Source organism: Ruegeria sp. F5 (genome assembly GCF_056533845.1).
On sequence record NZ_JBQFOU010000007.1, the window covers coordinates 1 to 57,671 of the forward strand.

Consider the following 57,671-nt stretch of genomic DNA (forward strand, 5'->3'; position numbering starts at 1 on the left):
TTCCGGTACCCATCCTTCCCTATTATAGCACGAGAATCGCCGCCATGGGCGGTCGCGCTGCGGCAAACCTACCTCCAATTTATGAGACCAGCCTCCGGTTAACTTGTACACGAGCGGCCGGAGAGACTGCCAAGCAGTCGCTCACAGCGCGCACGTTGGAAGTCCGCTCCGAGCCCTAGACCCACTTTTCGGAATGGGACGTAGCCTATTTCCGGATTTCCATCATAAACTTGCCAGACACATGGATGCTGATAATCTCAATGGGTCCTGTAGCTGATGTCAAAACCTTATGTGGCGTATTAGCTGGAATGACCAAGATATCGCCTTCGTTCACAACTGCCTCTTCGTCTCCAACAGTAACCTTGGCTTGCCCCTGACGTACCAGATACACTTCATCGTAGGGATGTTTGTGCGATGGCGGTCCTTTCCCGGATTCGGTCACTTCATAAAAAAGAAATGAAATACCCGTACCGGCGTTGTGCCCTTCGAGTTTTCCGTTCCAACCTTCGCCTGAGGCCCAATCAGTCCGCCGAAAAATGTTCATCGTAAAAACCTACTCCGCTGAAAGATGTACCTTACTTTCAAATACAGTTTACTTCCGAATTGTCCGCAAAGTACTAATCCGTCACGACTTAACGAGTGACCGCTCCGAGCCCATATTTACCGATTCTCAAATTTCTGAATACTCTGATACCCGTTGTCGAATGATTTGAATGATGATGGAGCGCGGTCCAAATGACGGACAATCAAGTAGTTTTCCGAACCGCAAAGCGTGAAGATTTGAGCGTCATTGTATCTCTGATTGCTGACGATGGTCTTGGGAGAGGGCGTGAAAGTGAAATAGTCGGACCAGATTATCTGGCGGCATTCGAAGCGATTACCATAGACCACAACCAGATGATGGCGGTTGCAGAGATCAATGGCGAAGTCATCGGCTATATGCAGATTAGCTTTATACCGGGGCTGTCAAGAAAAGGCGCATGGCGCGGACAAATAGAAAGTGTGCGTATCTCATCAGATTTGCGTGGACGCGGTATTGGACGTCTGTTTTTCCAGTGGGCCATTGAACAATGTGAAGAGCGCAAATGCAGTCTTGTACAGCTAACTACAGACAAACGGCGGGACGATGCATTGCGCTTTTATGAGGCATTGGGTTTTGTGCCAAGTCATAATGGGATGAAACTTCAACTCGGATGAAAGCCCGGTTTGTCCTGCATAGCAGTCGCTTGCACCGACCGCGATGATTGGCCGCTCCGAGCCCAATGTGGTCGCTCGAGAAACGGGCAGCTTGTCCCAGTGGACGCTAAACGGCCCGCGCCGCCTTATCTGGGATGATCGCCGACGCGGGCCAAAGTCTGGACACGGGAATGTCCAGACTATCTGAACAGCGTGTTCAGATGCGCATTATGGCTAGATTTGTATGAATGCAATTCACAACACTAGCCACAAAATGTAAGCAGGTGTTGGACCATGTTGTCCTGGCTTTGGAAACGGTCTGAAAGACTGAATACAAGAACAAACGCCAATTGCGCGACAATTGTAACTTTACACGCGTAAAAAACTTGAAATGTTGCATTTTGGATTCAAGTATTCGAATGCGTGGCAATCTTGTATTACCTCTGTTGCCCACGCATCCACCAGACCTGTCTGGTTACCTCCCGGAGACGTAAGTGAGTGGCGTCGCCGGGAGGTATTTTGCTTTTATTGGGTCGGGCCGGCCTGGAGTTCTTGTACTTTGGAGGCATTGTTAGTGAACGACAGGGAAGTCCGCGAAGCAGACATGCCCAAAATCTCAGATGCCACTTGCAGCGAACCCTAAATGGACAACTGGATACGGCCCGCTTCTCATCCACTTTTGGGAGGTCTCTTTATCCATTACTTCGACGGGTCTTCCAAGTTAGCCACCGCCTGGAGATGCTTAAGGTAAGCTGCAAGCTGCACCAGCTCTTCTTCACTAAGTTTGATTGTCCACATCATTGGCGTGGCCATAATTGCGATCCTGATTTCCTCCGCAGATTTTCCTTGAATGCTCCTTTCCGCCATGAAGGACTTGCCTTCTTCCTCAGCCGTTCCATCGGCTGCGTGGCATCGCCTGCAGCCAACTCTATGGGTTTCAGCTTCGTATAGTGCTTTCCCAGCTGCGGTTTGTGGATCAAGTTCCTGGCCAAAGACGTTCGACGGTAAAGCGAACGCCATAGAAAAAATGCTATGCGCATAGGGAAATCGAGCATCCAACATCTCCTCCCAATCCTCTCATGGTAGCACATTTCATTTTTGAAAGCATCGAACGGCGGTTTTTTCCCTCGCAACTTCTGTTGGTGGTGTTTTTCCTGGCCGCATGCCCGACAGACGTTGGCGGACGATTGCTCTGAACCCATCCTAGCTATTTCAGTTTTATGCTGTGTGCGCCCGCAGTGTTAGACATGCTGTACGAGCCTAAAACCCTGTCTCGCGAAGCGACATGAGAACCAACCATTTGATCCTGATACAGCTAAGTTGGTCGGAGCAGTATAGAGATCAACGAAATAGCCAGACCATCACTTTGAGAGCGGGGATTGTACAGCGTTGATTAAGAGTAGAGGCATTAGGCCGATTTTATGGCGCGTTTAAGGTGACAGCGACTATTGGGAAGGAAATCCGACCAAACGATGTTGTGGACGGAGCGGCCCTTCTAAATCTACTGTTATCTTGTTTCGACGATGCTGGGGCGGGCTGTGGCGACATTTGTATTGATCCATGGAGCGTGGCAGGGGGGATGGTGTTGGGTACGCGTAGCCAATATTTTACGCGGGTTGGGTCACAACGTTTTCACCCCGACACTGACAGGCCTGGGCGAGCGCGCTCATCTCGTGAGTGACGAAACCGATCTTGCCTTGCATATCGAGGATGTTCTGGCGGTAATCGCGTGCGAGGAACTCTCCGACATTGTTTTATGCGGTCACAGCTATGGCGGCATGGTTGTTACCGGTGTCGCAGACAGGGTGCCTGACCTTATTCATTCGCTTGTGTATCTCGATGCGCTTGTGCCGAGCGATGGGCAGACGGCCTTGGACGTATTGCCTGCGGAGATCGCGGCAGGGCTTCGAGCTGGTGCCGTCGATGGCAAAGTTGCGCCAGGCCCGGCGGAGGCTTTTTCGGTGAACGGAGCAGACTGTGCGTGGGTGGATCGTCGGAGTGTCGCGCAACCGCTCAAGACATTTGAGCAACCGATGCAATTGGTAAGCGGCGGAGCGGAGATGATAAAGCGGACCTACATCTATGCCACTGGCTGGAGTCCAGGGTTAGGCCGACCGTTTTTCGAGCGGTATCAGCATCAGTCGGGGTGGAAGGTGGTTTCGGTGCCATGCGGGCACTACGTAATGGTTGATAGGCCTGACGACCTAGTCGGAATGCTAACGTCCACAGTTTAAGTATTATTGCCGACTCCTAAGCGAACATGCGGACAGCGAAACCACCCTCACAGGAGTGGTTTCGGCCTTAAGCCCAATATGACCAGTAATGAAACAATCACTTGCGGCGGATTGTGCAGCGACTACACGCACATCACGACAAGACCGATTGGTTGTAACTTCGCCTAGGATCGTTTGTTACTTGGATGGCCAAGCTTATCAAAAATTTGGTTGTCTCGGCTCATATGATCTCCGGCATCGTTATGCCCCCACCTAGATTTAATTTTGTTGAGCCCGCTTTCGCACTGTTCTGCCAATGGGCGCATTTCTAACTCATTGGAAATCTCCAAGGCACGCTCAAAGCATTTCATCCCGTCATATTCTTCACCGGCGCCTGAATTGCTTAAAACTTCACCCATAACAAACAAACCAAAAGCTTCGTGACCACGTTCACCACGGCTGCGCGCTATATCGAGTGCGCGACCGAGACGTTTGGATGCGTCTTCGATACGCCCAGCTTTAAGGTATCCGAAGGCAAGCTGGGAAAACACCAATGACTTAAACAAACCAAGCCCAATGTCATCATACAAATGGCAAGCCTGTTCGAGCCTAGCCAGACCTTTCTCTACCTCTCCAGCCAAGATTTCAGCAAAACCAAAAAAACCGTTCGTGAAAGGGGATAAGTAAGTAAGCCCCCACGTGTCGATGGTTGAACTCGCGTTGCCAAGAGTTGCAAGCGCAGCAGCGATCTCTCCCCGTACAATCTGAAAATAGCCAATATCGTAACCAATATGCGCGCGGTTGAAAGGGTTGTCTTGAAGGTTCGCGAGCGCGACGGCTTGCTCTGCGTGGTGCGAAGAATGTTCAAATTCGCCACGCTCGGCATAAGACCATACCAGCCAAGACCGGGCGATAATCGCAGGTGCAAAAGGCAGTCCGCACTTTTCAAGCGCAGCATCACCAGGCAGATTTGAAACGACACGTTCGAAGTATCTCTCGGCTGTGCGCAGTTCACCGGAGGTTACGAATGTACAACCAAGGTAGAAATCAGCCGCAACTTCTAGCGACCGATCACCAGAATTCCGAGCAATGTCTCGCCCGCGTTCAGCGGCCGCCTTGGATTCCGCCGAACGTCCGACTTGCCACAAACTTGCTCCACGATAAACAGAAACCCAACCGAGACGCACATCGTCTTGCAAGGTCAGCGACAACTTCTCAGCCTCGTCTAGTGGCTCCAATATAGCGGCAAATTGGCCCAGCGCCCACAGAACATTCCGAAGCGCAAATTTCGTATCGATTGCTGCTCTCGCGGTTTCAGCGTCCAGTTCAATTTTTTTACGAGCGTCAAGTGCCCTACGAAACTGGCCTGCCGCTTCGCGCAGCGCCGAGCGATTAACCGCGTCTTCGCCTGCTCTGCGAAACTCCCGGAAAGCACGCGGCCAATCTTCGCCATGAAAAGCGTGATGCGCCACGATTCCTGCGGCCTCGTCGGCTCTGCTATCACTTTTGCTTTCAAGTAAATCGGCAAATGCTGAGTGTAGCTCTTGGCGTCGACTTTTTAGTAGGGTCGAATAGGCGGCATCTTGGACGAGGGCGTGCTTGAACATGTAGCTTGCCGTTGGCGGAACGCCCCTGCGGAGTATTAATCCCGAGTCAACGAGCTTCTCAAGCGCCTGCAAGCAATCCAAGTCTACTTCTCTCGACAAGTCCACAATATCTTCGTGCTCGAACTCCCGTCCAATAACGGACCCAATCTGAGCAATCGACTTTGCCGACCCAAGCCTATCGAGGCGTGCTGAAAGAGATGTGTGAAGAGTGGCGGGAACAACATCCCCACTACTCAACCCCGCCTCTTGAAATGCCTTGGTCAGTTCCTCAATGTAGAGCGGCACGCCATCGGCGCGCTTAACAATTTGCGCGGCCGCTTCCTCACTCACGTCTCCCCCAGAAACGGAGTTTAGAATCCGCAAAGATTGCCGACGACCGACCCGACTAAGGACAATCTCACGCCAATAGCCGCAGTCGCTCCAATTAGGTTGAAACTCCGGTCGGTACGTTAGCAATAGCATGATTGGTGCTTTGGTGGCCTCAGAAATCATGTCTTGCAGCAGTTCAAGAGTCGACGGATCGGCCCAATGGATGTCTTCGATAACTATGATGATCGGGTGCTGCGCGCTCATACGAAGTACTTGATCTATCAGGCACCTAATTATCGCGCGGCGCAACTGCACCGGAGGGAGATTCGGGTCATCGTAGCGACCTTCAGTTTCAACCCTTAAAAGCGACGCGATCAGAGGTACGCTTTCGACCAACGGGACATCCGTCAGCCCCAGTATGATCTCTAGTTTTTCAAGTTGTGCCGCTACCGTGTCCTGTTCTGCGATCCCGGCAGCTCTCCGCATTCCAGTGATCAATGGAAAAAAGGCATCGTTGGTGTGATGAGGAGAGCATTGATAACGATAGCCGAAACGCCTGTCTCCAGAGATTTCGCGCCGCATTTCTTCTACCAGTCGCGACTTGCCGATGCCCGGATCTCCGGTTAAAGAAACCACCTGACCGGATCCTGCTTTTGCTTTCTGCCATGCATCACGAATACTTTGCAGATCCGCAGCTCGGCCAACCAATGGTGTGGACCCTTGGAACCTAGATGCTTCAAAACGCGTCTCGACCGTTGTTTCTGCGCCTACGCGCCAAGCTTGAACAGGCTCGTCAAACCCTTTCAATTCATGCTGACCAATGTCTTCCACTTCGAAGCGGCGCCCCAAGAGTTGGCGGGTTAGTGGGCCAACAACAATTTCGTTTGGCCGCGCCAAACGTTGAAGCCTGTCAGCCAAACCCGGCGTTGCACCGATAATTGCGGCGTCATCATTCATGACGTCGCCTACTATCGTGCCAATAACGACTTCCCCACTTGCTGCACCAGCGCGAGCTTGGAGTTGTCGTCCGTCTTGCGATTGAATTTCCCGTATCGCAGCAAAGGCGTCTTTTGCTGCCCTAACTGCTCGCTCGGCTTCGTCTTCATGCGCTTCGGGCCACCCAAAGTACGCCAAAACACCATCGCCGAGAAACTTGGCAACATAGCCTTGATACCGAAGAACAGCTGAGACGACTGCCGACTGGTATTTTGTGACCAAGTTTCGCATCTCTTCAGGATCTAGCTGTCTGGAGAGAACAACGGAGTCCACAATATCAACGAAAAGTACAGTGAGCAGCCGACGTTCCGGTGCTGCATTGTCAATCGCGCCTTTCTTTACGGGCGTTATCGCTGGCGAAACCGCTGCAAGCAGGCGACGCCGGTGCCCAAGGCTGAAACCAAGCTCTTTCAAATCCTCATCATTCAAATGGCGCAGAGTCTCAAGGTCGACGTCGTTTTCTTCCAACAACGAAGCATAACTTTCTAATCCAAGGCGGCTCAGCCAGACACGCAACCGTTGCTCCACGTTGCCCCCCTCGCAAGTTTTTCAGGTTTATTCTAGCACAACGCACGGAAAATTTCTTTCGCATTCACTATGAGCGCTCTGCGGACGCTGGCTCGACCGCCGAGCAATAGTGTGCTGCGTTTACGTCAAAGAAGACATACTATTTCATATTGAATTGAGCTTAAGTAGTTCATTGAGTTGAGGAGTAAGTATGTCGACACCAGAAGATAGGTTAGAAAAATTAGGTTTAAAACTGCCGCAGCCTACCAAGCTGCCCAAGGGCTTGGTCCTGCCATTTGATTTTGTGAACATCAGAGGAAATCGTCTCCTTTTTTCGGGGCACCCCAAAAGCGCAGTAGATGGCAGTCTGAGCGGCCCATTCGGAACAGTAGGGGCTGATTTAACAACAGAACAAGCATATAGAGAAGCTCGCGAAGTGGCGCTGACTGTGCTCGCGAATATCAAGACGGAAATCGGCGAATTGTCGCGAATAACAGGATGGCTCCGTGTTTTCGGAATGGTAACTTCTGCACCGGGATATTCGGAGCAGCATGTTGTTGTGAATGGCTTCAGCGACCTTGTGATCGAAATTTTCGGTCAAGATATAGGCCGTCATGCTCGCTCTGCGATTGGTGTGTCTGGGTTACCTCTTGGGTTTGCAATGGAAATAGAGGGAGAAGTATTAATCGCCACCTAATTTCCAAGGTCAGTTTTGTCCGCTGAGCAGATGTTCGGTTAGACTGAGTGAACGTCTGCTCCGAGCCCAAGGTGGTCTTTGCGATTTTTCGTGCGCGCGCCCGCCGCATGAAAATTGCTGCATTTACGAAGTTGCGGACGCTGCTGTGCGGCGGGCAAACTGGTCATCGATGTTTGGCGCAGCGAAGCTGGACCAGACGTTTCACAGGCCGCGGACACGGTCGACGTTCATTCGAGGTTGCAACTGGTCGACAAGCGACGAGTACGTCGCATTGCCTTCTTCATTCTTCAAGCCATAAAGTGTAACGAATTGGTAGCTTGTACATCGAGTCTTCTTCTCATTTTCAGGCTGTTGTTCAAAGCCTCAGGGTCGAAGAGAGACCTTCAAGTATCAACGCGGTTTCGCAAAGCAGTGTATTTTTGGTACATTCAATGCACCAGTAACGCTTGCGAATTGAATTTTGGGTCTGTGAGCCAACGATGCGAAGCACTATTGCAGCTTTCATATGCATTCTCGGGTTTGCGGCGCCGCTTGCTGTGCATGCTTGCGTGGTTTGTGCTGAACTGCCGGAGGCATCCATTTCTGATCAAATTCTGGCTGCAGAAGTCGTTGTATTTGCAGGTCCAGCACTAGAAAATCCATTCGAGTATTCGACTCGACGCGTCTTTAAGGGGAGCGACCAAAAGCTTAGTAACGCACCCAATATTCCATTTCTCATAGACAGCGTTACACGGCGGGCATTCCGGGCTGATCCAACGACAACGGTTCTGCTGACATATGGACCAGAATTCAACGACAAGGCTGGGCGCGATTCTTCGCGGGCTTGGCGCCGCATCTTTGTTATGAATTCGGATAGAAGCGAGTTTCTTGAAAAACTAAAAACCAATGGTGGGCTTTGGCGTTTGGGAGAAACTGACAACGCCGCACGCGTTTCGTTCTTTTCTGACTATTTTTGGCACCCGGATCAAGTTCTGCATGACATGGCCATGGTGGAAATCGGGCGGGTAGATTATGCATATTTGCGCCCGGTTGGCGGCAGGGTTTCAACCAGCCAGATCTTGGAAGAGTTGCATAACTTGAACCGCTTTGCCTACTGGCCCGTTGCTATTCGACTATTGGGACTACAAACCGATCCACAGGCACGTTCTATTGCCCGCTCGCACTTTGCCAGATCCTTGAGATCCGGTGGTTTGCATTCTCATGAGTGGGCGCTCGCCGGCATAGAGGCGGACAGGCTACATGCGATCAACGCAATTGGCCTCGCGCTCCAGGACCGCAGGAAGACGCGGGATGACAAGAAGGCTCTGGTTCGGGCATTGTCCGACGCTGGTTCGTCGCAAACGCAGTTCCAGGATGAGATCATACGGGTTTTTGCAGATGTTCTGGATAGAGATCCAGAATTGACCCTGCAAATCGCTGTTGCAGCCCGAAATTGGGGCAAAACTGCGCTGCACCAAAAGTTTGAGGCCTTGGTTGAGCATGAAGAAACGGACCCCGCAACGCAGTTTTTTCTAAACATGGTTCTACAGGACGAAATCGCACCCGAATAAGTCGAGTTTGGACATGTTTTGCGACAGTAAATTCCAATTGGCGGGCCTTGTTTTCGGACCCCTCGCCCATACGATTAGTCATCGCCTATGACTACGCCGAGGCCTGGAATTCGCCGCCGAAAAGCTCGTGTTGGAAAGGAATTGCGTAACACGATGGCTTAATGAACATCGTCGGAGAAAACTATTTAACTGAAATTGAAACCTTATGATATAAACAAAATCGAATATTAGCGGGCCGACAAGAGCCCTGTTTCGAACCGTATTGTTGATTTGGGAGGTCAATATGTACCGGGTTTCCACCCTTGTTCTCTCGCTGGCGATTGCGCCAGCTTCCGCTTTTTCAGACGCCGTACCAAGCGAAGAGGCAGCTGAAAGCTTGTTCCTGGAACAACCCTACTCCCCATATGCACAACGCAGTTTTCCAGAGCGGCCCTTATGGGGTGATACCCATCTTCACACGGGGCTTTCTCTGGACGCGGGCGCTTTTGGAAACACGTTGCTGCCAGACGATGCGTGGCGCTTTGCAAAGGGTGAACAGGTCATCTCCTCGACAGGCCAACCCGTCAGACTGGGGCGACCATTGGACTGGATGGTCTTGACGGATCACACTGATCTGATGGGGTTCGCTCCGGATCTGCAAGCCGGCAAGCCAGGCGTTATTTCCGACCCAAAAGGTCTGGAGTGGTACGAAGGGTATAAAGCTGGCGGTGAAGAAGCCGGAAAGACCGCCTTTGATATCATTACAAATTTCTCTCAAATGACCTTGCCGGAAATCCTGCTTGAGTCCTACAGCCCTGGTGCGGACGCCTTTGCGTTTACCTGGGAACACATTGTTCTCGCGGCCGAGCGGCACAACGACCCTGGGAATTTTACAGCCTTTATCGGGTTCGAGTGGACCTCTGTCCCGAAGGGGTTTAACCTTCACCGGAACGTTATGTTGCGGGACGGGCCGATCAGAGCGCTTCAGATGGTCCCCCCAGTCACGCAACCGCCTTACGGCGACACAGACCCAAAATCGCTTTATGCTTGGCTTGAAGAGTATCAGGAGAAGACCGGCGGTCGTGCTGTCGCCTTTGCCCATAACGGAAACTTGTCAAATGGATGGATGTTTCCAACTGAAGACACATACCACGGCGGTGAGGTGGACGAAGAATACGTAGCTGCGCGCGCTAAATGGGAACCGCACTATGAAGTTACGCAGATCAAGGGCGACGGCGAAGCGCACCCGTTCCTGAGCCCGGATGATGAATTTGCAGACTACGAAAACTGGGACGTCGGCAATCTCGATATCACCGAGCTCAAGACAGAGGATATGCTGGCCGGAGAATACGCTAGAGAAGCGCTGAAACGCGGCTTGATGCTGGAAGAAAAGTTCGGCGTGAACCCCTACAAGTTCGGCATGGGTGGCGCTACGGACAGCCATACATCGTTGGCGACGGCTGAAGAGGACAACTTTTTTGGCAAGTCGGTCAGCGTTGAGCCATCGGCCTCTCGTATCAAGCACCCATTCATCGCCAACGATCTTGGTGAAATACCCGGCGATCTTCTGGTCGCGTCTGGGTACACAGCTGTTTGGGCGACCGAGAACACTCGCGCGGCGATCTTCGACGCATTCAAGCGGCGCGAAACCTACGCGACGACCGGACCTCGGATCGGGTTGAGGTTCTTTGGCGGATGGGACTTTAGCGATGCAGACGTAGAAACCCGGTTCCTTGCAGATGTTGGCTATACCAAAGGTGTTCCCATGGGGTCGGATTTGCGCCCCCGCGAAGGTGATGGGGCACCGTCCTTCCTGATTGCTGCCCTGCGCGACCCGGTTGGGGCAAATCTAGACCGCGTTCAGGTTGTGAAGGGATGGCTCGACTCGGACGGTGGCTTGCAGGAAAAAGTTTACGATGTCGCGTGGTCAGATGACCGCGTGGCTGACGAAAATGGCAAGCTTCCAGCTGTAGGAAACACCGTAGATCTGGAGACAGCAAGTTGGACCAACACAATCGGCACCGCCGAGTTGGTGAAGGTTTGGTCCGACCCGGATTTCGACCCCAACGCAAGGGCGTTTTACTACGTTCGGGCAATCGAAATCCCAACTCCTCGTTGGGTTCTCTATGACAAGCTGAGGTTCGGTGCAGAGTTGCCGCAGGATGCCGTTCTAACGCACCAGGAGCGCGCGTATTCCTCCCCGATTTGGTACACCCCCGCGGAGTAACATGATTTAGGTATGGACTTAGACAGCGAGACGGTGAACTCACCTCGGGGCAGTCACCATAGGTATGAAGATTGCGTGGTGTGGGACCCTTTGCAAAAAACAACTGAAATGAGAGCTCAAGCTCGGGTTTTGCAGGAGCCCTCATGAGAATTCTGAAAGAACCTCTGTGCCATTTCTTTTTGATTGGGACGGCTATTTTCATTTGGTTCCATATTGTTGCGCCGGAGAACGAGACGGTCGAGACTTTGGAAGTCATCACGGTGGACGAGGACGACGTCGCCCGTTTGGCAGATCAGTTTGAAGCCAGGTGGAACCGTCGACCAAGAGATGCCGAACTAATAGCCTTGGTCGACGCGTCAATTCGTGAAGAGGTTCTGGTCAGAGAAGCAAGAAAACTTGGCCTGGATCGCGGAGATACCGTGATCAGGTCTCGGCTGAGTCAGAAAATGGACTTTCTGACAGAAGCAATAGCCACGTCAATGATTCCGGAGGATGAAGAGCTAGAGGCGTTTCTCAATCAAAACCCCGCAAGGTATGCAACGCCTGACAAGGTGGCGTTTACCCAGATTTTCCTGGGTGAAGACCCCAGCGAGGCCCAAATTGAGGCAGCACTGGCCGCACTGAGAGGAGGGCAAGATGCTACAGATTTAGCCGCTTCAACACTGTTGCCTGCTTCAATGCCATTAACCGCGACCAGAGTAATTGACTCGGTCTTTGGCACTGGCTTTTCAAAAGGTCTCAGAGAGGTTGAAACAGGTCTTTGGGCAGGGCCGATCCAATCGGGCTACGGTGTACATCTTGTTCAAGTGCGCACCTTTGAGCCTAGCCGTACACCGCCTTTGTCCGAAATTCACAGTGATGTCTTGGGCGACTGGCGTCGCGCCGCGAGCGAAGAACTGGTCCAGGCGCAATACGATAGCTTGGTCCAAAACTACGAGATTGTAAGCCCCGATTCATCAGGTCCCGCCGAATGAGATGGCTGATCTGCCTTTTGGTTTTTGTGCTGTACGCTTGGCCCGCAGCCAAGGCAAATGCCCACGCACTTGATCCCGGATACTTGGAGATACGTCAAATCTCCCCTGGCACCTGGAGCGTCCACTGGCGAAAGCCTGATGTGAATGGCCAGCCAATGGCTATTGACGCGGTGTTGCCAGAAGAGTGTACGCCGATTCGCGGGCCTTCTCCAATCTCAGACGGTCGAGCATGGGTTTCATCTTGGATCGTCGAGTGCCACGCGGATATCACGGGGCGGCCGATCGTAATTGACGGCTTGGAGGCTCAAAAGAACGACGTATTGGTTCGATTGCACCCACTAAACGTTGAGCCGACCACGCTCCGCTTCACGCCTGAGATGGCCGTCCAGAACATACCTTCTGAGCAGACGACATGGTCAGTTTTTGCTGCTTATGCCTTATTGGGTTTCGAGCACATACTGGAAGGCTGGGATCACCTTCTGTTCGTTTTTGCGCTTTTCATTCTGGTGCGCGAACCCTGGAGACTGGTCGGCGCTGTGACGGCCTTCACACTCGCACATTCCTTCACTCTGGCGCTGGCGACGTTTGGTGTCTTGAATGTTCCTGGTCCGCCGGTCGAGGCCGTCATCGCGCTGTCCATCGTTTTTCTGGCCACGGAGATTGTGAAGGATGAAGAAGGTCGGTTCCGGCTTTCGAAACAAAAGCCCTGGATCGTATGTTTTGGATTTGGGCTATTGCATGGCCTTGGCTTCGCAGGTGCCTTGGCTGACATTGGTCTGCCCGAGAATGATATTCCAGCAGCCTTGCTTGCATTTAACCTTGGTGTTGAAGCCGGACAATTGAGTTTTATTGGAGCATTGGCTCTGTTGCTTGCAATCTGGCGGCTGATGGCACGCCCGATCAGCCAAAATGCGACAGTGATTGCCGCATATGGCATCGGTTCAGTGTCGATGTACTGGCTAATTGAGCGCATAAGCGGCTTTTGATTGATTGGCAGATGTGCTCATTATTGTTTACCGATTGGGTGACCGGCAAACTCCGCGCCGTCCAATTACTGCTGACTTGTGCTAAATCGCAATGATCAACGTGCGGCGCTTGCAAGCGGATGCTGCATCAGCAATAGCCGCGTGAGCAAAAGGTGGGGTTGTCCGGATAGTGTTGAAGAAGTCGACGTTTGTTAAGCGTCTTTGGGTGCCCACATTCACGATGGGCGTCGGACCACCGCAACCCATTGCAATTGATGAAAATAATCCCACCCAGAACACGTCGGTCGTCAACCCTGGGCTTGCCATGGCTCTTCGGAAAGTAAGGCTGGAGAGCTTCATCTGTTCGTAAGTCTGCCAGAATAGATTGTTTGTGTTACACCTCTGAGCCTCAGGGGTTCGAAGTATGCGACCGGGACAGCGGCAACAATTTTTGGATCCAGAACCTAAGGCAATATGGGGAAATCGTTTGATTTCGACCGCGTCCTCTCTCAGCTGATGTTTCGACCGCACTGCTACTTTAATTGCAGGATATCCGGAATGCACAGCTTCCGCTGTGCTGGCATTTGATCCGCACCGTCCGAACGCTTGAGCCGTTTTGGCCCTTCCTTTACCTTGACGTTCGGCTTAGTCAGCGGGCCTTTTAACGTGACCGGCCACGGGCTGCGCGAAAGCGGCTTACCGATCTTGCGCGGTTGCAGGTTTAGGTCCACGGCCTTTTCGGCTATGTTAACACCGCCAAAGACGACAACCTGCACCTGATCCGTTTCCAATGCGGTTTGCTTGGTCGTAATGTTGCCGTTGGAAATGCTAAGGGGTGCCCGTATACATGCGATTGGGGCAACCTTCTGCTTTTCCTTGGAAAAAACCCAAGGCAAAACGCCCAGCCCCGCCAGATCCAACAACTGCGTTTCGATTGACCCGTCGCGCATAGAAACCGTGGCACTGCCGCTCATGGTACTGGTAAAGTGTTTGGCGGAATTGGTTCCTCCGGTCACCGAAAAATCCGCATAGATCGTTCCACTTGCACCCTTTTTGAAGTTCAGGTTGTGAAGGATGTCGTCCAACTGCCAACCACCGGCCTTGCCGGAAAGGGTCAGCAGATGCGCCTCATCAGAAAGATCCATCTGCCCACTTACCTCGAACTGGGCCCCGCCATATTCAAATGCCAGCGGACCGGCGCGGAGCTCGTTTTCGTCGAGCGTCAGTTCGCTTTGCAAGCTGCTGACGCCTTTGGCGCCTTCGATGTGCCGAAGGTCAATATCAACATCGACATCAATACCCGACAGAAGAACGGAACGTCCGATGGGTTTCAGCGTCATATCCCTCAATGCGCCGGGTTCATCGGCTTCGGCGCTGGCGTCTTCGACATCCTGCGCTGCACTGCCAAGCTTTCTCAACTGCGCTGCGGCATGAACGATATCCCGAAGTTGATCGATCTTAATCAGGTCACTTTCAATCGTGCCCCGCAGCACAGGATCGCTTGTCGCGTCATCAAGATCTGCCTTTACGAGCAGTACGGACTCGGCGAGTTCGACGCTGGCGTTTGCGTTCCAATCGGTGCCTTCACTCACCAATTCGATCCCAAAGCGCGCGCTCCCGGTTTCAACGGTGTCCAGCGACAATGCAGACATCAGGTCTGCACCGGATGGAACATCAACATCGATTGCCAGATCCAGGTTTTCGAACTTGAGGACATTCTTGACCGTGCCGTGGACCTCAAGGGACCAGACATCCGTTTCGCTCGTCTTGCCATCAAGGTTGGTCAGTGAAAGTTGATTAATGTCCCCGTTCAAATGAAAGTCACCCGAAAACCGGCCAAGCTGATCGTCTGGCCCCATGAGTTCGGGCGAAATCAAGCTGCTGGCGGGAATATCCATCAGACCTTCGGCTGATACACCTTGCAATTGCAGCGCGTCATCAACTGATCCATTCAAAATGACAAACGGATCAGCCGGGTTCCCGATCCGCAGATTGATGTTTCCGATCCGCAATGCATCGTCCGGTGTTCTGGAAAGTTCCGAAAATTTGACCGGCGGCGGCCCTTCACCGGCGGTGTCCAATGTGAACCCGTTGGTTTTAATGACCATTTGCCGCTGAGGCACCTGCCCCGGCACGCTGTCCATAACCATATCAACCGCAATAAGCTTGAGGTCATAGCGAGATGCCGCGGGGGCCGGTTCCGCATCTTCGGGGTAAAGTCGAATGCGGGTTGTCAGCGACACATCTGCGGGGTTCCCCAACTCTCCGATTTGGCCCGTCAGCGAAAGGCTCTGCCCGCTATCCAATTCAACCAATACGCTCAGATCATCAATCCGGGCGACGCCATCGGCCGATTTGAAGGTCGCCGCCACATTGCCCGACCCTTCCAGCACGCGATTAAGTTTGAGTACGTCCTGAAGCTGTCCAAGTTCTGCAATCTCCACAGCCGCCCTAACCTGTAACCCGTTCTCTTGGGGGATCTGTTCAGCCGCAATCGATATCTGTTCGAAGTCCATCGCCATCTGAAACGGGTCTTCCGCTGGGAATGACCCATTCAGGTCAAACGGCTCGCCATTTAGCGAACCTGTCCCAACGGCAGACGCGGTGCTCGTTCCCTCATCACGCGCCAGCACCAGATCCTTAAGCTGAAGATTCAGATCAAGTCCGTTCAGGCCGTTCTGGTACAGAATGGTGACGTCGGTCAGGTCAACTCGACTATCCGCCAGAATTCCGCCGACAGAGGGTTTCTGAGAATTCTCAGGCTTTTCGGTTTCCACTGTAGAAAGCGACTGCCAGTTCTCATTTCCGTCTTTGTCGGTGATCAGGTTCAGGTGAACACCCGATATGGCAAGGTTGCTGAGCGACAGCTTGCTGTTCCAAAGATCGCGGGCAGAGATTTCGAACTCAATCGCGTCGATAGCCGCCAAATTCGCGTCAGCTCCAGACGAACCGGGAAGCACCAGCCCCGCCGCCGAGACCTGCAGTTGCCGACCAAGGCCCAAACGCACCTCGTCCTCTACCAAGACGTCCTGACCAAGTTTTTTGGAGATCAGGTTTTCAACGAAACCGGTCCTAAGCGAAGAGAACAGCGCCGAGGACAGGAACAGCCAAGCCGCCAAAACAGCAACAACCGCGATCGCGCAGCAAATCAAAACGCCTTTGAAAATCAAACGCACGTTCTACTCCTTTGGTTTCGATGCACTGTGTGGTTGGGCCAATTCCACGTGCGACACTTGAATACGCGGCTCTGCTGACGCCCTGAGCACTGGGTGCACCTGAGGGATAAGTTGCCAATTTCCAGTAACTTAATCAAACAGGAATCAACTTCGGTCCGCGTGAACACCTGCGCTGTCGTGATGCCGTGCAGCCCAGTACAAAAAAACGGGAACACCCGCCCTTTTGGGATTTTTTGAAAACGAACAGTCATTTTATGCGCAATCTTTCTGACGGTTCTGACGACGAACCCGTCCCGGTTTCTCATATCATCAAATTAATGATATATACGATTTCCAATATATGAGAGACCAATGAACTCACTGACAAGAATTACGCGGGGAATAGGTGTCGCCTTTCGGGACGGCCGGGTCAAAAGCCTGCTTGCTTTCACACTTGGAATGATCCTCTGGGCATCTGTTTTCTATCACTATGTTGAAGGCTGGAGTTGGCTGGATTCCATCTACTTTTCTGTCGTGACAATCTCGACCGTAGGATTTGGTGATTTTTCCCCTCAGACTGCAGCGGGGAAGATCTTTACGATGGCCTACATCATCGTGGGTCTGGGCATCTTTGTGGCTGCGGCGACGACAATCGCAAACACGATCCTGTCTCAGGACGACGAATAGTCACCCACAAAAGCGCCAAAGGAAACAAGCGCAGCAAGGTCGCCTGAAGGTTGGGTTCTAAGTGATTGAGCAAATCGCCGTCCAAGGCGGTGCAAAGGTCCAAACTACGGCCAAAGCCCGGAACTCACAAAAGATATTCATATTAAGTTTTTTGAGTGTATTGTTAACATAGTAACGGAGGGATGGAATGGAAAAGACACAGGACGCCAAGATCGTCGACCTCGCGATACGTTTGCTCTTTCTCGGGCTATTCCTTTACAGCGCATTGGTAATGGTCGCCCCGCTGGCGAGTGTGGTGATCTGGGCCACGATCCTTTGTGTGGCGCTTTATCCAGTATTCGATTGGCTGCAGTCCAAGCTGGGCGGACGAAAGTCGCTTGCCGCAACGATACTGGTTTTGCTGGGCCTTTTGTTGACCTTGGGACCGATTGCCACTGCGGTGTCGGGGGCTGCTGAACTTGGGTCCGAGTTTGCCGAACAGGCTGACGGCGGCGAATTGGAGATTCCACCTGCCCCGGACAGCATCAAGGACTTGCCCCTGGTCGGAGAAAGAATTGCCGAGGTCTGGGGAATGTTTGAAAGGAATCTGGATGGTGCGCTTGCAAAATACGGGGCGCAGATTCTTGAGATCACCAAGTCGTTATTCGGAAAGGTTCTGGGCATCGGAATCGGACTATTGGGACTTGCCCTTTCTGTTTTGATCATGGGGGGTTTGTTCAGCCCCGGCCCGTCGCTGGTGCAAGGTCTTCAGCGCTTTGCCAACCGGGTTTTCGCGCCGCGAGGTGGCGAGTTCGTTACACTAGCGGGTGCGACGATCCGGAATGTGACCAAAGGTGTCATCGGTGTAGCAGCCATTCAAGCCGTGGTTGTCTGGATTTTGCTGGCGCTGTTCGGGATTTCATCCGCTGCGACACTGGCGTTCATCTGCCTGATCCTCTCGATCATCCAGATCGGACCGGGATTGGTTCTGTTACCGGTTATCATTTACGCGTGGAGTTCGATGTCAGGCGGCGCGGCCCTGGTATTTACCATTCTGGCCATTCCTACAACGATAATGGACAGCTTCCTGCGGCCCGTCTTCATCTCAAAAGGCCTAGAAACGCCTATGCTGGTGATCCTGATCGGCGTTCTCGGCGGTATGATGGCCTATGGATTGATCGGCATTTTCATGGGACCAGTTCTATTTGCGGTTTTCTACGAGCTGTTCAAGGTTTGGATCGATGCCACGCCGGAAGGCAATGACGCTGCGGACGGAGCGGCGCAATGAGGAAGACGATATGGGCTACCCTAGCCGTTATTTTGGTTCTTCTCGTCTGGTATCTGGTTGCTGATCGAAAAACGCCATTTACAGGAAATGCCAGGGTCAAGGCCGTGGCAACCCAGATCGTCCCGCAAGTCACCGGAACTGTGATCGAGGTTTTGGTCGAAAATGGTCAGGTCGTATCGGCCGGTGATTTACTGGTTCGGATTGACCCCAGACCCTACGAAATTGATCGCGACAAAGCCGAAGCGGACCTGGAAGCAGCAACACAAGAGGTTGGCGCCTCGTCGGCAGAAGTAAGCGCCGCTCAGGCCAGACTGGCAAGGGCGCAAAGTGATCTGGACACCATGCGCATCCAAACAGAACGCGTTTTTGCACTCGAAAAGAAAGGATTGATTGCCGTCTCGAAAGCAGACGATGCGCGGGGTCAACTGGCCGAATCTGAAGCGAATTTTGAAAACGCCAAAGCAGATCTGAAAAAAGCCAAGCAGAGGCTGGGCAACGAGGGAATTGAAAACCCGAAAATTCAACGCGCGTTGGCAGCGTTGGCGGATGCAGAGCTTAACCTTGAATGGACGGAACTGCGCGCCCCGGCGACGGGTGTGATCTCTAACCTGCTGATCGCACCCGGAACTTATGCCCGGTCCGGGCAGGACCTGCTGACCTTCCTGGATGCGACGGATGTCTGGATCGAGGCGTATTTCACCGAAAACAACCTGGGCCGGGCGTCGGTTGGGTCTCCCGTGGATGTGGTGCTGGACATGCATCCCGGCAAAATTGTTCCTGGCGTCATCGAAAGCTTTAGCGCAGCTGTTTCCCTAAGCGGCGGCGACACACCCGGCCAATTGGCCAGCCCTCCAAGCACCAAAGGATTTCTGCGCGAACCCGAGCGTTTCCCGGTACGTATCGTGCTGCCGGGTTACGAGGCCGGAAGCACCGAGGATGACCTGCGCTTTCAGCTCAACGGACAAGCCGACGTGATCATGTACCTCAGCGACAGTTCTTTGCTGAACGCGGTGGGCCGCGCCTACATTCGCGTGGTTTCGATCCTGTCCTATGCCTACTGAGGATCGGCGCGCAGTACACAGACTCGCGCTGGGTGTAACTGGCGTCTTCGCGCTGGGGCTGTTTCTGGGTTGGCCTCTGGCCGTTGTCGGGGCCGTGTTCTCGGCCCTGTTTCTTCAGGCCCCAGCCGCATTGCCACTGGCGGCCTTCGCGAAGCTGTTTGTCTTCTCGATTGGGATGATGTTCATTTCCTTCCTGCTGTCATCTACCTTCGCGCCCTATCCGGTGGTTTTCCTCATTCTGGTGGCCCTCGGGATTATCCTGTCGTTCATTTGGTCGGTTTCCGGCGCAGGTGTTTTACCCGGAGTCATCGCCCTGATGGGGGCATTGATGATCCCCAACCTTGCGCTGCAATCGCAGGATCTGGCTTTGTTGCTTGTTTTCTGGATACCACTGAACCTGCTGTTTGCAGGGTTCGTTTCGACACTGATGTTTGTGGTGATACCAGCCGCACCCCAGACAGCGGCCGAGAAAAAGGCAGCATCGCCAACAGACTTTGACCCGCATCGCCGGATCGTCAGAATGTCGCTTGTCACGGTTCCATTTGCCTTGGCGTTTTTCGTATCCGGCGCATCGGCGTTGCTGGTTCTGTTCTTTGTGGCACTTCTCAGCCAGCAGCTGGCGGCGATGCCTGCCGCGGGCAAGACCGTGGCCAAGGCAATGCTAACGGCAAACCTGCTTGGTGCGGCAGTGTCGATTCTTTGCTACGAAATTAACGTCATTGCCCCGATTTTTCTGACGCCAATTCTGCTGTGCTTTTTCTTTTGCATATCGCTTGGAGCACTCGGAAAATCTCAGGCTTCGTTCGCTGCGGCGGCCGGCTCGGCCCTGACGACGGTGCTGATTGTCTATGGTGGATCGATTTCTCCGTTTTCGGATGAGGCCGACGTCAAAAGCATCACGCGCGTTCTGCAAGTCGCCAGTGCTGCGATTTTCGTGATCGTTGCATATGTCGTGGTGGATGAGTTTTGGCCTGAAAAGAAACGACAGACGTCGACAAGCACCTGACAGAGTGTTGCCGACCATCCCTGGTCAAACGCGGTAAAGCGCCAACCAAATCAGAAAGTCGATATGCACGAAAACAGTAACGTTGAGAATTGTATCGATAATTGCACCAACGCTTGTTCAATCTTTTGGTTCGGTCACGATACTGACAGATGGATGGGTTTTGAATTTCGGTATCTTGCGGAACTAAAAGGCCCACTCAAATGGACGACCGCTCTGCGGAGATAGTGTTGAAAAAGTCAGAATTTCCTGGCTCTCAGTTTTCCGCAAAAATTCAGAACATGCGAAAAGTCGTGTCGGTTTGCGCTCAACAGGTCATGAGCGCCACATACAGCGCCGCACTGATGATTTGGCCGACCCCCTGGCCGAAATCTCGTGGCGTCGTTCCATGGCCTGCTTTTTCACTGACTTTCGCCAAAAACTGACTTTTCCAACACTACCTCACCATGTTCAACCCAGTTTGCCGAGAAGCAGACAAACAAGCACGATGAACTGGCCGTTGACGAGTTCTCCCATGTGGACTCCTACTACAAGCTCGAGGCCGTAAAGGTGTCGGCAGATGCTGTGGCGGAGTTCTTCAATAAGTGAACCAACAAGGCAGAAGTCTCAGATTAGCCTCTGCCGAATTACCGATAAGTGGACATTGTTCTTCAGCGCAGCATCAATCAGTTTGGGCTCAGCGCTGCCGTTCTCTGCGGTAACCGTGATTGATCGCTCAGATCCCTAAAGCTGACATGTCCGTCATCCAATGAAGTGGTCCAATTGAACCTCCAGTCGTTGGTGGCGGCTAGGCGTTAACAACGAAAGCGCTGAAATTGTCCGAAGCAGAGTGCGACTTCAGCCAGTTAGCTTGCAAACTAAGAACAGCTAGCTATTCCCATTGCGCATGTCACTGTCTTTGATCACCATGCTGTCATGCAGCGTGTAATGATCATTGGACAACCCGGCTCGGGAAAATCGACTCTGGCACGACGTTTAGGGACTTTGACATTCTTGCCAGTTGTCCATATCGACCACATCCACTGGAAATCCGGCTGGGTTGAGAGAGACTGGGCGGAAAAGTCGCTAATGACGCTGGAGGTGATCAAAAAACCGCAGTGGATATTTGAAGGGGGTCACAGTTACACCTGGCCCGAACGCCTGAAGCGGGCGGACACCCTGATTTGGCTCGACATCCCCTTGAGCTTGCGGGCGTGGCGCGTTTTGCGTCGTACTTTCCTTTACTTCGGTCGAACGCGCCCGGACCTTCCCGACGGGTGTCCTGAACAACTCAACTGGGAGTTCTGGTCCTGGATCTGGCGGACCCGCCATACAGGGCGTCAAAACATGCACGCGTTTTTTGAAAGCGCGCCGACAGACAAAATCACCTACCATTTCACCTCTGCACGAGAGGTGAACAGCTTTCTTACAAACCTTGGCGAAGCCCTGGCGATTGGCAACTTGGGTATTCCACACCGCTGATGCCCATTGGCCATCTGGCGAGATTGCCTCTTCGCTTATTTTGATCTCTGAACAGCATAGTGTTCGCCCCCACCACTCATCTGCGCAGCCCCGCCCCGTCGACCACGCTGAGGGCGGTTTCGATTTGTTCACAGAGATCCTCACTGGTCCTGATACTGGCCTCCAGGTCGGCAATTTCGTCCGGATCAGTTTCGTCGATCAATGCTTGGCGCAGCTCATTGATAGACGCCTTTATTTCAGGAAGCCTGCTGCGCCAATAATCGAGCTCTTCCTTCTCTTCCCGGGTCATCGGGCCAACTATACGGACTACTCCGGTTCTGAAGTCGATTTTGATGTGATCCGGATGCGGAACAGGCTCCGGTTGACCAGTTACGCCCATTTCCGCTCTCCGGCGTAACTCCTTTTCCCACTCGATCTTGTAGGTGAGCGCCTTGTCCAGATGCTCATCGTGCAAAAGCTTCCGGGAGCTTTCCACCTCGGCCAGGAGTTGAGAGAACAATCGTTGAGCGCGATGCTGTCCCTTCGCTGCATTAACCGCCAAAGACCGCATGACGGCCTGCACCATTGGGATGGTCACATCGCGATGACCATCCCGCACGGTGATATCACGATAGGCCTCATCAAGAATAATATCCTTCATCCGCTCTTCATGAAGTCCGGGACGCTTGTTCTTGGCCCCCTTCGGACGGCCCCTGGGATTGCCGGACTGGCCCGGTTTGAACCGAGTTGCCTTTGGTGGCTTTGCATAGCCAACTTCATAATCTGCATCAGGACGGACCGCTGGCAGTTTTTGAGTTACCTGCTTCATTCTGCGGCCTCCAGTGACGGAGCATTCGAGGGCGGGACCCACCCACAGAGAATTTGTTGTGCGTCATCCTTGGCATAGACTTCCCAACGCGCCAGGATGCGATCACAATAAACTTCGTCGAACTCGCACAGATAGGCGCGGCGACCCGTTTTCTCTGCGGCAATCAAAGTGGAACCTGAACCGCCAAACACGTCTAGGACGATGTCACCGCGTCCTGATACATCCCGGATGGCATCCGCGATCATTTGAACCGGCTTAACGGTGGGATGCAGAGCCAGTTCCTCCATGCGCCCTGCCCGCATCGTATTAACCCCGCGATACTCCCAAACATTTGTGCGGTACCGACCATGCTGCCCCAGCTCGAATGTATTGGTATGAGTGCCCGAGCCGTTCTTGAAGACGAAGATCAGTTCATGGCGAGATCGGTAGAAGGTGCCCATTCCTCCGTTGTCCTTGACCCAGACAATCAGGTTCTTGAGCTCGTTATAAACCCCCTGCCCCGCCTCGATCATCTCACCCATGTGGCGCCAGTCCATACAGACAAAATGGATAGACCCATCAACACTGCGATCTGCTAAGTTGCGGAAGGCGTCCGTGAGGAATTGCGTGAACTCTCGCGTCGACATCTCACCTGCGGCCATCGCAAATTCTCGATGCTGTGTTTTGCCGGAATTGCCGACATGTCCGTCGATCGGAACATTGTAAGGTGGATCCGTAAAGACCATCTTGGCCTCTGCACCATCCATAAGAGCGTCAATGACTACGCCGTCCAACGCGTCACCGCAGATCAACCGGTGACGACCGAGCTGCCAGATGTCCCCTGGACGCACGCGCGCTGGCGCTTCTTCAGGAACTGCTTCGTCTTCCGGATTGCCAGGCTCTTCCGGCGCGACAGCTTCCATCAGACCGTCGATCTCGGGGATCGAAAATCCGGTCAGCCCGATATCGAAGTCCAGATCATCGGACATAAGCGCACCGAGTTCTGCAGCAAGCAGATCCTCATCCCAACCGGCATTAAGGGCCAGCTTGTTGTCCGCCAGCACATAGGCGCGTTTTTCCTGATCCGTCATGTGATCAAGCCGCAAACACGGAACCTCGCGAAGACCCAACGTCTGGGCGGCTTCAACACGACCATGCCCGGCCAGGATCACTCTGTGTTCATCGATCAGCACTGGGTTGGTGAAGCCAAACCTCTCAATGCTGTCGGCAATCTGACCAACCTGCTTCTTCGAATGTGTCCGGGCATTGCGGGCCCAGGGTTTGAGATCGCGGATCGCGATCTGAATGATGTTCTGCGTGGTCATTGCGACCCCCCATTTTGCTGCTCGCCGAGAATCATATTCATCGGCCTCTATCGTAAGATTTATCTAACATCTAGCAAAATGTAAAGCGAGGGCGTATGGTGCTGTTCGACATATCGAACGGGAGAATTAAATGGACATCGGAGAGCGGCTGTTCAGTCTGCGCCAGAAAAGTGGCGAGTCATTGCAAGATGTCGCCGACAAAGTGGGTGTTTCCAAGCCTCACATATGGGAATTGGAGAAAGGTCGTAGTCGGAACCCATCCTTTGAATTAGTTCGTAAGCTAGCGAACCATTATGGCGTCAGCATTGATGTTCTTACTGGGCACGATGTTGAACCTGGCGCTGGTGACCTACAGATCGAGCGTATTCATCGTGGTTTGAATGATCTAACAGATCGGGACCGCGAGATTGTCGAAGAGATGATCAAGAAGATGAAGCAATCCGCACCACGGTGCGAATGATCGATTTGCCACTGCATAGATTTGACCTCGCGGATCTTCATCACCCTGTCGTATTGGCAAAAACAATTCACAAGCTCACTGGTGACTTCACTTGCGCTATCCCAGTTGAGGCAATCGCATATCAACTTGATGTGGCCGAGGTGCGCCTCGACACATTTGATGGATTTGAAGGGATGTTGCTAACAGATGCTTCTCGCAGCACCGGCTGCATTCTGGCAAATACATCAAAGGGAACCCAGCGAGCGCGTTTCACCCTCGCCCACGAGCTGGGACATTTCCTGATGGAAAAGCACCAGCTTTCTAATTCAACTGGGTTCACCTGTACGAAGCAAGACTTGCGAGAGACTCGTGAGGGGCGCAAGCATGTGCGTCAAGAGACGCAGGCCAACCAATTTGCGATTGAGCTTTTGGCTCCAGATAATCTTGTGAAACCTATCCTGGCCAACGTACCGGACCTTCGCGATGCCCAAAGGCTCCGTAATCACCTCGACATTAGTCTTGAGGCTTGCATCAGACGGATGATATCCCGAAGGCACGAAGAATTGGCTGCGATTTGGACACTGCGTGGTCATGTCCGTTACTTCGTGAAGACTGACGGCTTTCCGTTCATCGCACTGAACAGAGGTGATCGCATTGCGCAAGCCACGCCTGCTTTTCGCGCGATCACGCGCGGTCGCCCTGGGTATACGCAGTTTGTTGACACAGATCCCTACCCATGGACTGGGAATTCAAACCTGGAGCTTCGAGAGCAATCGCGCATCTCAGGCAACGGGTATGCGGTCACACTTCTGTGGGCGGAACTAGTCGAAGACGACGACATTGCCGATGGTCCACCTGAGCTTGGGACGCCACGCTTCCGTTGAATGCCTCGTTCCGTATTAGCTTTTCTGACATCCCTGAGGACCCAAAAAATCCCTTGTTTTCTTGAAGCAAGGTTCCCTGTTCAAGGGAACGAAATTCCCTGTTCTTCAGCAACAGGGAAATCGACTTTAAGGCCTTGAAATAACGTCCGCTACCGGCGCCAGAAGCCGCAGAACCGGCTCAAATCGGGCCGAAATCATGAAATTTCCCTGTAAATTCCCTGTAAAAAGTGATTTCTGCGCGAGACTGGATAGCTCGAGACTGGCCGCACAGCCACCATTCTCCGAAAGAGCAACAAAATAAGGGGAATTCCGCCCCTTCAAGTCGACATGTATCCCATGCCTCCGAAGTTGGGATACAATGCGGGATACACGCTCGCCGCTCCAAGATCGGATTTCGACCCAGGCGTCGCGCTCGCGTCGGCCCCTAGCCGATGAAAGAGAGCACGTGATCCGTCACTTCACGCGGTGCGTCTTCAGGGCTGTAATGGCCGGCCCCCGGCAGGCGCTGAATTCTACCGTTCGGAAACACCGCCTTGAACAGTGGAAGAAAGTGCTTTGCATTCAGCGTCCGGTCTTCTTCCCCCCAGATCGCGAGTGCTGGTTTCGCACTGATCGCCAGTCGGGCCGCCGCGTCCGGTACTTCAAACTTATGTGCCCCGGTCGCAAACCCCTTGGCCCATCCAATCGCGCCGGCAGCTTCTGCCGGTGTTGGGAATGGCGCCCGATAGGCGTTGAGCCAAACATCCGTGACGATTGAGGCGTCTTCGAAACCGTTTAACTTCATTGTGGACAGGATCGTGTAATCAAGCTGGCCCAGAAGCGGTTCCAGAGTGCCGTCATCTTGCGCTTTCAGGATCCACTGAAACCAGGGGGCTTCGCCAGCATTCGCAACCAGCCGGTCAACGAGATCGGCCTGACCGAACGGCGTTGGTCCGTTGACGGAGACAATCCGCTTTATCCGGTCCGGATGGCGGATTGCGAAGCCCATACCCGCCGGTCCGCCAAAGTCATGCATCACAAGGGTCACGTCGCGCAGGTCGAGGGCAAGAGCGACCGCCTCCAAATTGTCGATATGATCCTGCAGCCAATAGGTCCGGTCGCCTGGGGTTGCGCTCTTGCCAAAACCCATATGGTCAACCGCGACGACCCGATGATGGCGCGACCACGTGGCGATCTGGTGCCGGAAAAGATAGCTCCAGGTGGGCTCGCCATGCAGCAGAAGCAGAGTCTCGGGCCCCTCGCCGATATCAACGTAGTGGGCGGCGTAACCGGGCGCGTCGGTGTAGCGTGCGGGAAAAGGCCAAGTGCCGCCAAATGTGGCATTGGCCGGTACTGCAGGTGTCGGGTGGGTCATGTTGGGTTCTCCAAAGCTCGTGGATGGTCGAAGGCCCGCGCTGAACGCGCCCGCCACGGTCAATTGCAGCATTGTGCGGCGTGTGACCTGGTTCTTGTAAGCGGAAGGGTCGCGTATACTCATCACTGCCCCCTTCCGGCGCACATAAGGCATTCGCTATCTGCGTTGAGGCTTCCAGAGCTTTGAGCGGCGATACGCCAGCGACCGTGTAACCGGCGCGCGAATGCTTCGGACGCCTGGTCAGCGGCATCTCGTACAGCGCGATCAATATCGCTCGATTCCAAGCCGATGTCGCACAAACGAAAGCGTTCGAGACCTTCCAGTGCCTGTCGCGTCTTACGAGTTGTCAATGCGTGGAAGCCCGCAACGACAAGGCGTTGAAGCAGGCCGAGTTTTACAGGCGTACCAGACTTTTCTGCGACAGGCCCGCGAAAGACGAAATTTGAAAACAGGTCGTTTTGGCCATGCGCTTGGCGGTTATCGGGTCGCGTTTTTGTCATGGTGTCCTCCTTTCAGTTACAAGGAGGAATTTAATTTGGCGCTCGAAGCCCTACCAATTCGAAGGAAGCGCACGAGTGATCTATTTTTTAGATCGCTTAGTGATGGGTCTCAAAAAGTGATGGGTCTCAAAAACCGGTTTCCGCGAGAGCCTCGGTTAGCCAGTCAGCGAATAGCGACATTGCTCGGGTGAAAGGTCGTCCTTCAGCGCTTACCAGCCAATAGCCGAGGTCTTCGTCTACTGTCTCGGGTTCAGCGAGCCAAGTGAGGCGACCTTCACGCACGAGTGTTTCAACGAGTAACTGACGACCGATTGCCACCCCTCCGCCATCGATTGCGGCCTGGATCACCACATTGTAGTCGTTGAGCGGCATCCGTTTCACGCCCGCAATATCAATTCCCCGCGACTCCGCCCAAGACTGCCATTCCTGCTCCTTGCGGCTCATGAGAAGTTGTTCGTCAGACAGGTCCGTGAGCGTGAAGGTTTGCTCGGAATGTGCAACGGGGGCAATCTTTTCGACATGCAGCAGCCGGGCATCCACGCCCTTCCAAGGGCCGGTTCCAAACCTCACGCCCAGATCAGCCTCGTCGCGCGCAAAGCTGACAATCTCGAGTGTCGGGTCCAGTTCAATGTCAATCCCTGGATGCACATCCGAAAATGAGGCAAGACGCGACATGAGCCACATTGAACAGAAGGACGGCAGCGCCGTGACGCGAAGCGTCTCCCGCCCAGCTTCGGCCCGAAGTTCTGCGGTCGCATCCGTGATCGTACGGAATGCGGCATTGATTTCTACGAGATAACGCTCCCCTTTAGGAGTTAACGAGATGCTGCGGGCATGCCGTGCGAAAAGCGGCGTTCCGAGCATCGTTTCAAGCTGCCGAATGTGATGGCTGACCGTACTTTGCGATATCAGCAATTCATCCGCGGCCTTTCGAAAACTCAAGAGCCTCGCAACGGCTGAAAAAGCACGAAGCGATAGAAGCGGAGGAAGGTTCGGGCTTGAGCGCAAACAGTTTGCCTCGCATATCTCGGGGAGAGTACCACAAAGCAGTACAGCGCGTTATGGTCAAGTCCGCAAGCCCATGCGGTACTTAGCTGCCATCGCCTACGGCCCATTGCCGACATCCAGCGGCAGGTCGCAATGCTGCGGCCGCAGCCCGCATTGCCGCCATTCGCCGCAGGAGCAAAGCCGAACGCAACTCGAAATCACGGTCTGCCTAACAAAGCGGAAGTGGCTGCACATTACCGCGAGGTTCGCTTGAAAGCCATTGCGGCCATCTAAATGACTCCAAGCCCATTCTGGCTTGAAGCGAACAACCCCGATCGTAAAGGTCCCACCTTCTTCGATGTATCGCTCACACCCTCAGCCCATTTAGCGGCGGTGTCGCCCCTAAATACCCAACTTTACTGTTCCTGACTCTTTTGACGAGCCTCCAATGCCATCTCGTCGAGAATACCGAAAGCCACTGGATAAAAATTCTCGAATAATTCGATCACCGCTGCTTCCTCCTCGGGATGATGTATTCCGTCGGCATCAGTAAGCCGCCCCATTCGAAACACGATCTCGGTGCCTTCAGCTACAGGGACTAACTCATAGGTCTCCAAATTAGTGAGACCCTCAATAGACGAATTGTGTAGAATATCCGTCACATAATCGAATGGATGCCAGTCGACGATCAGCATCTGAAAGTGAGCGGCTTCATGAATGCAGTGCAAACGAACGCCGGCCGAAGTGCGCGATGCATCCCCTTCCCGATAGGCGTCTTTCAACATCATCCAGCGCAACTTGAGCCGCGGATCTGTGAGCATTTCCCAAACCACTACCGGTGGCGCGTTTAGTGTGTGCCGGGTTGTGAACACGGCATCCTCGTCGGTAATGCGGACGGGTCCGGCGACTTCCCGGTATCGTTGCCAGGCCGCAGCAAGGTCGTAGACCCGCATCGGCACATCGCCAAAGTGCTCGAATTGAGCGCTATACTGCATGAGGTCAGATTCAATGCCCATTGCCCGGAACGCGTCTTCCGAGAACAGTGCGTAGCTGAGGATACCAGTATCCTCCTTCACATCGGTCTTCGCCATACGATGCACGAGTATGACGTCAGCACCGGAAATATCCTTCATCGGTCCGATCGACAGTTCTTCAAATTTTCCGTGATGCGCAAGGATCTTTAGATCGAGATCGGCTACGTTGCGACACGCGTTGCAGGGGCAAGTCGTGTTTTGCACAATGTTCCGACGGCGTTCGGCGAACGCCCGATAAAGGCTTTCACAAATATTGAGGAAAGTTTCGCCAGAAGGGAATGGCCCACTCGAATACGCGAAAACGGCGTCACCCTCGAGGCCCCGCAACTTCATTGGGTCCTTCAATTCCATCACAATTGCCTCCAGCAAAGAATGGATGATCGGGTTGGCGTGTTCCAACTCTGACCGGGTCAAGTATCCAGTGTAACCGGTGATATCGGCGATGAGCAGATAGCCTGACTGAATAGACATAGTCACAAAGATCCCAATTTCGTGCGTCAATACATATGGTAGACAACGAATTTGTTCCGAGCAACGTAGCTCAGGAACAGGAACTGAATGCCCGGAAATGGCGCCACATCGGCATTAGTTGTTGATGTTTTATCATCTTCTTCTGGCTCGCACCTGCCGTCCGAGACGGCGCAGCATCTGGGTCATCGCTGATGAAAGGGCAATCAATAGTGGCCCATATTTGTCAGTGAACGCGCCAATAGATTTTTGCAAGTGCAGCCCTCTATTCGGACATTCGCCGCCGGTGCGAGATTTTGCAGCTGATGAACTCACACATCGCGCAACAAACCTGCCCTTTAACTCAACCGCAACAACTATCGCCCATCTGAATTGGCGGGCACGGAACGGTGGCATAGGAGCAGTATACGCAGCAGTCGCCCTCGAGTGGCTTCAATATTGTCTCGCACGCGTTGCACTTATAGAACCACTGGCAGGCGTTTGTCGGCATTTCCTCTGTCTCGGCATGTCCGCATTTGGGACACGTCAATGTGCTTTCAAGCACCACGGTTTGTTTTGTCATAGTCTCACATCTGCATAATCAGATAATCGTTGATCCGAGCCTCATTGAACACGATGACCCATGCTAGCCCGATCATAGCTGTGCTTCCGGCAAGCCACCATTTCAGCCGCCCAATTGATCCGCGTCGATGCGATACCGACCAAGACAACGCGACCAGCGCAGTCGATATTGTCAGTACATAAAAACTTGCTGCCGCAATTTTCCCGAATATTGCCAGCCAACTGCCACCCAACCCGAGCAACATCATGGCCATGGGTAGAACACAGCAGGTCGCCACGCCAAGCGCTGAAACCGATCCTAAATAACTGAGGCCAAGGTATTTCTGCATCCTTTTTCTCCACTGGTCTTCACGGCATGGCTTTGCAGTGATGACCCAAGCGGTGTATAAATCCTGTAGCCACTACAGGATCAAGCAGGACAATTTCATATGATTGCGATTGGAGAGGCTTCCCGGCAAAGTGGAGTCGGCATTGAAACCATCCGCTATTATGAACGCGAAGGAGTTGTGCCAAAACCCGAGCGCGCCTCCAACAATCGCCGTCTCTACTCACAACGTGATGTTGGAAGGTTGCGTTTTTTGAGAAAGTGCCGGGATTTAGGATTCCCACTTGCAGACGCGAAGACGCTGCTCGACCTGTCAGAAGGCAGCAGTGCAGACTGCCAAACCGTGAAGGAGATGGCAGAGCGTCATGTCTCCAATGTGCGCCGTAAAATCAAGGAGTTGGCAGTTCTGGAAGCGGCGTTGAATGAACTTACTGCTAACTGCGATAGCGGAAACATATCCTGCCCAATGCTCTCTCAACTGAGGACAACAGATAGCCTCAAAGGCCTCGGTTCCGACTTGCGGCGATGCGGCGCCCGAGGTTGAACACCAGAGACGAACATCAACCCGAACTCCTGTGATAACCTGACGGCACCAGCAAAAACTCGGGTGTAAACAATGTCGGATATTGATACTGTAAAAGCACTCGACGCGGCAATCATCGCAGGGATCAATGCAAAGGACGCAAGTCGGGCGACGGCACCCTATGCTGAAGATGGTGCGGCCATGCCGCCGGGAGCGCCGATCATGACGGGTCACGCAGCCATTCGGCAGTATTGGCAGGCAGCCATTGATGGTGGCCTGAGCGATGTTGTGGCCAATCTGACCGACGCCCATGTCGCCGGAGATTGCGCCGTTACCACTGGAACCCTGACGGGTTCTATGGGAGGGCAGGAACTTACAGGAAAGTATGTTCTGTACTTCCGAAAAGGCGACGACGGTTGGAAGGTTCAGCGCGACATCTGGAACTTCGACGCCTGAAGTTTGGGGAATGGTCCAACGGTCAAATCCGCTGTTTCGTGCCGTAATCCACTTCGTGGGCCAGATAGACCTGTCGCCCGACTTCAAGCCGCACGGTGCTATTTGGACTGGCTGAGTTGCTTATTCATATCCGCAAAAGACACCGCCCAGAATTCCGCCAAAAACGCGGAACATTCCTGCTCGGAAATTTCCGAACGCATGCCATCTGCATCCGTTGCCATACCCATTGTGTAGCGCAGTTCGGTGCCTGTATCTGTTTCTGTCAGATGATAAGTCTCGGGAAAGCTGATATCGGGGCGCGCAGGGTCCAGGATGCGGGTCGAGAAGTACTCAAAGGGTTCCCAATCCGTGACCCGATAAAAGAACTGGGCCATTGCATGCGCGCAATGATAGCCTGACCCCGGGCCAAGACGTCCCAAAGGGTTCTCCATCTTGATGTCGCTGACACTGTTCATCCATTTCAGCTTGTGTTCAGGAACGACGAGGGCCTCCCACACGAGGCACATGGGCGCATCGAAATGGTAGCGCAGGGTCCACACGCCTTCTTCTTCTTCGAGAAAATCGCGCGGGCGATCAGCGCGCATCTTTTCCCATGATTTGGCCAGATTGTAGACCTTCATTCCGACTTCACCAAAATGTTCTATTTCCTGGGAAAACGGCTCCATTATATCGCTGATATCCATGGCTTCTTCCGCCGCTTCGCTAAACAAGGCGTAGCTGTGAATGCCGGTGCGCTCGGCAACTTCCGTCTTGGTCAATCGGTGAACAAGAATGACATCAGCGCCAGAGATGTCTTTGGTTGGCCCCAGTTGCATTTCATCGAACTGACCGTGATGGGCGATGATCTTGAGGTCCAGACCGCCGACATTGGCGCATGCCCGGCACGGACATGTCGTGTTGGCGATTATATCCTGCCGTCTGAGGGTGAACGCGTTGTAGAGATTTTCGCAAATGGTCAGAAATGTCTCTCCTGACGGGAAATCCTGTCGTGTCGAATAGGCCAGAACGGCATCGCCTTCGGTTTTCCAGAAGTGCAGCGGGTCTCCGACCTGCTCAAGCAGAACGCTCAGAAGGGATTGCAGAATGGGATTGGCATGATCCATTTCCGAAGATGTCAGAAACTGAGTGTGGCCGGTAATGTCGGCAATCAGCAGGTAACCTGTGTGCGTTGTCATTTGGCAGTCCCCCGGTCCAAAGATCGCGTGCGCTCACCATAGATGAAAACATACTTAAACAACAAAAACGGTCGGTTGCGCGAAGTGGTTCCGATCTTCAGCCGCTGTCATCGAACCCTTGGCGTTCACAGCCGAAATTGGAGCGGAGGCATTAACGTTTTACCCAAAGCTACTGAAGTTTCCCATTCGCCTGCCGTGGGCTATGCTGCATCCATGTCGAACGCCTCTGAACGACGGCTGACCGCTATTCTGGCTGCGGATGTGGCAAACTATTCCAAACTCATGGGGGAGGATGAAGCTGCCACATTGACCGCGCTGCGCCGTTTTCGGAACGACATTCTTACTCCGGCAATTGGTGCGCATCGCGGCAGGGTGATAAAAAGCATGGGGGACGGCTGGCTGGTTGAATTTCCCAGCGTGGTCAATGGTATCGAGTGCGCGATGGCTGTCCAAAACGCACTGACCGATGATCCGCGGATCACCTTGAGAATGGGATTGCACAGTGGCGATGTGAGTTTTGCCGATGAAGACGTCTATGGCGACGGCGTCAACGTGGCCGCTCGCCTTCAGAATCTGGCTGAGCCAGGTTCACTGGTGATTTCAGAGACCGCGCGGCGCAGCCTTGATGCCAGGCTTTCGGATCACTTCACCTGTCTGGGTTCCCAGAAACTCAAAAACATCGCAGAGCCTTTGGTCGCCTATGGTTGGGGAATGTCCGCATCAGCCATCCAGAGCTACCTTTTTGCGGTGCCGGAACGGCCTTCGATTGCGGTTCTGGCCTTTGACAATTTATCCGACGACGCGGATCAGACCTTTTTTGCCGAAGGTATCGCCGAAGAGGTCATTTCCGCGCTGTCCCGGTTTCACTGGTTCTTCGTGATCTCTCGAAATACCAGCTTTTCCTACCAGGGCCGCGCCATCGGGACAGAGCAAATCGCCCGCGATCTGGGCGTGCAGTACGTACTTGAGGGCAGCGTTCGAAGGGTCGGCAACAGGGTACGCGTCTCGGTGCAACTGATCGACGCGATTGCAAACTACAATGTCTGGACCGATCGATTTGACGGCGTGATTGAAGACATCTTCGATCTGCAGGACGAGATCACGCAGAAAATTGTGGGCGCTGTTGCACCTGAATACCTGACTTCTGAAATGCAACGCGCAAGGCGCAAGGTGATCCCCCGGATGGATGCCTGGGAATTGTCCGCGCGCGCCCATTGGCATATCTCGCAGTTCACTAAAGCAGACGTAGCCGAAGCCCAGAACCTGCTCATGAAAGCCGTCGAGTTGGACCCGCAAAGCTCATTCGGGCTGGCGGATTTGTCATTTACGCATCTGATGCAATGCGTGAACGGCTGGAGTGTTGATCCTGACGCTTCCAAGGCCGAGGCGGTGAGGCTGGCGCAGCGGGCGGTTTCGATGAACGACCGCGACGCGTATGCCATGGCCCTACTTGGTGCGGCAGATTTGTTTTCAGGCCATCATCAGGACGCCGTAAGAAAGTTGCGGGAGGCCACTGACCTCAACCCCAACGACCCCCATGCCTATGCTTTGCTTGCCAGAGCTCAGGTGTATCTGGGCGACGGCAAGGAAGCGCTCGATAATATCATGGCCGCGATCAGGCTCAGCCCGCGCGATCCTTTGATGGCTTTGTGGTACTCCATTCGCTCACTCTGCGGGTTTGTGGCAGGCCGGCACGAAGAAGCCATCGCGTGGGCCGAGGCGTCAATCCGGGCCCAGCCGAACCGCGGCAGCTCTTATCTTGATCTTGCCGTGAACAATGCCCTTTGCGGCAAGCTGGATGAGGCGCGGCAGGCTGTTCTTGACCTAAAGCGTCTGGACCCCGGCGCCTCGCTCCAGCTGGCAGAACGCACACATCCTTTCGCGCGACCGGAGGATCACGAGTTCTATCAACAGGGTTTGCGCGCAGCGGGTTTGAACCGGTGAACACGGCCCAATCCTGCCGATCCCATGGTTATCGCCGGGCTGCGGTGCGCAGCAGAAGGAACGACCCGGCCCGCCGTCAGGCGATTTCCAATGGCCTCACGGGACCCGGGTGAATGGCGGCTCTATCAACATCAATCCAAAGGCACATGCAGACGGGCCGAAACAGCCTTGTTTTGGTCCCGCATTTCAATTCAACTGAAAACAGTGACTTACCGACGTGCCGGTCTCGTCAGATGGAGAGCGCAGAATGAACCAATCCGACGATCACCCTGTGTCAAAGCCGGTTGGACCAAACCGGGCGCTGGACCGGATCGTCGATGCCATAAACACAATCCCGGAAGGCTTTGCCCTTTATGATTCCGATGATCGTTTGGTTCTGGCGAACGAGACGTATCGGAAGATGCTGTATCCGGGGCACGAAGATCTGGTGAAACCGGGGATGACGTTCGAACAGGTCGTTCGCAAAGCGCTGTCGCTGAACGTGATTGCAGATGCGATCGGACGAGAAGAAGAATGGTTGGCGCAACGGCTGAAACGCCACGAAAACCCCCACGGCACCCAGATGCAAAGCCGGACATCCGGCGGGTGGATCAAGATCAGCGAGCGCAAGACCGGTGACAACGGAACCGTTGCGATCTACAGCGATGTCACCGAACTGAAGAAGGTCGAAGCCCGCAACGCCGAGCTTGCCCAGATCCCCGAGGAAAACCCCAATCCGGTGATGTGTATCAGCAGTGACGGAAAGCTGCTCTTTGCGAATAAGGCCAGCGATCCCATGCTTGATGCCCTGGGTCTGAAAGTCGGGGCGGATGTCACCGAGGACTGGCTGGCCCGTGTCAGGAAGGGATTGCAGGAAGACAAGCGGCAGGACTTTGAATGTCACGCCGATGGCATGGTCTACGCATTACTGCTCTGGCCGGTGCCGGACGCCCGGCACGTCAACCTCTACGGGCGGGACGTCACGCAGCTAAAGCAGGCGGAAATGCGGATGCGCGAATTGGCGCGTATTCCCGAAGAGAATCCCAACCCGGTTTTGCGCATCACCGGTCAGGGCAAACTTGTCTATGCCAACAGGGCAAGCGCGCCCTTGATCAAAGCGCTGCAGCTGAAGGTCGGCGACCGTGTGGGAACAGGTTGGCGCAAACGTGTCGCCAAGGGTTTGCGCGAAGATCAACGGCAGGATTTCGAATATGAGGCCGGTGGTCTGATCTATGCCCTGTTGCTGTGGCCGGTTCCGGAAGGCGGTTACGCGAATATCTACGGCCGCGATATTACCACCCAGAAGCAAGTTGAAAGCGAACTGCGCGTAGCGAAGGATATCGCAGAAACCGCCAACAAAACCAAAAGCACGTTCCTCGCCAACATGAGTCACGAGCTGCGCACGCCGCTGAATGCGATCATTGGATACAGCGAACTGATGCTCGAGGAATCCATCGACCAGAATGACGAGGCTAACCTGAGCGATCTCAGGAAAATTCAATCTGCCGGGAAACACCTGCTTGCGCTGATCAATGACATTTTGGACCTGTCCAAGATCGAAGCCGGCAAGATGGAATTCAATCTGGAACCTTTCGACGTTTTTCAGATGATCAACGACGTCGGAACGACGGTGCGACCGCTGGCGGAAAAGAACAGCAACACGCTTGAGATTGTGTGTGCCGAGAACATCGGGGATATGGTCTGCGATCTGACCAAGGTGAGGCAGGCACTGCTCAACCTGTTGTCCAACGCCTGCAAGTTCACTGAAAACGCGACAATCACGCTGTCCGTTCTGCGATCCAGGGAACAGGATCAGCTTGAATTTTCGGTCGCCGATCAGGGCATCGGCATGTCGCCCGGGCAAGTCGACAGGGTGTTCGACGCATTCACTCAGGCGGATTCCTCTACCACCCGCAACTATGGGGGTACCGGTCTGGGGCTGTCGATCACCAAGGTCTTCTGCGAACAGCTGGGCGGCAGCATTCACTGCGCCAGCACGCTCGGCCAGGGGTCAACCTTCACCATTCGTCTTCCGAGTATCTGCAGAGATCCGTCCACAGACCTGCTGCGGGGAAAAGGGTATTCGGAGGACGATCAAGGTGGCGATTCAGACGCGCCATTGGTTCTGCTGGTCGATGACGACCCGACGGTACATGACCTTTTGGGACGGCGGCTGCGCAGGGAAGGTTACCGCGTTCTTGCCTCGACCAAGGGTGGCGAAGCCTTGGAATTGGCGCGCAAATTCAGGCCTGACGCGATCACGCTGGACGTGTTCATGCCCGAGATCGACGGCTGGGCGGTGTTGTCCAAGCTGAAAGACGACCCTGATCTGACAGACATCCCGGTGATCATGCTGACATTCGCAGAGGACCGCACGCGCGGGTTGTCGCTGGGTGCCAGCGAGTATCTGGGCAAGCCCATCGACACGGTCGCACTGCTGAACGCGCTGAAAGAGCATTGTCCGCCCCGGCCGGCACCCCGCGCCCTTGTCGTGGAAGACGAGGCTGCAACCCGCGAAATGATCTGCCGGGTTCTGGGCAAGGAAGGCTGGCAGATCGAGCAGGCCGTCAACGGGCTGGACGCCCTTCAACATCTTTCTGCATCCGTTCCGGACGTCATTTTGCTGGATTTGATGATGCCCGAGATGGACGGTTTTGAATTTCTGGCGGGGATGAGGAAGAACCCGGACTGGAAGAACATACCCGTCATCGTTGTCACCGCGAAGACCCTGTCAAACGATGACCGCGCGCGGCTGAGCGGTTCGGTCGAGACGCTGATCAGCAAGGACGGGGATGAAATTGAAACCATCCTTAACCAGTTGAACGACATTCTGGTCAAACACCGGCCTGCCCCTGCAAGGGACACATAAGTTGTGAATGACAGCCCCAAAAACGAAGCACAAAACGCACAGGCGGTGTGGCTGGCCAATTTGCGGCAAAACCTCATCTCTCCGGTCAGCGCCATTGTCGGGTTTTGCGAGTTGCTTCAAAGCGAATCCAGGCGGCTGAATCTGGATGAAGTCACTTCGGATCTGGATCGGATTTCTCAGGCGACGACGGAGCTGAGCGCCTTGGTGGATCAGCTTCTGCACCCCGAGATGGCGATTAAGCTGACGGTCAGCGGCGATGAGGGCGTGAAGCGGCTGCGTCACGACCTGCGTACCCCGATGAATGCGATCAAAGGCTACAGCGAGATGATGCTGGAGGATCTGGAGGACCTGAACGCAGAACATCTGCAGCCGGACTTGCTGGGGCTATTGGACCACACCTGCACCTTGCTGCAACGTATCGACACGCTCTCGGTTTTGTCTGGTGATGGCCTCAAAATATCTGACACACCGCGCGAGACGGTCGCGATGTTTGCAAATCTGGTCCAGAGCATGCAGCCCCTGCCTTCAATCGCCGATACATCCGGATCAACCGGCGACATCCTTGTCGTCGATGATGCCGAGGCCAACCGGGACTTGCTGGCCCGCCGGTTAAAGCGGGACGGGCATCGCGTCTGGACTGCCGATGGCGGCTATTCCGCTCTGGACAAGATGTCCCGCCAGCCGTTCGACCTGGTTCTGCTCGATCTGATGATGCCGGATATCAACGGCTTCGACGTGCTGGCCCGTCTGAAACAGGATGACACCCTTCATGATATCCCCGTCATTATGATTTCAGCCCTGGATGAGATCGAAAGCGTTGCGCGCTGCATTGAGGCCGGTGCCGAGGATTACCTGCCCAAACCCTTCAACCCGATCCTGTTGCAAGCCCGGATCAGCGCGGCGCTTGAAAAAAACCGCTGGCGAAAGCGCGAACGCCAGTACCTTGAGATGATGGAAGCGGAAAAGCAGAAGTACAAAGACCTTCTGCTCAGCATTCTGCCGCAACAGATCGTGACGCGCCTTAACGACGGCGAGGCCACAATCGCCGACCGCCACAACGACGTCACCGTGCTCTTTTCCGATATCGTCGGCTTTACCGAGATGTCGGCCAGGCTGGCCCCGGCACAGGTGGTGTCCTACCTGAACCGGATTTTCTCGGGGTTCGACAAAACGGCGACGGAACTTGGCGTTGAAAAGATAAAGACGATTGGCGATGCGTATATGGTTGCCGCCGGGGTGCCGGACGGTCGTGAAGATCATGCCGAGGTGATCGTCGAGATGGCGCTTCGGATGCTCGATCAGGTCGAGGCGCTGAACCTTGAAACAGACCACCCGATGCATATCAGGGTCGGCGTGCATACCGGGCCAGTGGTTGCTGGCATCATCGGATCGCACCGTTTCCTTTACGATGTCTGGGGGGACACCGTTAATTTTGCCAGCCGTCTTGAATCAACCGGTGCGCCGGGCCGGGTGCAGGTGTCCGAGGCCACCGCCAGACAGGTCGAACATCGCTTTGACATCTCTGAACCTGTCGAAACAAGGGTGAAAGGCAAGGGTCGGGTCAGAACCTATTATGTCACCCGACACAAAACGGCCGCGGATTGAGCGGTTCTTCCTCAGGTCGCGGGCAAAAGTTTCCCCATCTTTTCCAGCAAACGGCTCAGCTCGACCGGTTTGGTATCGAAGTCGTCGCAACCTGCTTCCAGCGCCTTTTCCCGATCACTGGCCATCGCGTGCGCGGTCAGGGCCACCACCGGGATCGACGCCGTCCCGGGCGCTGCCTTGATACGCCGTGTCGCTTCCCACCCGTCAATTTCGGGCAGGCTCATATCCATCAAAATGATGTCGGGACTTTCTTCACCAGCCATGGACACGCCTTCCAGCCCGTCCTTCGCGACGACAACATGAAACCCTTTGCGTTCCAACCGGCGCGACAGCATATCGCTGTTCATTTCATTGTCTTCCACCAACAGAACTTTCGTCAAAACTCCCCCTTGCGCTTCCGCGCATTATGAACACCGATTGGCTCAAGAAGCTTCGAAACTTATGCTCGAAAGCCGTGCTCTGCCACCGGATCGTGCGAACCTACTGGTCGGCGCATTCTTTCATCAATTATATACCACGCAATGAGTATTTGGCCGACTTAGTTCGACCCACCCCCTTTTGCCAATGATGAGTATGATCCGTATTAATTTGTTGAGCGGCGGTTCGCTTTGTGAACTGCTGGGAGGTTAAATGACCGCTCAGCGACAAAAAGACCCTCGTATTTGCGCCTGCGGAGAACGTCAGTTTCCCGCTCGATTCTGTTGAAAAACGACGCATTTCTGTCGCAAAACGAGGGGCGGCGAACCAAGCGTGAGTACCTGCGCAGGCTTTTTGTGGTTGCTGCCGTGCAGGAAAGATCTTGGCCACTTTACGGAGGTTCTGAGCGGTGACGGCGAGGAGGAATTCGTCGTTTGCGCCCCAAGGGCCGCGTAATCGGAGGCGACCCAGTATGTCCGTCGCCTGGAGTTTTGGGATAGTAGGCGGCCTGAGCTAGCAGAGGACAGGCCCATCTGTTTGGTCTAAGAAACCGCCAGCACTCACCCTGTTTGCAACACTGGCCAAGTTACTAAGACAATTTTTCTGTTGCGGATACAAACCGGAATACAAGAATTCGAACTTGACCCCATGCCCTCTCCATTTTACATGTATTAACAATATATATCAATGACTTAGCGTGGTATCCTACCACCCCAGACAGCAATCATAGCACATTGAAGTAGATTGCTAAAAATCAGGCTTTCTCAGTGCCTTCCGCATGGCTTTGAGGTACCAAATCACCCCAGGCGATCAACATGCAGAACTTCTGGCGCAATCTCCCAAAACGTCTGGAATCGCCCTCTCATCGTTGGCAGATCGGGCGCTTGTTGCGCGATCCAAGCCTGCGAACATGATTGACGCTTCGGCCATTCCGAACTCAACCCAAACGGCTGAGCGCTCGGATCAACCTTTCAACATCCACCCGCCAATCTCCGAGACACCAGTCTGAAGTCACCCCAAAAACGGCGACAGGCAGCGGCATAAGCCCCAACAAAAAAGGCCCGCCAATAGGCGGGCCAGTTTCCGTGAGTGGTCAGGTCTTAGTCGTACAGGACGGCCGAGATTTTGGGATCGTCGATATTCGAGGCATCGTAGTAGTAGAAGCCGGTGTCGATCAGCGCGGGGACCTCTTCGCCTTTCATGGCCGAAACCGCGGCTTTTACTGTCTCATATCCGATACCAACCGGGTTCTGGGTGATGGCACCTGCCATCAGGCCGCTCTTGATCGCGTCTTTCTGAGCCTTGCCGCTGTCATAGCCAATGATGACCAGGCCTTCGGTGCCCAGTTCCTGTACCCCGTTCACCACGCCGATGGCCGAGCCTTCGTTGGTGCCGAAGATGCCGTTCAGGTCCGGGTTCGCGGTCAGGATCGCTTTGGTCACCTCGGTCGATTTCAGGTGGTCGCCCTGGCCGTACTGAACGGTTACGACCTCGATATCCGGGTACTTTTCGGCGATGCGGTTGACGAACCCGTCGCGGCGGTCGATGCCCGTGCGGCTGGTCTGGTCATGGGCAACCACGGCAACCTTGCCTTTGCCACCGATCTTTTCTGCCATCTTGTCGGCGGCCAATCCGGCTGCGGCAAGATTGTCAGTCGTAGCTGTCGAGACCGGGATGTCGCTGTCCACACCGCTGTCGAAGGCAATGACCGGTATCCCCTTTTCGTCGGCTTGTTTCAGCAACGGGATCGCGGCCTGGCTGTCCAGCGCGGCAAAGCCGATGGCCTTGGGGTTATTGGCCAGGGCGGCGGCCAGCATGTCGATCTGGCGGTCGACCATGGTTTCATTGTCCGGTCCTTCAAAGGTGATGATGACGTTGAACTCGTCCGCGGCCTGTTCCGCGCCCGACTTGACGGCCTGCCAGAACTGATGCTGGAAGCCCTTGGACACCAGCGGGATGTAAATCTCTTCCGCTGCAGCCATCGAGGCCGGGGCGGCCAGGGTCGCGGCACTCAGCGCCCCCAGAATGAAACGACGTGTAAACATGTTCTTCTCCTCCAAAGTTGGTCGTTATTGTCGTTGGATTGCTCAGCCTGTCTTTTTGCGCCGCGCCATGTCGGCATAGACAGCCAGAATGATGATTGCGCCGGTGACGACGGTCTGCCATTCCTGCGCGACGGACAGCACGCGCAGCCCGTTTGTCAGCACCGCCATGATCAGCGCGCCGATCAGGGTGCCAAGGATCGTGCCCCGCCCGCCGGACAGCGACGTGCCGCCGATGACAACGGCTGCGATGGCTTCCAGTTCATAGCCAAGCCCCAGCGCGGGCTGGGCCGAATTCAGGCGCGAGGCAATCAGGATACCGGCGATGCCGCAGATCGCCCCGGCCAGCGCATAGATGCGCATCTTCCACATGTCGGTGTTGACACCCGACAGGCGCACCGCCTCTTCATTCGATCCCAGCGCAAAGGTGTACCGCCCCAGAACCGTACGCCCCAGAATGTACGAGGCCGCGATGGCGACTAGGAACAGGATCAGCACGCCGTTGGGGATGGGCAGCGCTGGAAAAACCTCTCCGATCAGCGACCCGCGCGAGATCTGGTCAAAGCCGGGCGTGTCGTTGAAATAGATCGGACGGGTTCCGGAAATGACCAGCGACAGTCCTTTCAGGATCAGCATCATGCCCAGCGTCGCGATGAATGGCGGAATTTTCATCTTGGCCACAAACGTGCCCGAGCACAGGCCGCAGAGCGCCCCCGCCGCAATAGCAGCCGCAACACCGACCAGCAGCGGCAGGCCGAGATAGGTCAGCGCAACGCCCGCGATCACCGCGCAGAAGGTCATCAGCGTACCCAATGACAGGTCAATCCCGCCGGTGATTATGATTAGCGTCGCCGCCACGGCCAGAACGCCATTGACCGAGGTCGCCTGCAGAATTGCGATCATGTTCGAGGTCTGCATGAAATTCGGTGAGGCGATCGAGAACCCGATCAGCAGGGCGATCAAGCTGGCGAAGGCCAGCAGTTTTTGATACGCGCCGCTTTCGGACAGGCCCGCAAGGGGCTTCTTCTTGTCGATATCCGTCGCACTGGTCATTTCATTGTCCCTGTTACCTGCATGGCCGCCGCGCGTTGCGTGGCCAGATGCATGATGTCTTCCTGAGTGGTGTCTTTCCCGCCGGGCAGAATGCCGGTCAGGCGGCCTTCGCACATCACCGCGATGCGATGGCTGAGGCGCATTATTTCCGGCAGTTCGGATGAGATCACGATGATTGTCTTGCCCTGCCCGGCCAGCTCTTCGAGCAGTTTGTAGATTTCCGACTTTGCGCCCACGTCGATGCCGCGGGTGGGTTCGTCAAAGATCAGAATGTCGCAATCGCGCAGCAGCCATTTGGCGATGACCACCTTCTGCTGATTTCCCCCCGACAGCAGCCGCACTTCCTGCACGTCCGAGGGCGTGCGGATACCCAACTGGGCGATAAAGCCCTTGGCCGTGGTGCTGATTTCGCTGTCATTCAGCACCCCGCCGGTGGCAGTAAACAGGTCCATCGAGGCCAGTGCGATATTGTCGCGCACGTTCATGCCGGTGGCGAGGCCGAAATGCTTGCGGTCCTCGGACAGGTACCCGATCCCGGCTTTCACCGCGTCTTTCGGGGATTTGATCGACACCGGCTTGCCATGCACGCGGATTTCGCCGCTGTCCTTCGGATCGGCGCCGAAGATCGCGCGGGCCACTTCCGTTCGCCCTGCCCCCATCAGACCGGCAAAACCCAGAATCTCACCCTTCTGGACCGAGAAGCTGACATCCTGAATGTCCTTGCCCCGGCTCAGCCCCGAGATTTGCAGCGAGATTTCAGCACCGCCCAGATCGGGCACATCCAGAGGTTCCTCGTTCACTTCGCGGCCCACCATCATCGCGATGATCTGGCTGATCGGCGTTTCCGCCGCACCTACCGTGCCCACGTATTCGCCATCGCGCATCACGGTCACCCGGTCGGCGATCTGTTTCAACTCGTCCATCTTGTGGCTGATGTAGACGATCCCCACCCCTTCGGCCTTGAGGCGGCGGATGATCACGAACAGTTCGGCAATCTCGGCATCGTTCAGCGCCGCTGTCGGTTCATCCATGATCAGAACCTTCGAACGGTAGGACAGCGCCTTGGCAATCTCGACCATCTGCTGCCTTGCGATGGTCAGCGTGCCGACCAGCGTTTTGGGGTCCAGGTTCAGGTTCATCGAGGCGAAAATCTCGGCCGTCTGCGCGTTCAGCGCGGCCTCGTCCAGGCGGCCAAAGCTCTTGCGCGGTTCGCGCCCGATAAAGATATTTTGCGCCACGGTCAGGTCGTTCATCAGGCTCAGTTCCTGATGGATGATGCCGATGCCCAGATCCTGCGCCTCGCGCGGGGTTGTGGGGCTGACCGATTTGCCTTCGATCACCAGATCACCGCCGTCGCGCTGGTAGATTCCAGACAGGATTTTCATCAGCGTGCTTTTCCCGGCGCCGTTCTCGCCCATCAGCGCGTGAACCTCGCCCGGAAACAGATCGAACTGCACGGTTTTCAGCGCGTGCACACCGGGGAAATGTTTGTCGATCCCCGTCATGTCGACCAGTTTTGTCATTTCTCCTCCCATTTTGCCCCTCTCCCCAAGGGCCGCGCGGGTTACATCACCGCGCCGATTTGCCAGGGGACGAATTCAACGCCCCCAAAGCCCAGTTCCTCGCTTTTGGTTTTCTCGCCGGATGCGACGCGGATCAGAATTTCAAAGAGTTCTTCGCCCTTCGCCTCGATACTGACCCCGTCGGTGACGATGTCCCCGCAGTTCAGGTCCATGTCGTCACCCATCCGGGCATACATCTCGGAATTCGTGGCCAGCTTGATGCAGGGCGTCGGCTGATAGCCTGACACCGAGCCGCGCCCGGTGGTGAACACGATCAGGTTGGACCCCGACGCCACCTGCCCGGTGACCGAGCATGGATCGAACCCCGGGCTGTCCATGAAGACGAAGCCGTTCTTGTTGACGATTTCGCCAAACTTGTAGACTTCGCGCAGCGGTGCGGTGCCGCCCTTGGCTACGGCGCCCAGTGATTTTTCCAGAATGGTCGTCAACCCGCCACGCTTGTTCCCGGGGCTGGGGTTGTTGTCCATCTCGCCACCGTTGCGCGCCGTGTAATCCTCCCACCAGTGGATGCGTTCGATGAGTTTTTCACCCACCTCCACCGTCTCGGCCCGGCGGGTCAGCAGGTGTTCTGCCCCATAGACCTCGGAGGTTTCCGACAGAATTGTCGTGCCGCCATGGCGCACCAGAAGATCGGAGGCATAGCCAAGCGCAGGGTTGGCCGTGATGCCGGAGTAGCCATCCGATCCGCCGCATTGCATGCCCACCGTGATGGCACTGACTGGCGCGGTTGCGCGCGTGGCCTGATTGGCCAGTTCCGCGATGCCGCGCAATTCTGCCAACCCCCGTTCGATCGTGCGGCGGGTGCCGCCTTCGTTCTGGATCGTCATGTAACGCAGCGCGCCGTCCGGGCGGATCGGACGCCCGCCCACCAGATCGGCAACCTGCATCACCTCGCAGCCCAGGCCGATCAGCAGAATACCGGCAAAATTCGGATGCTGTGCATAGCCTGCCAGGGTCCGAAACAGGGTCGCATACCCATCGTCCGTTGCCGACATGCCGCAACCGGTGCCGTGCACAATCGGGACGATCCCGTCCACGTTCGGATACGCGTCCAACAATCCGGACTTTTCCGCAGCCTCGGCAATGAACCGCGCCACCGACCCCGAGCAGTTCACCGTGGTCAGGATACCGATGTAGTTGCGCGTTCCCACCTTCCCGTCGGCACGGTGAAAGCCCTGAAATGTGCGGTTTTCGGCAATCGCCGGCAGCGGCGTGTTGGCGCTGGCATGGGCATAGTCCTGCTGGTGATCGCCCATCCCAAGATTGTGGACATGCACATGCTCACCCGGGGCGATATCGGTCTTTGCCTGACCGATGATCTGGCCATAGCGAATCACGTTCCCGCCTGCTGCGATAGCAGTGGTGGCGATCTTGTGACCGCGCGAAATCTGACTTTTCAGGGGGGCCTGCAAGCCGACCGGCTGGTCGCCCTGAACCATATCACGCAGCGCGATGATAACATTGTCTTTCGGGTTCAGCATGACCGCGTCGTGCCGGGTGTCCTTAGTGGCGTTGATGTCATCACGTGCTTGCATTGGGTTCTCGCTTGTCTGGCCAGCAGTGCTACGTTGAATATACCCTCTTGTCAACTAACATGTTAGAATGCTAATTACTCAAGAATGAACAAGTTCCAAGACATTGACGCCGCACTGTTGCCCGAGATCACGACGACCGAAGGGTCCCTGACCCAACGGGTTCACCACTCGCTGAAACAAGCGATTCTGGCGTTGGATTTTCCGCCCGGCGCGATCCTGCGAAAGGCCCCCGTTTGCGAACGCCTGGGCGTATCGCGCGCCCCTGTTGCGGATGCGATTGCCCGGTTGTCATCAGAGGGGTTGGTGGACGTTGTGCCGCAATCGGGCACCCGCGTATCTTATTTTTCGATGGACGAAATCCGCGAGGGCGTCTTTCTGCGCGAAGCGCTTGAACTGGCCACCGTCGCCAAGGTGGCCCGCGACCTGACCGATGATCAACGCAAACGGCTGAGCCGCAACATGCGCCTGCAGGAGTTGCTGATTGAAGACGAGGACATCGCCGGTTTTTACCAGGCAGACGAAGAGTTCCACAGCCTGCTGATGGAATTCACCGGCTTCCGCCGCCTCGCCGATGTGGCTCAGACCGTTTCGCTGCAAGTCAGCCGCGCCCGGATGCTGCTATTGCCGACAGCCGGCCGGATTGCCGAAACACTGGCCGAACACCGGGCAATCTTCGACGCCATCAGCAACCGCGACGAACAGGCGGCGCAGGACGCAATGCGCGCCCATCTTGGCCAGTTGTTGCCTCGTATCGAACAGCTGCAGGTTCAGCAGCCCTATTTGTTCAACCTTAGCCCACATACCAATAGCGAGGCAGGATGACCGTTTCTCAGACAGAATTGCTCAATACCCGCACGGCGCGACCCGTTCCCCTGACCCGCATGGGGTTTGGCGGCGCCCCGCTGGGGAACCTGTACCGCAAGGTTTCGGACGAAGATGCCCAGGCAGCATTGCAGGCTGCCTATGATGCAGGCATCCGGTTTTTCGATACTGCGCCGCAATATGGGCTCGGCCGGTCCGAACATCGCTTTGGCGAAGCGATTGCCCGTTTTGGCCGCGAAAACATGCAGCTGTCGACCAAGATCGGGCGCTTGCTGCTGGATTGCGAACCGCATGAGGTGACGCCCGAGGCCTTTGTTGATGTTCCCCAGAAACGGATCGTGTTTGACTATACCTATGACGGCGTCATGCGCTCGTACGAGGCCAGCCGCGCGCGGATTGGTGTGTCCAACGCCGATATCCTGCTGGTGCACGATGTCTGCGTCTTCAGCCAGGGCAGCCAGGAAATGTCGGACGCCAAAGTGCGCGAACTGTTCGATGGCGGCGGCTACAAGGCGCTGACCGAACTGCGCGACGCTGGTGAGGTCGCCGCAATCGGCGCGGGCGTAAACGAATGGCAGGTCTGCGAAAAACTGCTGGGGCTGGGCGATTTTGACGGCTTCCTGCTGGCCGGACGCTATACGTTGCTCGAGCAAGAGGCGCTCGACAGCTTTCTGCCGCTTTGTGAAGAGCGCGATGTCGGGATCATTCTGGGCGGGCCGTATAATTCGGGCATTCTCGCCACTGGTGCAGTGCCCGGCGCAAAGTACAATTACGCGGACGCGCCGCAGGGCATTCTGGACCGGGTTCGCAAGATCGAAGCTGTCTGCGCGGCGCACAACACGCCGCTGATAGCGGCTGCGCTGCAATTTGTTCTGGGTCATCCCTGCGTCAAAACGGTGATCCCCGGCGCTGTTAACGCCGCCGAAGTGCAATCGAACGTCGCATTGATGGCCCACGAGATTCCGCCGGGCCTCTGGTCCGATCTGAGGTCCGAGGCGCTGATCCGCCCGGACGCACCGTTACCGAGCGAGGCCGCCGATGCTGCGTAACATCGATCCACTTTTGTCACCCGACCTGCTGCACGCCTTGCGCGCGATGGGGCATGGCGACGAAATCGTTATCGCGGATGCAAACTTTCCGGGCTCCAGCATTGGCCCGGCCTGCATACGGGCAGATGGGTCCTCGGCCAGTGACATTCTTCAGGCGGTGCTCTCTGTCATGCCACTGGACAGTTTCGTCCCCGATCCGGCGCTGACCATGCAGGTGGTCGGGGACCCGGACGCGGTGTCCGACGCCGTGACCGATTTTCAGGCCATTATCAACGCCGTCGCCGACAACCCGGTCCGGATTCAGGGACTGGAGCGGTTCGCCTTCTACGACCGCGCCGCCCGCGGTTTTGCGATTGTGCAGACGGGTGAGCGCAGGCTCTATGGCAATATCATCCTGAAAAAGGGCGTGATCGGATGAGGATTGACGCGCACCAGCATTTCTGGGTGTTGGCGCGGGGCGATTATGGCTGGCTGACACCGGACCTTGCCGCAATCTACCGCGATTTCACACCGGATGATCTTGCGCCCTTGCTTGTAAAGGCAGACATCGCCGGCACCGTACTGGTGCAGGCCGCCCCAACGGTGGCCGAAACGGAATACATGCTGTCCCTGGCCGACGACACGCCATTTATCAAAGGCGTTGTCGGCTGGGTCGACTTCGAAGCGGCTGATGCCCCGGCAAGAATTGCCGCGCTGGCTGCCCATCCGGCCCTTGTCGGGCTGCGACCGATGATTCAGGACATCGGGAACCCGTACTGGATGCTTGACGACGCTTTGACCCCGGCCTTCGAAGCCCTGCAACAGCACGACCTGACCTTCGATGCGCTGACCCTGCCCCGTCACCTTCCCCCTTTGCGGCAGCTTCTGGAGCGTTTTCCGAAGATGCGTGTGGTGATTGATCACGGGTCCAAACCGCTGATCCGCGATGGGGTGATCGAAGGCTGGGCCGAAGACATGGCCGCCCTCGCCCGCGACACGGACGCCTGGTGCAAGCTGTCCGGTCTGGTCACCGAAGCCGGGCCGGATTGGACGGTCGACAGCCTTAAACCTTACGTCGAGCATCTGCTGGATACTTTTGGCCCGTCGCGCCTGATCTGGGGCAGTGACTGGCCGGTCAGCACTCTGGCCAGCAGTTATGAGCGTTGGCTGAATACGACCAACTTGCTGTTGCAGGAGCTGACCGAAGCCGACCGCAATGCGGTTCTGGGCGGCAACGCCGCCCGAGCCTACAATCTCAGGGATTAAGATGACTTTTCCGAAACTGGACTCATCCGGGCTGTGGCTTGGGCGTGTTGAGCGGCCGGGGGTTGGCCCCTGCGTGGTGACTGTGCGCGACGGGCAAGTGTTCGACATCACCTCGAAACAAGCGCCGACGGTGCGGGATGTTCTGGAACGCGACGATGCCGCCGCCTATACGCGCTCCGCACCGGGTGAGATTCTGGGCCCGTTGGGTGCGGATCATCATTGGCTCGCCCCCTGCGACCTGCAACCGGTCAAAGCCTGCGGCGTGACCTTCGCTGGTTCGATGGTCGAACGCGTGATCGAGGAACAGGCCGCCGGCGATCCGGCAAAGGCCGACGCCATCCGGTCCCGCATCGGCGCGCGCATCGGCGACAGCCTGTCCAATATTGTGCCCGGCTCGGACGCGGCGGCGGATGTGAAACAGGCGCTGATCGAAGAAGGGTTATGGAGCCAGTACCTTGAGGTCGGCATCGGCCCCGATGCCGAAGTGTTTTCCAAAGCGCAGGTTCTGTCTTCGGTCGGGTTCGGGGCGGAAATCGGACTGCACCCGATCTCGACCTGGAACAACCCCGAACCCGAGGTGGTTCTGGCCGTCACCTCGAAAGGCGACATCAAAGGCGCTACGCTGGGCAATGACGTGAACTTGCGCGATGTCGAAGGACGCTCGGCCCTGTTGCTGAGCAAGGCCAAGGACAACAACGCATCCTGCGCGATCGGACCGATGATCCGGCTGTTCGATGATGGGTTCACTCTGGACGATGTACGTCAGGCTGAACTGACGCTAACCGTCACCGGACCGGATGGATTTGTTCTGAACGGCAGCTCGTCGATGTCCCAGATCAGCCGCGATCCTGCGGATCTTGTGAAGCAGACAATCGGGCGTCACCACCAATATCCTGACGGACTGATGCTGTTTCTCGGCACGCTTTTCGCCCCGACCCAGGACCGGGATACCCCCGGCGGCGGGTTCACGCACAAACTCGGCGACGTCGTCACCATTGCCAATACACAACTTGGGGCACTGACAAACACAGTGCGCCTGTCGACCGAATGCGCCGAATGGACCTTCGGGGCGTCACATCTGATGCGAAACCTCGCCCATCGCGGCCTGCTGTAAGAGAGAACGAATATGTTGACTGGAAAACACCTGATCGCTGGAGAAAGGGTCGGCGCAGATGCGACTTTTGCTTCCGAACCCGCGCATGGACCAAGCCATGATTTTTCTGTCGGAACAGCGGCATTGGTCGATACCGCAGTGGAAGCGGCCGAGTCTGCGTTTGCCACTTTCGGGTGGTCCTCGCGCGCTGAGCGCGCCGCTCTTCTACGCAAGATCGCGGATGAGATCGACGCACGCGGCGATACCATCACCGAGATCGGAACGCAGGAAACCGGCCTGCCCGAAGCGCGCCTGCAGGGTGAACGTGGCCGCACCGTGGGCCAGCTGCGCCTGTTCGCGGACCACGTTGAACAGGGCGATTATCTCGACATGCGCCACGACCCGGCCATGCCCGACCGCGCGCCCCTGCCCCGGCCCGACTTGCGCATGATCCAGCGCCCTCTGGGTCCCTTGGCGGTGTTTGGTGCATCGAACTTCCCGCTGGCCTTCTCGGTTGCGGGGGGCGATACCGCCGCGGCACTGGCTGCAGGATGCCCCGTTGTCGTCAAAGGCCATTCGGCCCATCCCGGCACGGGCGAGATCGTCGCGCAGGCCATCGACGCCGCGATCAAGGCGACAGGGGTTCACCCCGGCGTGTTCTCGTTGGTGCAGGGCGGCAAGCGCGATGTGGGCACCCGTCTGGTGCAGCACCCGCTGATCCGGGCCGTGGGCTTTACCGGCAGTCTGAGCGGTGGCCGCGCGCTGTTCGACCTGTACGCCCAGCGCGATGAGCCCATCCCGTTCTTTGGCGAACTGGGCTCGGTCAATCCGATGTTCATCCTGCCGCAAGCCGCTGCCGAGCGTGGGGCCGAGATCGGCACCGGTTGGGCGGCTTCGCTGACCATGGGCGCAGGTCAGTTCTGCACCAACCCCGGCATCGCGGTGATCATCGGCGGCCCCGAGGCCGATGCCTTCCAGACCGCCGCCGAGGCAGGCCTGTCCGCCACCGCCAACCAAACGATGCTGACCGACGGCATTGCCGACGCCTATCGCGACGGCGTCGCCCGCGTGGCCGCTGGCACCGGCGTGACGCAGGTGATGGGCACAAGCTGCGCGGCCCGTGAGGCCGCGCCGTACCTGTTCACGGTCTCCGGCGATGACTGGCTGGCCGATCACAAGCTGCAGGCAGAGGTGTTTGGCCCGCTGGGTATCGTAGTGCGCGTGCGCGATGCTGCCCAAATGCAACAAATCGCCCGCGCCATCGAAGGGCAACTTACCTGCACCCTGCATCTGGACGACGGCGACACTGCCGACGCGCAGGCTCTGCTGCCATTGCTGGAACGCAAGGCAGGCAGGTTGCTGGCCAACAGCTTCCCAACGGGCGTTGAGGTCTGCGACAGCATGGTCCATGGCGGCCCCTATCCGGCATCGACCAATTTCGGCGCAACATCCGTCGGAACCCTGTCAATCCGCCGCTTCCTGCGCCCGGTCTGCTATCAGGACATCCCCGCAGGATTGCTGCCTGAGCAGGTGTGAGAGGCGCGGTCGCTGCCCGTCCTGCTTCGGTTGAGCAAAACGGCCCAGAGAACGACGATCCCTCAGCCGCGCCTGTAGCGGCAGCGCCGCCTCAAGCAGCCAAACTGCTGGGCTGAACCCCGGCTGCTATTCGCAGGACAGGGAAATCAGGGTCGCATTGCTGCCGCGGGAAAAGGATATCAGGGCGGTTCTCACCTCGCGTACCTCTCTCGGCACATCGCCCACGTTCTTGAACAGACAGGCGACTTCGGTTCGTGCTGGTACGGCAGCCTGTGTCGTCTCCATCCAATTCTGCCACGAGAAGTCCTGTTGCGACCTGAACTCCTGCTCCAGCCTCGCAAACGGGGACACTGCGACGTGCTTCACCTGATAGCGCCGCTCTCCGTCATGCGTGACCGTTGCCAAACCGTTGACAGGCCCGAGCAACAGCCTGGCACCGCGTTCGAGGCGATCCAATGTCCCGATATGATCCACCTCGAGCGCGGCGGCGAGGTCGTCCAGACTGCCCCGCCCGGTTGCGATAAACCCCTCGGCCCGGGCGACGATTGCCGCGCGGCGGCGCTGCAGTTCGGCAGCGAGCGCGTCCGCCTTGGCCTGCGCCGCCGCTTGCCTTTCGTTTGCGACACGCGTCTGTTCCTGCTGTCGCAACGTGTTCTGCATCGCGGTTTGAACCGGGTTGTAAAACTCGCGCCAGGTCAGCGTATCCCGGTCATAATTTCGGCCCCGCACAACTTGCGCGCCGTCCCGCTGGATAGTGACGACAATGTTCTCAAACCCCTTCGCGCGCACAGGGCATTCGGCCTGAGCGAACAAGGCCCCCCGTCCCATCAGTTCCTGCACCACCCAACTGTTTTCAAAATAAACCTCCGGCGTTCCGCGCGGCGTGTCGACGCTGACGGCCCGGTATCCCGATGACGCCTGATCACAGCTGACAAGGCTGAACTTGAAGTCATTCAGGTCAACATCGTACCGCAATACCCCGTCCGACAGCGCCATTCCCCAGTTCGGACCGACACGCGTGCGCCAGATCACTTCCGGGCCCCGCGTCCACTCGATCATTCCCGGCCCGGACGCCCGGTTGTTGTTGCAGGCCCCATTCCAGCGGAATCCGGTCGCATCAGCCCAACCGTTCGACAGCGCACAGCGCCCCTTTTCCGAGAAGATATCGGGCATGTTCCGGCCATAAATCTCGGCTGTGACAGTCTCGCTCACAATCGGGTTCCGGGGCTTTTCCACGACACTGGCCACCTGAAATGAACCAGAGAACGCACCGCCATGGTTCAGGAACAACGTCTCACCCGACCCGCAGTAGTAGAGCTGATAGTCATGCATCGCGCAGTAGGCCACACGCGGGTTCAGACAAAAGCGGTCCCCCTCAACCATTTGCTGCGTTACGGGTTTCATAGACCTGCGACCCTGCGGATCGACAACCTCCATCGAAACGTCACCGAACAGCTTGCGGCGGAAATCGACCGATATCGGGCCGTGGGCCTGTGTACAGCCTTCAAGCGTTTGGGCCGGATACGCCCGGGCGATATCGCGCAGAACAGCCGCAACCGCAGCCCCGGTCTGCCAGCTTTCAGGAACTTCGGCGGTGTCCTGTTGGGGTTCACTGTCGGCAGACGCATCCAATGTGCTCAGCGCGGTCGATCTGAGGAATGTTTCAACCAGAACTTTCGGCGCATCGTTGCCTCCGCTGGCAAGCTTCACCAACAAGTCGATCGGCCCTTCGGCAGATAGCGGGGTCAGCCCCTGTTCTGCATCCCCCGCCGCGCGCATCCGTGCGATATCTACACGTGCGGTGTCCTGATCCCCCCTGGCCAGGGCTTCCAGGGCGCGATACCCCAGAACGGTTATCTGATACGCCGCCACGGCATCGTCTTTGCCAACAATGTCGGCAAGGTTTGCCCGGGTCGAGGCGAACCAGTCCACGCGCAGCGCCTCGGTCCGATCACCGGGATGCGCCTCGACAAGCTGACTTAATATCTCGGCCCCATTGGCAACCGCAAACAAACCGGTCGCCTGCGTGCGCGACAGCGCGTTTGTCGCCTGATAGATGTCGTGGACGTCGTGAAGCCGGTCGACAACAGGCCCCACAACGGACGCGCCGCTGGGATCGGTCCCAGCCCTGACAAGCCCCGCGCCCTCGACAATTGTGGCATCGACAAAAGCTTGCAGAGGAACCCGCCACTCATCTGGCAACTCGGACAACGGACCCGATCCGAACATGTAACCCGAGACCAGATCACCCGCGGCTTCGGCCAGAACCGCCTCGCCCGCGCTGATCACGACGTCAGATCCGATGACAGCCAGCATGCCTTGCGGGTCGCGAGCAAGTTGGGTCGCAAAGTCCTGCGCGCTTAGACCAAGCCGCGCTGCGGTTCCATCGGGCTCCATTCCCCGCAAGAGGATAAATGCCGTTTGCAGCGCGTCGGTGGTTGCGGCTTTTTCAGCTGCGCCCAGATAGTCGAGACCTGCGACGATTGCGCCAAGATCCGGGTTTTCAGCATCGAGCTTCGATGCCTGTTCTTCTGACCGGGGCTGGCTACCAGATGCGGCGGCGCTGTCAAAACCATGGGCCGCGTACAAGGCGCTTTGCTCGGGACACCGAGTGAAACGGCGCGGCGCGGCATCCTGTGGCAGGGCGGCCAGCATATCCAGATCGACGAAACTTTCGTTCGATTGCACGTCGAACCGCCAACGGCCTTCGCTGGAGGTCGCTCCTTCGGAACAAGTGCCGCGAAACAGGGTCACTCCATCGCGAATGTCAGTCCGTTGCGTCGTGCAAAGGCCTTCGACCCCCCACGTAGTGTTGTTTTCGCGGATAATCCGCTGCTGCAGATGGGCGGTTTCGTACGGAACGCTGTCTGTATCGCAAAGCGCCGGGTCATCGACATAAACGCCGTTGAGCAAAGGTGTGTTGGCATCTATCTGATCGGGGACCGGCGTGCCTGCGCATGGCGCACTGAACCCGTCTGCTTTCGCAAGCGCCTGGGCGGTGGCCCGGTCCGGTTGCCCGGTGGGCGGCAGGCAGTGTTCCGCCTGAAACTGCATCAGTGCCTGCCGGGTCTGCGGACCGGGAAATCCATCCATCTCGCCCGCGTCATATCCCAAAGCGTTCAGCGAGAATTGCAACCGGTCGGGCAGCTTGCTGAGAACGTCCGCCGTTTTCTCCTGCGGATCGCTCGGGTCCGTCAGAAGTAACCCGATGGGACGGCGCACAAGCCGGTTGCCGGTTGCCGGGCCGATATCCAAAAAGGAAACGGCGCTTCCAAGGAAGGCGCAGGCGCGGCACCCGTCAATCACGTATTCAATCAGGGTGAATCGCTGCGTTCCGTCCTCAAGTTGGCGATGGGATTGTATCGCCATCCCGCCCAGATTGCCGGCTTTTGGAAAACGGCGCAGCATCGTTTGGCTGGTCTGATCCCGAAACGTTTGCTGCAAATCGCTGGAATACTGCACAATCTGAAACCCGACGGCACCGTTCACCAGAACCGGCGTGTGGTAGACCGTGTTGCCAATGAACTGCGATATTGCCAGATCAACGGCCCCGAGTTCTCGAAACTGATTGCCGACACTCGATCCCGAATAATCCTTGTCAGATGCGAACGAGAACGCAATCGCCTCGGGCGACAGACCCAGCGCCTTCAGGCAGGCCTCATCTTGCTTGGCCGCGTCGCGGCAGGGGGCAAAACCAACCTCGACACCCGCAACAAGACCCGGCCCCCAATCGTTTGGTGCCGAAGCTGTCTCTTGCGGGCTTCGTTCCGGCTTGGACTGCCCGGTGTCAAACCCGAATGAACTGATGCGGTGCGTGCCGTCAATCGAGCCTGCCACCTCGGGCGACGTGCAACCGGCATCCGCGCATTTCAGGATGTCGTAGCTCAGCGCGACCCGGTCTTCGCCGTCCCAGGCCAGAGTATCGAGTTTGGGAACGGCCCACTGACCCGGCTTAAGATCATCGGTCAGAACCGTATGCGACTGGCCGGTTGCCGTGTCTGCAAAGACAGGATCAGCCTGCCAGTCCGACGCTGAAAGCGGGAAAGCCAGATACCGCCCGTCAGGCGACCACGCCACCGGCATCATAAAGATCCTGACATTCTGAGGCGCGGCAAGCCCACGGATCGAGGTTTCAGGAATGAAGTCATTGCGGACGATCTGCCGCGCCTTCAGGTCAATCAGCCCGGCACGCAGCCCTCCGCCATCATGGTCCCACTGCACTATGAAACCATGCTGCGCCTTGGGGGACAAAAACAGGCGTAGCTCCGTGTCTGCCGGGTTCCGGGTTGCAGGAAACAAAGGTTGATCCCGGTAGCGGGCCGAACCGTCAGCCAAGAGCGCGATATCCCCGGCGGTTTCGCCACGCTGCACCGTTCTGCGCGCCTGATAACTGACGATCCAGCTTTCAGACTCGGAACCCGATTGCGCCCCCTCCGTCGCGGATGAGGTATCTGCAATGGCCGTCTCAGGCTTATCTGCATTCGGAACACTTCCCCCAGCCCCTAAATGACGCGCGATGAAGGCGCGGCGCAGGAAAGTGTCAGGCTCGATCCAATCCCGGACGAAGACAGCGCTTCGAGAGACATCTCCGTCCGGATAAATGTTGTTGAACTCGGGATGCAGGTACTTGTACCGCCCCTCGAACCGGCGGGCCTCGAAATGCAGATGGCACCCTTTTGCGGCGCCGGTTTCACCGACCAGCCCGATCTGCTGTCCTGCCCCGACCGTCATCCCGACGCGCCATGGCGTACCGCTCGCATCAGTTGGGGCCTGTTGCAGGTGCAGATAAAGGGTGAACACCGCCCCTTCGTTGGTTTCGTGCCGCAGGACCACTGCGTTTCTGATCCCGGATTCGTCGTCCAGATCGCGGGTGTTGCGCGCCCTGTCGATCCCGGTGCGGGCCAGATCCTCATCCGAGACATCCGCCGAGACGACCCGCACCACTTCGCCGGTTAGCGGTGCCAGGACCGGCACGCCGCAATCAGACTGACCGGGAAAGCCGATATCAATGCCCGGGTGGGTGATCTGCCGACCCAGAGACGGGAACGCGCCATGCCTGAAACCGGTCACTTCGCTGTCCGGTATCAGCAATTGGTGCCAGTCCGGCCCATCGGGAAGACCCGGGACGCTCACCACACCAGCAGCGATAGACCCTGCCGCCGCACTGCCGGGGAATTCTTCGGCGATGGCCGACAACAACCGTCGGCGATACAGTGGATCTGACGCCCCATTGCTGCCTGTTATCGCGTCAACAAGCAGGCGGTTGGTGGTTTCCGTGTCGGTCTGGGCAAGTGTGTCTGTGGCCAAAATGGCCAGCGCAGCGGCGGCCATAACCGTGGCTCTGAACTCGTACATAGGCACCTCTCGGGTCTCATATTGGAACGGTAGGCGAGCATTGACTCCGATGGCAAGCTTTCCAATTATCGTAATGTGATTGTTTTAAGAGGTACTGGCATGGTTGGCTGGCTGGGTCGTTTTGGGCTGATAATGGCGTTCTTACTCGCTTTTGCGTCCAGTCCCGCAGCACAACAAAGCCCCGAGGCGCTGCTGGCCGAGGCCGAGCGCCTTTATCAGCAAGCAGATGGTTCGCCCTCCTCTCTGGCCCCTGTGAAAGAGCTTCTGGACCGGATCGTAAACGAATACCCCGCATCGGACCTTGCCGTCAGTGTGCTGCTGGCGGAACCCGTCGGCGCGATTGACGTGGCGGCGCTGAATGCCCGTCTGGACGGCAGCGGAACTGTGCCAGAGACGGTCGCAGAGGAACCGGCCAAGAAAGCGCTGCCGCCATTGCATTCGGGGCAAACTGCAGCTGCGCCTGTGCCAATAACACGCGGGACAGAGGCGACCGAAGCGGCACTGGGGCTTGATAAACAAGCCATTCGCGATTTGCAGGCCCGCCTTTTGGTGCTGGGATACGATCCAAACGGGATCGACGGTGTCGCCGGACGCGGCACACGTGCAGCCCTAAGGGCCTGGCAACAAAGCCAGGGCATCGAGGCGACCGGATACCTGAGCGGAGATCAACGCCAACGTCTTCGCGCCGCGTCCGAGGTGGCGCTGGGCGCGTGGCGCGCAGACCCGGACAATGAACGTCTGTACACACCGCCGCCACCCATCGCGCTGGGTCCCCGTAACCTGTCCGGAACGTGGCGCTTTACCACGAGATGCGGGGCCAACAGCGCGTTGGGGCGGACCACGATCACCGGGGTCCTGAATGTCGGTCACGCCGGGGGAAACAGATACAGCG

At 56.3% G+C, this 57,671-nt stretch carries 46 protein-coding genes and 1 pseudogene (1 of these 47 running past the window's edge); 27 read left to right on the forward strand and 20 right to left on the reverse strand.

Features of this window, described 5'->3' with window-relative positions; genetic code table 11:
- Positions 1 to 205: 205 nt before the first annotated feature.
- Positions 206 to 544, reverse strand: coding sequence for a cupin domain-containing protein (locus ACR0K1_RS12115; RefSeq protein ID WP_480850788.1), 339 nt, complete (start codon positions 542 to 544; stop codon positions 206 to 208).
- 191 nt (positions 545 to 735) lie between these two features.
- Here ACR0K1_RS12115 and ACR0K1_RS12120 point away from each other — a divergent pair, with 191 nt between their 5' ends.
- Complete coding sequence (locus ACR0K1_RS12120; protein WP_480612589.1) at positions 736 to 1,197, forward strand: N-acetyltransferase family protein; 462 nt, start codon at positions 736 to 738, stop codon at positions 1,195 to 1,197.
- 678 nt (positions 1,198 to 1,875) lie between these two features.
- Here the strand turns inward: ACR0K1_RS12120 and ACR0K1_RS12125 are convergent.
- On the reverse strand, positions 1,876 to 2,238 hold the full coding sequence (locus tag ACR0K1_RS12125; protein WP_480850790.1) for a c-type cytochrome: 363 nt from the start codon (positions 2,236 to 2,238) through the stop codon (positions 1,876 to 1,878).
- Between the two features lie 461 nt (positions 2,239 to 2,699).
- Here ACR0K1_RS12125 and ACR0K1_RS12130 point away from each other — a divergent pair, with 461 nt between their 5' ends.
- Positions 2,700 to 3,410, forward strand: coding sequence for an alpha/beta fold hydrolase (locus tag ACR0K1_RS12130; RefSeq protein ID WP_480612591.1), 711 nt, complete (start codon positions 2,700 to 2,702; stop codon positions 3,408 to 3,410).
- 164 nt (positions 3,411 to 3,574) lie between these two features.
- Here ACR0K1_RS12130 and ACR0K1_RS12135 read toward each other — a convergent pair whose 3' ends face one another.
- Entirely contained in the window at positions 3,575 to 6,829 is a 3,255-nt protein-coding gene (locus ACR0K1_RS12135; protein WP_480850792.1) for an adenylate/guanylate cyclase domain-containing protein, read from the reverse strand.
- 190 nt (positions 6,830 to 7,019) lie between these two features.
- On the opposite strand from ACR0K1_RS12135, the gene ACR0K1_RS12140 reads away from it, so the two are divergent.
- The 5 genes from ACR0K1_RS12140 (at position 7,020) to ACR0K1_RS12160 (ending at position 13,221) form a co-directional block, all read left to right on the forward strand.
- Positions 7,020 to 7,505: a RidA family protein gene (locus ACR0K1_RS12140; RefSeq protein ID WP_480850794.1), complete on the forward strand. Its 486-nt coding sequence runs from the start codon at positions 7,020 to 7,022 to the stop codon at positions 7,503 to 7,505.
- A gap of 446 nt (positions 7,506 to 7,951) precedes the next feature.
- The gene (locus tag ACR0K1_RS12145; RefSeq protein ID WP_480850796.1) at positions 7,952 to 9,055 is read left to right on the forward strand and encodes a hypothetical protein; all 1,104 of its coding nucleotides are present in this window, start codon (positions 7,952 to 7,954) and stop codon (positions 9,053 to 9,055) included.
- Positions 9,056 to 9,338: 283 nt separating this feature from the next.
- Complete coding sequence (locus tag ACR0K1_RS12150) at positions 9,339 to 11,261, forward strand: DUF3604 domain-containing protein (protein WP_480850798.1); 1,923 nt, start codon at positions 9,339 to 9,341, stop codon at positions 11,259 to 11,261.
- A gap of 143 nt (positions 11,262 to 11,404) precedes the next feature.
- Positions 11,405 to 12,235, forward strand: coding sequence for a peptidyl-prolyl cis-trans isomerase (locus ACR0K1_RS12155; RefSeq protein WP_480612596.1), 831 nt, complete (start codon positions 11,405 to 11,407; stop codon positions 12,233 to 12,235).
- Positions 12,232 to 13,221: a HupE/UreJ family protein gene (locus ACR0K1_RS12160; protein ID WP_480850800.1), complete on the forward strand. Its 990-nt coding sequence runs from the start codon at positions 12,232 to 12,234 to the stop codon at positions 13,219 to 13,221. Before ACR0K1_RS12155 ends, ACR0K1_RS12160 begins: the two co-directional genes overlap by 4 nt.
- Before the next feature lie 184 nt (positions 13,222 to 13,405).
- Here ACR0K1_RS12160 and ACR0K1_RS12165 read toward each other — a convergent pair.
- Both ACR0K1_RS12165 and ACR0K1_RS12170 read right to left on the reverse strand, forming a co-directional pair.
- Positions 13,406 to 13,560 (reverse strand): annotated as a pseudogene (locus tag ACR0K1_RS12165) (IS5/IS1182 family transposase); the annotation flags it as partial.
- 173 nt (positions 13,561 to 13,733) lie between these two features.
- Complete coding sequence (locus tag ACR0K1_RS12170; RefSeq protein WP_480850802.1) at positions 13,734 to 16,376, reverse strand: AsmA family protein; 2,643 nt, start codon at positions 16,374 to 16,376, stop codon at positions 13,734 to 13,736.
- Positions 16,377 to 16,727: 351 nt separating this feature from the next.
- Between ACR0K1_RS12170 and ACR0K1_RS12175 the strand changes: the two genes are divergently transcribed.
- The 6 genes from ACR0K1_RS12175 (at position 16,728) to ACR0K1_RS12200 (ending at position 21,834) form a co-directional block, all read left to right on the forward strand.
- A complete protein-coding gene (locus tag ACR0K1_RS12175) occupies positions 16,728 to 17,042 on the forward strand; it encodes a potassium channel family protein (RefSeq protein WP_480612599.1) in 315 nt (104 codons plus the stop codon).
- 187 nt (positions 17,043 to 17,229) lie between these two features.
- Positions 17,230 to 18,309 carry an AI-2E family transporter gene (locus tag ACR0K1_RS12180; protein WP_480612600.1) on the forward strand — a complete coding sequence of 360 codons (1,080 nt, stop codon included), beginning with the start codon at positions 17,230 to 17,232 and terminating at the stop codon, positions 18,307 to 18,309.
- A 104-nt stretch (positions 18,310 to 18,413) separates the two neighbouring features.
- Entirely contained in the window at positions 18,414 to 19,370 is a 957-nt protein-coding gene (locus ACR0K1_RS12185) for an HlyD family secretion protein (protein ID WP_480612601.1), read from the forward strand.
- Entirely contained in the window at positions 19,360 to 20,376 is a 1,017-nt protein-coding gene (locus ACR0K1_RS12190) for a DUF2955 domain-containing protein (protein WP_480612602.1), read from the forward strand. The genes ACR0K1_RS12185 and ACR0K1_RS12190 overlap by 11 nt, the downstream gene beginning before the upstream one ends.
- Positions 20,377 to 20,576: 200 nt before the next feature.
- Positions 20,577 to 20,798, forward strand: coding sequence for a hypothetical protein (locus ACR0K1_RS12195; RefSeq protein ID WP_480612603.1), 222 nt, complete (start codon positions 20,577 to 20,579; stop codon positions 20,796 to 20,798).
- Positions 20,799 to 21,288: 490 nt separating this feature from the next.
- Entirely contained in the window at positions 21,289 to 21,834 is a 546-nt protein-coding gene (locus ACR0K1_RS12200; protein WP_480612604.1) for a P-loop NTPase family protein, read from the forward strand.
- A gap of 76 nt (positions 21,835 to 21,910) precedes the next feature.
- Here the strand turns inward: ACR0K1_RS12200 and ACR0K1_RS12205 are convergent, their stop codons facing one another.
- Entirely contained in the window at positions 21,911 to 22,642 is a 732-nt protein-coding gene (locus ACR0K1_RS12205) for a DUF5681 domain-containing protein (protein ID WP_480850805.1), read from the reverse strand.
- Positions 22,639 to 23,946 (reverse strand): site-specific DNA-methyltransferase, encoded by a 1,308-nt coding sequence (locus tag ACR0K1_RS12210; protein ID WP_480850807.1) that lies wholly within the window; start codon positions 23,944 to 23,946, stop codon positions 22,639 to 22,641. The genes ACR0K1_RS12205 and ACR0K1_RS12210 overlap by 4 nt, the downstream gene beginning before the upstream one ends.
- 130 nt (positions 23,947 to 24,076) lie before the next feature.
- Between ACR0K1_RS12210 and ACR0K1_RS12215 the strand changes: the two genes are divergently transcribed.
- Positions 24,077 to 24,406 (forward strand): helix-turn-helix domain-containing protein, encoded by a 330-nt coding sequence (locus ACR0K1_RS12215; RefSeq protein WP_480850809.1) that lies wholly within the window; start codon positions 24,077 to 24,079, stop codon positions 24,404 to 24,406.
- A complete protein-coding gene (locus ACR0K1_RS12220) occupies positions 24,403 to 25,269 on the forward strand; it encodes an ImmA/IrrE family metallo-endopeptidase (protein ID WP_480850811.1) in 867 nt (288 codons plus the stop codon). The genes ACR0K1_RS12215 and ACR0K1_RS12220 overlap by 4 nt, the downstream gene beginning before the upstream one ends.
- 424 nt (positions 25,270 to 25,693) lie before the next feature.
- On the opposite strand, the gene ACR0K1_RS12225 is transcribed toward ACR0K1_RS12220, so the two are convergent.
- From ACR0K1_RS12225 to ACR0K1_RS12250, 6 genes are all read right to left on the reverse strand, one after another.
- Complete coding sequence (locus ACR0K1_RS12225) at positions 25,694 to 26,746, reverse strand: alpha/beta fold hydrolase (protein WP_480850813.1); 1,053 nt, start codon at positions 26,744 to 26,746, stop codon at positions 25,694 to 25,696.
- Positions 26,746 to 27,123: a hypothetical protein gene (locus tag ACR0K1_RS12230; protein WP_480850815.1), complete on the reverse strand. Its 378-nt coding sequence runs from the start codon at positions 27,121 to 27,123 to the stop codon at positions 26,746 to 26,748. Before ACR0K1_RS12230 ends, ACR0K1_RS12225 begins: the two co-directional genes overlap by 1 nt.
- A 126-nt stretch (positions 27,124 to 27,249) precedes the next feature.
- Positions 27,250 to 28,131, reverse strand: coding sequence for a LysR substrate-binding domain-containing protein (locus ACR0K1_RS12235; protein ID WP_480850817.1), 882 nt, complete (start codon positions 28,129 to 28,131; stop codon positions 27,250 to 27,252).
- 395 nt (positions 28,132 to 28,526) lie between these two features.
- On the reverse strand, positions 28,527 to 29,615 hold the full coding sequence (locus tag ACR0K1_RS12240) for a DUF2652 domain-containing protein (RefSeq protein ID WP_480850819.1): 1,089 nt from the start codon (positions 29,613 to 29,615) through the stop codon (positions 28,527 to 28,529).
- A 340-nt stretch (positions 29,616 to 29,955) separates the two neighbouring features.
- The gene (locus ACR0K1_RS12245) at positions 29,956 to 30,174 is read right to left on the reverse strand and encodes a GDCCVxC domain-containing (seleno)protein (protein WP_480612611.1); all 219 of its coding nucleotides are present in this window, start codon (positions 30,172 to 30,174) and stop codon (positions 29,956 to 29,958) included.
- Between the two features lie 4 nt (positions 30,175 to 30,178).
- Entirely contained in the window at positions 30,179 to 30,502 is a 324-nt protein-coding gene (locus ACR0K1_RS12250) for a hypothetical protein (RefSeq protein WP_480612612.1), read from the reverse strand.
- 99 nt (positions 30,503 to 30,601) lie between these two features.
- On the opposite strand from ACR0K1_RS12250, the gene ACR0K1_RS12255 reads away from it, so the two are divergent.
- Both ACR0K1_RS12255 and ACR0K1_RS12260 read left to right on the forward strand, forming a co-directional pair.
- Positions 30,602 to 31,042, forward strand: a complete 441-nt coding sequence (locus ACR0K1_RS12255; protein ID WP_480612613.1) for a MerR family transcriptional regulator — start codon at positions 30,602 to 30,604, stop codon at positions 31,040 to 31,042.
- A gap of 72 nt (positions 31,043 to 31,114) precedes the next feature.
- Positions 31,115 to 31,477, forward strand: a complete 363-nt coding sequence (locus ACR0K1_RS12260; protein ID WP_480850821.1) for a YybH family protein — start codon at positions 31,115 to 31,117, stop codon at positions 31,475 to 31,477.
- 98 nt (positions 31,478 to 31,575) lie between these two features.
- Here ACR0K1_RS12260 and ACR0K1_RS12265 read toward each other — a convergent pair whose 3' ends face one another.
- Positions 31,576 to 32,652, reverse strand: a complete 1,077-nt coding sequence (locus ACR0K1_RS12265) for a DUF2652 domain-containing protein (RefSeq protein WP_480850823.1) — start codon at positions 32,650 to 32,652, stop codon at positions 31,576 to 31,578.
- A gap of 213 nt (positions 32,653 to 32,865) precedes the next feature.
- On the opposite strand from ACR0K1_RS12265, the gene ACR0K1_RS12270 reads away from it, so the two are divergent.
- The 3 genes from ACR0K1_RS12270 to ACR0K1_RS12280 all read left to right on the forward strand — a co-directional run bounded on the left by ACR0K1_RS12270 (position 32,866) and on the right by ACR0K1_RS12280 (position 39,049).
- Complete coding sequence (locus ACR0K1_RS12270; protein WP_480850825.1) at positions 32,866 to 34,596, forward strand: tetratricopeptide repeat protein; 1,731 nt, start codon at positions 32,866 to 32,868, stop codon at positions 34,594 to 34,596.
- 247 nt (positions 34,597 to 34,843) lie between these two features.
- Positions 34,844 to 37,444, forward strand: a complete 2,601-nt coding sequence (locus tag ACR0K1_RS12275; RefSeq protein WP_480850827.1) for a response regulator — start codon at positions 34,844 to 34,846, stop codon at positions 37,442 to 37,444.
- Positions 37,445 to 37,447: 3 nt separating this feature from the next.
- Positions 37,448 to 39,049: an adenylate/guanylate cyclase domain-containing protein gene (locus ACR0K1_RS12280; RefSeq protein ID WP_480850829.1), complete on the forward strand. Its 1,602-nt coding sequence runs from the start codon at positions 37,448 to 37,450 to the stop codon at positions 39,047 to 39,049.
- An 11-nt stretch (positions 39,050 to 39,060) separates the two neighbouring features.
- Here the strand turns inward: ACR0K1_RS12280 and ACR0K1_RS12285 are convergent, their stop codons facing one another.
- The 5 genes from ACR0K1_RS12285 to ACR0K1_RS12305 form a co-directional block, all read right to left on the reverse strand.
- A complete protein-coding gene (locus ACR0K1_RS12285; RefSeq protein WP_480612620.1) occupies positions 39,061 to 39,429 on the reverse strand; it encodes a response regulator in 369 nt (122 codons plus the stop codon).
- Between the two features lie 1,137 nt (positions 39,430 to 40,566).
- Positions 40,567 to 41,511 (reverse strand): substrate-binding domain-containing protein, encoded by a 945-nt coding sequence (locus ACR0K1_RS12290; RefSeq protein ID WP_480612621.1) that lies wholly within the window; start codon positions 41,509 to 41,511, stop codon positions 40,567 to 40,569.
- Between the two features lie 42 nt (positions 41,512 to 41,553).
- Entirely contained in the window at positions 41,554 to 42,561 is a 1,008-nt protein-coding gene (locus ACR0K1_RS12295) for an ABC transporter permease (RefSeq protein ID WP_480612622.1), read from the reverse strand.
- Positions 42,558 to 44,084, reverse strand: a complete 1,527-nt coding sequence (locus tag ACR0K1_RS12300; RefSeq protein ID WP_480612623.1) for a sugar ABC transporter ATP-binding protein — start codon at positions 44,082 to 44,084, stop codon at positions 42,558 to 42,560. The genes ACR0K1_RS12295 and ACR0K1_RS12300 overlap by 4 nt, the downstream gene beginning before the upstream one ends.
- A gap of 41 nt (positions 44,085 to 44,125) precedes the next feature.
- Positions 44,126 to 45,679 carry a UxaA family hydrolase gene (locus ACR0K1_RS12305; protein ID WP_480850832.1) on the reverse strand — a complete coding sequence of 518 codons (1,554 nt, stop codon included), beginning with the start codon at positions 45,677 to 45,679 and terminating at the stop codon, positions 44,126 to 44,128.
- 84 nt (positions 45,680 to 45,763) lie between these two features.
- Between ACR0K1_RS12305 and ACR0K1_RS12310 the strand changes: the two genes are divergently transcribed.
- From ACR0K1_RS12310 to ACR0K1_RS12335, 6 genes are read left to right on the forward strand one after another with little or no spacing between them, the layout of a single operon-like run.
- Complete coding sequence (locus ACR0K1_RS12310; RefSeq protein ID WP_480612625.1) at positions 45,764 to 46,501, forward strand: GntR family transcriptional regulator; 738 nt, start codon at positions 45,764 to 45,766, stop codon at positions 46,499 to 46,501.
- Complete coding sequence (locus ACR0K1_RS12315; protein ID WP_480612626.1) at positions 46,498 to 47,550, forward strand: aldo/keto reductase; 1,053 nt, start codon at positions 46,498 to 46,500, stop codon at positions 47,548 to 47,550. Before ACR0K1_RS12310 ends, ACR0K1_RS12315 begins: the two co-directional genes overlap by 4 nt.
- Positions 47,540 to 47,968, forward strand: coding sequence for an RbsD/FucU family protein (locus ACR0K1_RS12320; RefSeq protein ID WP_480612627.1), 429 nt, complete (start codon positions 47,540 to 47,542; stop codon positions 47,966 to 47,968). Before ACR0K1_RS12315 ends, ACR0K1_RS12320 begins: the two co-directional genes overlap by 11 nt.
- The gene (locus tag ACR0K1_RS12325; RefSeq protein ID WP_480612628.1) at positions 47,965 to 48,795 is read left to right on the forward strand and encodes an amidohydrolase family protein; all 831 of its coding nucleotides are present in this window, start codon (positions 47,965 to 47,967) and stop codon (positions 48,793 to 48,795) included. The genes ACR0K1_RS12320 and ACR0K1_RS12325 overlap by 4 nt, the downstream gene beginning before the upstream one ends.
- A 1-nt stretch (position 48,796) precedes the next feature.
- Complete coding sequence (locus ACR0K1_RS12330) at positions 48,797 to 49,909, forward strand: fumarylacetoacetate hydrolase family protein (RefSeq protein WP_480850835.1); 1,113 nt, start codon at positions 48,797 to 48,799, stop codon at positions 49,907 to 49,909.
- A gap of 12 nt (positions 49,910 to 49,921) precedes the next feature.
- Positions 49,922 to 51,424 carry an aldehyde dehydrogenase (NADP(+)) gene (locus ACR0K1_RS12335; RefSeq protein WP_480850837.1) on the forward strand — a complete coding sequence of 501 codons (1,503 nt, stop codon included), beginning with the start codon at positions 49,922 to 49,924 and terminating at the stop codon, positions 51,422 to 51,424.
- A 126-nt stretch (positions 51,425 to 51,550) separates the two neighbouring features.
- Here the strand turns inward: ACR0K1_RS12335 and ACR0K1_RS12340 are convergent, their stop codons facing one another.
- The gene (locus ACR0K1_RS12340) at positions 51,551 to 56,779 is read right to left on the reverse strand and encodes a peptidoglycan-binding protein (protein ID WP_480850839.1); all 5,229 of its coding nucleotides are present in this window, start codon (positions 56,777 to 56,779) and stop codon (positions 51,551 to 51,553) included.
- Positions 56,780 to 56,878: 99 nt separating this feature from the next.
- On the opposite strand from ACR0K1_RS12340, the gene ACR0K1_RS12345 reads away from it, so the two are divergent.
- Positions 56,879 to 57,671 carry the 5' portion of a peptidoglycan-binding domain-containing protein gene (locus ACR0K1_RS12345; protein ID WP_480612632.1) on the forward strand. 191 nt of this gene lie beyond the right edge of the window, so only the first 793 of its 984 coding nucleotides appear in the window; the start codon lies at positions 56,879 to 56,881; the stop codon falls past the right edge of the window.

Excerpts from the sequence above, each read along its gene's own strand:
- ACR0K1_RS12295 (WP_480612622.1), bottom strand. The coding sequence starts at position 42,561 with ATGACCAGTGCGACGGATATCGACAAGAAGAAGCCCCTTGCGGGCCTG.
- ACR0K1_RS12325 (WP_480612628.1), top strand. The coding sequence starts at position 47,965 with ATGAGGATTGACGCGCACCAGCATTTCTGGGTGTTGGCGCGGGGCGAT.
- ACR0K1_RS12315 (WP_480612626.1), top strand. The coding sequence starts at position 46,498 with ATGACCGTTTCTCAGACAGAATTGCTCAATACCCGCACGGCGCGACCC.
- ACR0K1_RS12245 (WP_480612611.1), bottom strand. The coding sequence starts at position 30,174 with ATGACAAAACAAACCGTGGTGCTTGAAAGCACATTGACGTGTCCCAAA.
- ACR0K1_RS12205 (WP_480850805.1), bottom strand. The coding sequence starts at position 22,642 with ATGAAGCAGGTAACTCAAAAACTGCCAGCGGTCCGTCCTGATGCAGAT.
- ACR0K1_RS12330 (WP_480850835.1), top strand. The coding sequence starts at position 48,797 with ATGACTTTTCCGAAACTGGACTCATCCGGGCTGTGGCTTGGGCGTGTT.
- ACR0K1_RS12255 (WP_480612613.1), top strand. The coding sequence starts at position 30,602 with ATGATTGCGATTGGAGAGGCTTCCCGGCAAAGTGGAGTCGGCATTGAA.
- ACR0K1_RS12225 (WP_480850813.1), bottom strand. The coding sequence starts at position 26,746 with ATGAGTATACGCGACCCTTCCGCTTACAAGAACCAGGTCACACGCCGC.
- ACR0K1_RS12180 (WP_480612600.1), top strand. The coding sequence starts at position 17,230 with ATGGAAAAGACACAGGACGCCAAGATCGTCGACCTCGCGATACGTTTG.
- ACR0K1_RS12260 (WP_480850821.1), top strand. The coding sequence starts at position 31,115 with ATGTCGGATATTGATACTGTAAAAGCACTCGACGCGGCAATCATCGCA.
- ACR0K1_RS12265 (WP_480850823.1), bottom strand. The coding sequence starts at position 32,652 with ATGACAACGCACACAGGTTACCTGCTGATTGCCGACATTACCGGCCAC.
- ACR0K1_RS12210 (WP_480850807.1), bottom strand. The coding sequence starts at position 23,946 with ATGACCACGCAGAACATCATTCAGATCGCGATCCGCGATCTCAAACCC.
- ACR0K1_RS12125 (WP_480850790.1), bottom strand. The coding sequence starts at position 2,238 with ATGTTGGATGCTCGATTTCCCTATGCGCATAGCATTTTTTCTATGGCG.
- ACR0K1_RS12320 (WP_480612627.1), top strand. The coding sequence starts at position 47,540 with ATGCTGCGTAACATCGATCCACTTTTGTCACCCGACCTGCTGCACGCC.
- ACR0K1_RS12340 (WP_480850839.1), bottom strand. The coding sequence starts at position 56,779 with ATGTACGAGTTCAGAGCCACGGTTATGGCCGCCGCTGCGCTGGCCATT.
- ACR0K1_RS12310 (WP_480612625.1), top strand. The coding sequence starts at position 45,764 with ATGAACAAGTTCCAAGACATTGACGCCGCACTGTTGCCCGAGATCACG.
- ACR0K1_RS12120 (WP_480612589.1), top strand. The coding sequence starts at position 736 with ATGACGGACAATCAAGTAGTTTTCCGAACCGCAAAGCGTGAAGATTTG.
- ACR0K1_RS12150 (WP_480850798.1), top strand. The coding sequence starts at position 9,339 with ATGTACCGGGTTTCCACCCTTGTTCTCTCGCTGGCGATTGCGCCAGCT.
- ACR0K1_RS12130 (WP_480612591.1), top strand. The coding sequence starts at position 2,700 with ATGCTGGGGCGGGCTGTGGCGACATTTGTATTGATCCATGGAGCGTGG.
- ACR0K1_RS12195 (WP_480612603.1), top strand. The coding sequence starts at position 20,577 with ATGGACGACCGCTCTGCGGAGATAGTGTTGAAAAAGTCAGAATTTCCT.
- ACR0K1_RS12240 (WP_480850819.1), bottom strand. The coding sequence starts at position 29,615 with ATGTCTATTCAGTCAGGCTATCTGCTCATCGCCGATATCACCGGTTAC.
- ACR0K1_RS12300 (WP_480612623.1), bottom strand. The coding sequence starts at position 44,084 with ATGACAAAACTGGTCGACATGACGGGGATCGACAAACATTTCCCCGGT.
- ACR0K1_RS12305 (WP_480850832.1), bottom strand. The coding sequence starts at position 45,679 with ATGCAAGCACGTGATGACATCAACGCCACTAAGGACACCCGGCACGAC.
- ACR0K1_RS12335 (WP_480850837.1), top strand. The coding sequence starts at position 49,922 with ATGTTGACTGGAAAACACCTGATCGCTGGAGAAAGGGTCGGCGCAGAT.
- ACR0K1_RS12250 (WP_480612612.1), bottom strand. The coding sequence starts at position 30,502 with ATGCAGAAATACCTTGGCCTCAGTTATTTAGGATCGGTTTCAGCGCTT.
- ACR0K1_RS12200 (WP_480612604.1), top strand. The coding sequence starts at position 21,289 with ATGCAGCGTGTAATGATCATTGGACAACCCGGCTCGGGAAAATCGACT.
- ACR0K1_RS12220 (WP_480850811.1), top strand. The coding sequence starts at position 24,403 with ATGATCGATTTGCCACTGCATAGATTTGACCTCGCGGATCTTCATCAC.
- ACR0K1_RS12270 (WP_480850825.1), top strand. The coding sequence starts at position 32,866 with ATGTCGAACGCCTCTGAACGACGGCTGACCGCTATTCTGGCTGCGGAT.
- ACR0K1_RS12175 (WP_480612599.1), top strand. The coding sequence starts at position 16,728 with ATGAACTCACTGACAAGAATTACGCGGGGAATAGGTGTCGCCTTTCGG.
- ACR0K1_RS12275 (WP_480850827.1), top strand. The coding sequence starts at position 34,844 with ATGAACCAATCCGACGATCACCCTGTGTCAAAGCCGGTTGGACCAAAC.
- ACR0K1_RS12155 (WP_480612596.1), top strand. The coding sequence starts at position 11,405 with ATGAGAATTCTGAAAGAACCTCTGTGCCATTTCTTTTTGATTGGGACG.
- ACR0K1_RS12140 (WP_480850794.1), top strand. The coding sequence starts at position 7,020 with ATGTCGACACCAGAAGATAGGTTAGAAAAATTAGGTTTAAAACTGCCG.
- ACR0K1_RS12290 (WP_480612621.1), bottom strand. The coding sequence starts at position 41,511 with ATGTTTACACGTCGTTTCATTCTGGGGGCGCTGAGTGCCGCGACCCTG.
- ACR0K1_RS12190 (WP_480612602.1), top strand. The coding sequence starts at position 19,360 with ATGCCTACTGAGGATCGGCGCGCAGTACACAGACTCGCGCTGGGTGTA.
- ACR0K1_RS12160 (WP_480850800.1), top strand. The coding sequence starts at position 12,232 with ATGAGATGGCTGATCTGCCTTTTGGTTTTTGTGCTGTACGCTTGGCCC.
- ACR0K1_RS12215 (WP_480850809.1), top strand. The coding sequence starts at position 24,077 with ATGGACATCGGAGAGCGGCTGTTCAGTCTGCGCCAGAAAAGTGGCGAG.
- ACR0K1_RS12115 (WP_480850788.1), bottom strand. The coding sequence starts at position 544 with ATGAACATTTTTCGGCGGACTGATTGGGCCTCAGGCGAAGGTTGGAAC.
- ACR0K1_RS12230 (WP_480850815.1), bottom strand. The coding sequence starts at position 27,123 with ATGACAAAAACGCGACCCGATAACCGCCAAGCGCATGGCCAAAACGAC.